Origin of the sequence: Microcystis sp. M169S2 (assembly GCF_020245865.1) — a bacterium.
Taxonomy (GTDB): domain Bacteria; phylum Cyanobacteriota; class Cyanobacteriia; order Cyanobacteriales; family Microcystaceae; genus Microcystis; species Microcystis ichthyoblabe_A.
The window spans coordinates 1-40,866 of the sequence record NZ_JADBUB010000063.1 but is presented as its reverse complement, the minus strand read 5'-3'; the positions used below and the strand labels follow the sequence as shown (position 1 = coordinate 40,866).

The window sequence follows — 40,866 nt, the reverse complement described above, 5'->3', positions numbered from 1 at the left end:
ACATAACTCTTTAATTCTTTTTTCCTTTTCTGATAACATTGAATTATTCCTACCATCTAGCTATATTCTGAATTGTAAGTTATAAATATTATAATCTCATTTCTCTTTGTGATCAAGTTGAAGATTTTCTAGTTTTTGACGACTCTAAGCATTAATACTCATTGCATAAGTGAGATGCTCCCTAATTGTGACATTTTCCTAGACTCCTCGACTTATCTGGCGACTATTTTAATTATTATACTAAATACCTTGAGTAAGTAAGTGGTTTCGATTAAATTGAAGATAGATTTTGTCTTTAATCCCCCCTTAATAAGGTAGGGTATATAACATTTTTTAACACCTACCTACTTAGAATATAATATTTCAGCCGCTTTTTTACTTTATAAAACTATCATTCAAAACTTATAAATTCAATATAATCGAATACACAATTAAACTTGATATTTCTGTAATGCTTAATTCCTTAAAAGCGGTTGCTAGTCGCAGATATAAACAAGCTGCTTATTCTAAATCAGATGGGAAAGATGCTCTTTGGTCTCCTAGTTATTTTGTTTCTTCTGTGGGAGGTGTGCCATTGGCAGTTCTTAAGTGATATATTAGAGATCAAGAAAAGCCGTCGTAGAACGACGGGGTTTTAAACCCAAATTTTCGATAATCAGATAGCTATCATCTCAAAAACTATCACCATGACGATCGATCCGCAACAACTCATCGAACTAGCTCTCAAATCGGGAGCGGTGGCAGCCGAAGTTTATCAATCTTCCTCCCTTTCCCATCCCGTTTTTTTTGAGGCTAATCGTCTCAAACAGCTAGAAAGTTCTGAATCCGTGGGAACTGCCTTAAGATTATGGCGCGAGGGTTGTCCGGGGTTAGCGGTGGGTTATGGTGATGTGGAACCGGAAATTTTAGTAGAAACGGCGTTAAATTTATCCTATCTCAATGCCCCCGAAGAAATCGAATTTTCGGCGCCACGACAGGCAATTTATGACCCGATTGGGCAGGATGTGGCGGTAGAATCTTTAATCGAGATGGGTAATCAAATGATTGGCCAAATTCGCCAAGTTTATCCTGAGGTTATTTGTAGTGGTGAATGGGAATGTGAACGGGAAATCACCCGTTTGGTTAATTCCCAGGGTTTATATTGTCAATATACCGATACAGCTTTGAGTTATTATCTGGGGATTGAATGGGTGCGGGGGGAAGATTTTCTCGCGGTTTATGATGGGGAATATACTCGCAGTACACCTCATCCCGATACGGTAATTAAACAGTTATTGCAGCGACTACAATGGGCTGCCAATAATGTGGATAGTCCCACGGGAAAATTACCAATTTTATTGACCTCTAATGCAGTTACCCTGTTATGGGGAACGGTGGCGATGGCTTTAAATGGGAAACAGATCTTAGAAAAGTCTTCGCCCTGGAGTGATAAAATCGGTCAATCGGTGATGTCAGAAAAGTTGACGTTATCCCAACAACCGGAGCAAGAACCCTATAGTTGTCCCTTTGATGATGAGGGAACTCCTACTAAATTTTTATCTTTAATTGAGGGAGGTAGAGTTAAAGAATTCTATAGCGATCGTACCACGGCCAGATTATTAAAAACTCCTGCGACGGGAAACGGTTTTCGTCCCGGTTTAGGGGTTTATCCCATGCCGGATTTAGTTAATTTAATCGTGGCACCGGGAGAGGGAACTTTAGAGGATTTAATCTCGCAAATAGATGAAGGCTTAGTTATCGACCAAATTTTAGGTCATGGGGCCGATATTTCGGGCGATTTTTCTGTCAATATCGATCTGGGTTATCGCATAGAAAAGGGCAAAATCACCGGACGAGTTAAAGATACAATGGTGACGGGAAATGTTTATACGGCTTTGCAGAATTTAATCGCTTTGGGGTCCGATAATCAATGGAATGGTTCCTGTTATACTCCCTCGCTAATCGTTGATAGTTTATCGGTGGTGGGTTAAATCAGTTATCAGTTATCAGTTATCAGTTATCAGTTATCAGTTCACTGAGATTAACTCAGCCTACTTTTTGGGGTTAATTTTTTGGGTTCTTCCGAACTTACACTGTAGAAAACTCCCCAAGCTCCCTCTCTGTCCAGCAATGCTCTAAAGTTGATAAATATCAATCTAACAAAAACTCAAAGCCCTATTATACAAGCTTTACAAGTATGAGTTGTTGATAGTTTGACATGACAGGTTCGGTAGAGCCATTTTTTGGGGCTTTATTTGACCTGAAAAGAGGGGGTCGCAGGCAGGCACGGATTCCCATTCTATAAGCAATTATCTGTCAAGTCGTGGGGTTTTGTCAAGCTTTTTTGGGAAAAAAAATTAACCGATACTCAAGGGGAGAAAATTGTCGGCAGAGATATTATTTAATCTCCCCTGTGAGTCGGTATTTTTCAGCTTGGCATTAACGCTTTAGTTGCCGAGGCACCAAGGCGATTTAATTGCCGATTAATTTGCCACCCGACGATGGTTAAACCCAACCACTGACTGAAGATTGCTAAAGCAAAAGAGGGAAGTGTAGCGTATTTAGTAGCGGCAATGGGAAGAAAAGTAAAAAACCATAACAGCGGAGATTGACTGGGATTAACTCGCAAGACAGCGAAACAGAGGAAGGGGAAAATAATCAAAATGCCGATGCTAGTGGCTGCCAGCAAAGCGCGTTTATTTGTGCTGGCTAACATCAATAATTGGACGATAGCGGCATAGACTAAAATCATGTTCATTGCCAAGAGAAACCCGGCTGCAGTGGCTAGTTTATATTGATGGAGAGGGGCGATAAAAATAGCGGGAAGGATGAATAAAATGGCAATGGCGAGGTTAACAGCCATGGCTAGGGTAGAAGGACTTTTTTCGCCAAAGATTAAAGCTTTCCCCAGACTAATGCCCTTTTTTCCTTGTAGATGACGATAGCGCGCCCAATCTTGGAGAGTTTGACGGGGGGGAGTGAGGGCAAAAAGGATTAACAAGCCAAAAATCGCCACAAAAACGCTAAGAATCGCAAAATTATCGAAAAGATAGCTCGGTTCCAGAGTTTGGAAGACAAAACCTAGGCTAATAGCGCTAAAATAGCCCATCAACCAGTAACTTTGGGGTTTACTAACAAGAGTAGCGAGGGGATTATGGAAGCGACGCTGGAGAATTCTGGTTAAACCGTAGGTGCAGAGGGCAAAATTGAGCAAAATTAAGCTAATACCCATTATAACCGATTGCCAGATAGATTGACCGTACCAACGCAGATCAAAGATTTGTGAGATTCCTAGATAGCGTACCGCATCGGGGGGGAGAAAGGTAGATTTAACTAGATAGGGGAGGACAAAACTAGGATTAAAGAGAATTAACCAATCAAAGGGAGTACGGGAACCACCATAGCCTGATAAAGTAAAAATACTGCTATAAAACACAAAGATTAAGACTGTTGCGCTGCCTAACCAGGGTTGAAATCCCCCTAACCATGGCGTGGCTAAAGCGAAACTAAGGGCGGCATGATAGAAAAAGGCACAACTAGCGATCAAAACGGCGTAGAAGGCTAAAATTAACGACAAGGGAATACCTGCTAATAAACCCGCTCCCAAGTGAAAGGGTAAAGCGAGAAGACAGACGAGATAGAGGAGAATGGGAACCCCGAAAATTTTGCCGATAAAAATCGTTTTGGCGGGTTGGGGACTCAGACGGATAAAATTAAGTGTACCCCGGCGCTCTTCCCCGGAAAGATCGGCGATTAATTGATAGGTTCCCACCACTAAAAGAGCGAAAATGCCGGTAATACTCAGAAAAGTGAAGATATCTAACCACCATAACCGGGAGATAATCATCCATTGACCATTTAAGTCTTGGATACAGTATCTAATCCCACTATAGGGATAATAATCGTTGGTATGGGGGGGATTAGCGGTACAGTAACGACTAAATCCCGCCCCTACGGGCAAGAGATTTTCGTAGTACAAATAAACTAATAATTGACCAACTAGGGAGATAACCGAGGCGATCGAGATATTTTTCGGGGTTAATCTTCCTTGCCATTCTCGCATAATTTGCGGGTTGGTTTCCGTAAGGCGATCGATTATTGTCACTATCATATTTCTGTCCTCTCTACAGCCGTTATCAGGAGCTAATCCTAGGTTAACCCAGTAACTTCTCGATCGGTTCGGGGAGAAAGAACTCGATCGAGATGCAGCTAAAATCTGGGTTCGGGAATCAAAAAGGGAAAAGTGCCGGACCCGGGAGCTTCTGTTTTACACTAGAATTTGGCCGCCTGAATCTATATCTATGCCCACTCTGACCCTCAATTTTCCCCTGACTGCCGTTGTCGGCCAAGAAGCGATTAAATTAGCCCTACTTTTAGCCGCCGTGGATCCCGCCCTGGGGGGTGTGGTAATTGCCGGTCGTCGGGGAACCGCCAAATCAGTCATGGCGCGAGCGATACATTCCCTACTGCCACCGATCGAAATTATCGCAGGTAATGTCTTTAATTGTGATCCCAACAATGCCGACGAATGGGACGATCGCACTAAAGAAGAATATAGCAGTGGAGAGGTCGCCACGGAAGTTATCCGGGCCCCTTTCGTGCAGATTCCCCTAGGAGTCACCGAGGATCGTTTATTAGGTTCCGTCGATGTGGAAGAATCGGTGAAACAGGGGGAACCAGTCTTTCAACCCGGTTTATTAGCCAGCGCCCATCGGGGAATTCTCTACATCGATGAAATTAATCTACTTGATGACCAAATTGCTAACCAATTACTAACAGTTTTAAGCGAAGGACGTAACCAAATCGAACGGGAAGGCATCAGTTTTCAACATCCCTGCAAACCGATCCTGATCGCTACTTATAACCCAGAAGAAGGGGATTTACGAACCCATTTATTAGATAGAATTGCCATTGCGCTTTCCGCCGATGGTGTCCTTAGTTTAGACCAACGAGTCACCGCCGTCAATCAGGCGATCGAGTATGCTGTTTCTCCCACCGCTTTTATCGCCCAATATGCCCAAGAAATCGATGATCTAAAAACCGAAATTATTCTGGCGAGGGAATGGTTAAAAGAGGTAAAAATTAAACCCGAACAAATTAGTTATCTAGTCGAAGAAGCGGTGCGCGGTAGGGTAGAAGGTCATCGCGCCGAGATTTTTGCCGTGAGAGTAGCCAAGGCGGCGGCGGCTTTAGAAGGTCGGGATTTAGTCAGTGCCGATGACTTAAAAAGAGCCGTCGAATTAGTTATTGTACCTCGATCGCTGATTACGCCACCACCTCCGGAACAGGAACAACAGCCACCGCCACCACCGCCACCACCGGAACCGCCCCAAGACGAAAACCAGCAGGAACAGGAAGAAAAAGAGGAGGAGAAAGAGGAAGAAAAAGAGCCGGAACAGCCCGATAATCTGCCAGAAGAATTTGTTTTCGACCCGGAAGGGGTTTTACTGGATCCCAGTGTGTTGTATTTTGCCCAGATGGCCCAGCGTCAGGGGAAATCGGGGGCGCGTAACCTGATTTTCTCGGAAGATAGAGGACGTTATATTAAGCCGATGTTACCCCGGGGCAAGGTGAAAAGAGTCGCCGTCGATGCCACTCTCCGGGCGGCCGCCCCCTATCAAAAAGCCCGTCGCTTGAGGAATCCCGAACGTCATGTGATTATAGAAGAAGGGGATCTGCGCTCAAAACGGCTGGCCCGCAATGCCGGTTCTTTAATTGTCTTTGTGGTCGATGCCTCCGGTTCCATGGCCCTGAATCGGATGCAGTCGGCCAAAGGTGCGGTTATGCGTCTGTTAACGGAAGCTTACGAAAATCGCGACCAGATTGCCCTGATTCCTTTCCGGGGTGAGCGAGCAGATGTACTATTACCACCGACCAAATCGATTACCCTAGCGAAAAAACGTCTAGAAACCCTGCCCTGTGGTGGCGGTTCCCCCTTAGCCCACGGTTTAACCCAAGCGGTTCATGTGGGGATGAATGCCCGTTTATCGGGGGATATCGGTCAAGTGGTGGTTGTGGCGATTACCGACGGGAGAAGTAATATTCCTTTGGCGAAATCTCTAGGCGAACCGATTCCGGAGGGGGAAAAACCCGATATTAAGGCAGAACTGCTCGATATTGCCGCTAAAATTCGCTCTTTAGGCATTAAACTGCTGGTTATCGATACGGAGAAAAAATTCGTCTCCACTGGTTTTGCCAAAGAATTAGCCCTAAAAGCCGGGGGTAAATATTATCATCTACCCCGGGCCACGGAACAAGCGATCGCATCTATGGCGCGAGGGGCAATTGCGGGACTGTAGCTGGGGTTTGCCGAAAAAGGTTTTCCTGGGGGCAGGGTGTGGGGTGTGGGGTGTGGGGTGTGGGGTGTGGGGTGTAGGGAAGGAAACCTCTTTCATCTGTGGGGGTGAAAATTTTTTCATCGGGACTGCCTCCTGCCTTCGTTATTGACTCGAATTTTGCTGATTTTCTGTTTTTTTTCGGTCCAGTGTGACAGCATCTAGAAAAACTGGCTCTTCTAGGTTCTGTGTGATCAGTTTAACTTACATAGGATCGATCGATCTTTGTGTCCTCTGTGTCTCTGTGGTTCCTTCCACTCCCTCGCTAGGAGGAATGTATCTTAGAATACATTTTACCCACCAAACCTGGGAGAGCCAAAAACTTAACAATAATAAGCAATAAGCGAGAGATATACTACAAACAAACATGAGCAAGTTTTAATTAAGATAACTATGAGCTTTCGATTTGGCAAAATCTTGATAGCAGGGGTATTAGCGACACTTTTGCTAGTAACTTCCTGTGCTAAAGCTCCCTCGCAATTTGACCAAGCGCAACAAGAAAGTACCGCTCGCGGGGCGGCGGCAGTGGTGAAAGAATCCACCTCTGGCGGCAGTTTTAATCAGTTTTTCCCGCCTTCTGGGGGAGGATACGAGCGCGTCTATACCCAGGAGAAAAAAGGCTTTGCCGAAGCAAAACTGAAGCAAGAGGGCAAAGTTCTGGCTATGTTAGCCATATCTGACATTAGCAATAATCCCGCCGCGGCCAATAAATTCCAAGACAGTCAAACCACGATTAAAGGTTTTCCCTCTGTGGAACAGGGTACAACCGCCACCGCCGTTTTAGTCAATAATCGCTATCAAGTCAAGGTTTTATCGCGGGATACGGATTTTACCGCCAGCGATCGCCAAGCTTGGTTAGCTAAGTTCGATTTAGATGGTTTAGCAAAATTAAAGTAAGGAGACATCCGTGAGTAAGCCAATTTTTCAACTGGTGGACGAATTACCGACGAATAATCTCACCGTCAAAGTCCTTAAAACCCTTGATTATGTGGTGCCGGGAGAGTGGGATAACCTAGTCGGGTTTAAAAATACGATTATCAAAGTCACGGGTGAAACCGACGAAAGCATGATCCAACAGATTGGCGATCGAGCCGTTTGGTTGTTTAATGATAAATCCCAGGGCTATCAACGGGCGCTCTGGCTCTACCAAACCATCGACAGCGCCGATAATGCCCTAGCCGCCGCCTCTCTTGCTAATGCCGTCGGTGGTAAAATTCCCCTCATGGGCGGTTTAATCGAAAGATTAACCCCTGCTCCCGAAAAAGCGCAAACCATCGATCTAACCCTGAAATTAGTGACCGAATTAGTCGCTTTTTGTCAAATTAATGGCATTCCGGGGGATAGTATCGGGGATTTCGTCGCTTCTCTGGGAGATTATAGCGGCGAATCCTTAATGCGGATGGCGGCGTTAGTTTGTTTGGATGGTTTAATCCCTCTGGGGGGCAGTTTTATCCGCAAAGTGGAATCGAGCCTCAGCATTCTCAGGCCGGAAGAATTAGAATCTAACTCCACTTTCGGCAGTATTAAAGAATTGATTCCGGGGGGAAATACTGCCAGAAAATTAGACTTTATCGGTCAAAGTTTCGACTCCACTAAAGGTTGGATGAGTGGTTTTGTCAGCGAGCGCAGTTTGAGCCAGCAGGGATTATTGAGCAAAATTCAGGGATTTATCGACTTTTCTGCCGATAAATTGGTGTATGTTGGGGCATTCCTCGATATGACCACCAATTACTATGAACATACTGGCATTCAAACCCTGGCTCGTCGTTTAATCGAAAGAGCGGTGGCGGAAATTTAACTGCAAGACTCTGAAACAACCGAAGAAAAAGCCCTAGAAAAATGGGAGGAGTTGACTGAAGCTACTGAGATCCTATCTCACCAGAAATGCTCCTCTTTTCCCCTCAGGATGTAGGTGTTTACTTTGGCTATCAAAAAGCAGCGCGTAAAATGACCGCACAAAATGGAGCGATCGAACAACCCCGATAAATTTTCCTGTCCCCAACCTGATATGATCGAAATTGGCGATCTTACGATTCAGACCAATGCAAAATTTTCCTATCTCTAAACCCCAATGATTTAGGGCTTTTTTTCTTAGGAATTTGTCGTTAAGGACAGCAGCACCAGCTTATTTTTTATCTTTAGCCCCGCCTATATAACCGCTCATGTCTATTGAAGAAGCCTTGAAACTCCTAAAAGAATATGGATGTATTAAACTAAAAATTGCCCAATCTTCTGAAGAAGAAGAAGCTTTAAAACAGGCAATTTTATTAGTTAACCAAGGTTCGGAATCAATTAATTTAGGTATCTGTGCCGATAACAATGAAGAGGGATTTAAAGCCCTAAAAAGTTATCTACAAGCCCTAGGATACCCCCTACCTAATACTCTCCCAGAAGACCAGCCGGAACTGGGAGCGGTGTATATTAAATATAATACCCAAAGACAAGCTTCCTATCTCGATTCCTACACGGGAACCTATCGCGGTGTCCTGATTTCTTGTCAATCAGAAAATGATCAATTAGTCGGTACTTATGGTCACTTTTCCCTCGATTTATTCTCTTAAGAGGCATAGTTTTGGGGTTATTGAAGCGATTAACAATCATCGGCACCCCCCTGATCAAGGGGTGATTAAGGGGGGATCTATCTTCAATTCAATTGAAACCACTTACTTAACAAGCAAAAAGCTCCCCACTCCTGTCCACTGAATTCTTAACTTTTTACCTGAAAAAAATATGTATTTGTTAATTCCAGCAGCGGGAATGGGTAAACGGATGGGTAGCGATCGCAATAAGTTACTGCTCACCCTGCACGGAAAACCGCTCCTCGCTTGGACTTTGCTGGCTGCCATGCAATCCAGGGCAATTATCTGGATTGGGATTATGGCACAACCGGAAGACTTTGAGGAGATCCGAGAAATTATCACCGCCATAAATGCCCTTAAACCCGTGCAAATCATCCAAGGAGGCGAAACCAGACAAAAATCGGTTTACAATGGCTTACAAGCCCTACCAGAGGGGGCTGAGACGGTTTTAATTCACGATGGGGCGCGCTGTTTAGCCACTCCCGAATTATTTGATCGCTGTGCCGCCGCTTTAGCCACTTGTCAGGGTTTCATTGCGGCGATTCCGGTGAAAGATACGATTAAAATTGTCGATAGCAAGGGCTGGATTGAGGATACACCGGATCGCTCGCGGTTGTGGGCGGCCCAAACGCCCCAGGGTTTTCAGGTAAAATTATTAAAAGAATGTCATGAACAGGGGCGAAAATTAGATTGGGAAGTCACCGACGATGCCGCCTTATTAGAAAAATGTGGTTTTCCCGTCAAAATTGTCGTCGGTGAAGAAACTAACTTAAAAATTACTACCCCCGGAGATCTGGCAATTGCCGAATATATTTTAAGTCAACGTTTATAATTTTTCATCTACTTTAACGCCGTCCCGTTTAATAATACGAGCGGGAATACCCACCACCACACAATTAGCTGGAACATCTTTGACTACCACTGCATTTGCGCCCACGGTGACATTATCGCCGATGGTAATGTTTCCTAAGACTTTAGCACCGGCGGTAATCGTGACATTATTGCCAATTTTGGGCCGACCGCTTTTATCTTTATAGCCAATTGTTACCTGTTGATTAATCCAACAGTTATCGCCCAAATCCGCCATAACAATCGTACTAAAACCGTGTTGAATAAATAATCCTTTGCCAATGGAACAGGAAGAATCTAGAAATAAGTAGGAACTTTCTCGATAGAAAAACCTAAGAATATACATTAAAAAACGGCTAAATGAACCACCTTGAAAAAGACGACAATAATATAAATTTCTAAATTCTTTTGCCTCCAGACACAGAGCTAATAATTGTAACCAATCTGCTCTTTTTTCCCGGCCTAATAACTCTACCCAACGCCGCACATCACCTAAGATAAGCTCTCGATTATTAGCTACCTCAAAGGCAATGATTAAAGGGGAGAGCCAAAGAATACCCGCATAGAAAAATAATTTTCGGAAGAAACTTTTCATCGTTGGTCTAAAATAAGTGACAATAGACTTGCTTTTTGTTGCTCTTGATTATAGTAGTATTGTAGCGAATAGTTCAACCGTCGCCCGTTTATTGGACTCCAACGATGTCAACTACCTTACAGTTCTTTCCCGAAGTATCCGTGATCGTGCCAATTTATAACGGGGAGAAAGATCTAGCCCCTCTCATTGATTGTTTAGCCAAACAGACCTATCCCCGTCAATTAGTTGAATTTATTTTAGTTGATAATAATAGTAGCGATCGCACGGCAGAATTATTAGGGAAGGCAGCACAAGAACAGCGGGGACTGAACCTGATCATTTTAAGCGAAAATCACATACAAAGCTCCTACGCAGCCCGTAACAAAGGGATCAAAAGCGCTCGTTATCCTTTTTTGGCCTTTACCGATGCCGATTGTCGTCCCGCACCGCAATGGTTGACAGAACTGGTTCAACCCTTTAAAGATAATAGGATTGGTCTGGTAGCGGGTGAAATTGCCGCCTTAACTGGTTCCACTTGGTTGGAAAAGTATGCGGAACGTCGTCACTTTATGTCACCAAAATTTCTTTTAGAACATTCTTTTTGTCCCTACGGTCAAACTGCTAACCTCGCTATTCGTCGAGAAGCTTTTCAAAAAGTTGGTTTATTTCGTCCTTATTTAACTACCGGTGGTGATGCCGATATCTGTTGGCGTATTCAACAACAAACTGACTGGCAATTAACCTACGCACCGGAGGCAATTATTTACCATCGTCATCGTTCCACCTTAGAAGACTTAAGAAGTCAATTAAAACGTTATGGGCGATCAAATCGCTATCTTCACGAATTGCACGGTGTCGAATTGATGCGAGCTTTAACCAATCAAGAGTTATTTTTTACTCTCGGTCGTTGGTTATTAAAAGAGCTACCAAAAAATACCCTAAAGTTACTGTTTGGTAAAGCAGATTTAGTAGATTTATTGGGTACTCCCCTGGATTTAATTGGGTTTCAGTCCCGCAGCCAGGGACAGGCCACGGCTAAACTACCCGAAAAAGCTAAAGAAATCGAATGGCTTTAATTCAGTTATCAGTTATCAGTTATCAGTTATCAGTTATCAGATATGAGTTTTCAGTTCACTGATCAGTCATCGGTTATCAGATGTAAGTTTTCAGTTCACTGATTACTGATTACTGTTTACTGATTACTGTTTACTGATTAAGATTTCCTCCATGGTTTCTCCCTGAGTGAAACATCCTGGAATATCCTTAATTTCTGATACATATCCCCCGTCATCATCAGGATAAATTGTTATGGGATATTTTAACCCCAAATAAAACTCTAATGATTCAAGCTTAGTTTTATTACTTGTACTCATATTTTTACCTCTTTAAAGTTAGCAAATAGGATCAATATATTTTGAATAAACACTCAGAAAATATCAAGAAGGGAATCAGCTTTAAACCTTGTCCGTCAACTATCCATTCCCCTATTCTGGCGCTCCCCGCTTCAAAGTGGGGGACAAAATGAGGTAAGGTGAAAAAGCTGTGCCTATAACCGAGACTATGAGCGTTGAATGGCAATCCGTCAAAACCTACGAGGATATTCTTTACCATAAATGGGGGGGGATCGCCAAAATTACCATCAATCGCCCCCATAAGCGTAATGCCTTCCGTCCGAAGACAGTTTTTGAGCTTTACGACGCTTTCTGTGATGCTCGCGAGGATGCCCGCATTGGGGTAGTATTGCTCACGGGTGCAGGTCCCCACAGCGACGGCAAATATGCTTTTTGTTCCGGTGGCGATCAGACAGTGCGCGGTCAGGCGGGTTATATTGGCGATGATGGCGTACCCCGGCTCAATGTGCTGGATTTACAGAAATTAATTCGCTCCATCCCCAAGGTAGTTATCGCGCTGGTGGCGGGTTATGCGGTCGGGGGTGGTCATGTTTTACACTTGGTTTGTGATTTAACCTTAGCGGCGGATAACGCCATTTTTGGCCAGACCGGTCCGAAAGTGGGCAGTTTTGACGGCGGTTTTGGCTCTAGTTATCTGGCCCGGGTGGTCGGTCAGAAAAAAGCTCGCGAGATTTGGTTTCTCTGTCGGCAGTATAACGCCCAACAAGCTTTAGAAATGGGTTTGGTTAACCATGTCGTCCCGGTAGAGGAATTAGAGCAGGAAGGGGTTAAATGGTCCTTAGAAATTCTCGAAAAAAGTCCCTTGGCGATTCGCTGCCTAAAATCGGCTTTTAATGCTGATTGTGATGGTCAAGCGGGTTTACAGGAGTTAGCAGGCAATGCCACTTTACTCTACTATATGACCGCCGAAGGAGCCGAAGGTAAGCAGGCTTTCCTGGAAAAACGTCCCCCCGATTTTAGTCAATATCCTTGGCTACCCTAATCAGTGAGCAGTAAACGGTAATCAGTAATCAGTGAAAAGAAAGCAGAAAACCGCCGTGTAATACTGCTCACTTAATACTCCCTACTCCTACTGATCACTGATCACTGATCACCGATCACTGATAACTGATCACTGATAAGCTATGCTAGTTTAGAGAGAGTAGTTAGGTTCGGTAGCAGCATTGGTTTCAAACAGAAGTGGTTTTTCCCTGATGGCCTTGACTGGGTTGTGTCCGATCTCCTTCTCGAAATGGCTGTGATATTGGGAGACAATCCATGACGATTTACGTTGGTAATCTGGTTTATGAGGTCACGACAAGTGACTTGCAAGAGGTATTCGCTGAATACGGCACGGTTAGTCGCGTTTACTTGCCCGTAGATCGGGAAACGGGTAAAGTGCGCGGTTTTGGTTTTGTGGAAATGTCCTCCGATGAGGAAGAAGCAAAAGCGATCGAAACTCTTGACGGGGCCGAATGGATGGGACGACAGATGAAAGTCAACAAAGCTCGTCCCAAAGAAGATAATTTTGGTGGTGGTGGCGGCGGTGATCGCAAAAACTTCGGGCGCCGGGAACGTTAAACAGATTCTTGGAAAATTCCAGAAGCGGTTATTTCTGATAACCGCTTTCTTATCGATAATTAATCAATCTGCGTCTGTTTTCTCACATCCTAATACCCGATCCGGACATTTCATCGTTTTGACGAAAAAAGCTAACGGACGCGAGGATACCCGTTCGTCCATAGATTTTGAGAATGTTATCAGGAAAAATCAAGATTTGATTCGCACCTACTCCTGTCCACCTTATTTGTTCTGATTTTCCCATCATCATCCAACCGCTGCCATAAACTTTGACAAAAAATGAAGATAGCAATCATCACAGCAACTCCCCAAAATGTCAAGCTCGGAAGTGGTACCTTCGTCACCAATATCCATCTGACTAACGAGTTACGCTCCCAGGGTCATCTGGTTGATGTCTTCTCGCCGGCCAAAGCATCGGGGCCGTTAGGCTATATGGCGCATCGCTTTCTTTGGAATTGGCGACTCGATCCCCGTCGCTTTGACGACTATGATCTGGTGGTAGGTTACGATATGGATGGTTACGCCATCAGCGATCGCCTGAAAGTCCCTTTTATCGTTTATATTCTTGGTATTATTGCCGATGAAGCTACCTTTGAGCGGGGTTGGGTGCGAACTTCCTTAGAATTGATGGCAAAAGCCGAGAAAGTGAGCGTCCATCGTGCGGATCTGGTCATCTCTATCAGTGAGTATTCGCGTACTAGACTCAAGCAACTTTATCAGTATGATGGCAATATCGAAATTGTTCACTCTCTAATTGATCTTAAAGGGTGGGATGCAGCGGTCGCCTCGGTCAAGTATGAGGAAAAAAACCGCGAGCAGAGGAGGCCGACGGTGTTTTGTGTCGGTGTCCAGTATCCTCGCAAAAATGTTGCTACTTTGATCCGCGCCGCCGCAATTCTCCGCCGTCAAATACCCGATGTAGAGGTACGAATTGCCAGCAAAGGTCCTGAATGGAATAATTTACGCCGTCTAGCACAAGAACTCAATTTAGAGCAAAATGTTAATTTTCTCGGCTATCTTTCCTATCAAGAACTGATCCAAGAATATCTTGATTGTCAAGTTTTTTGTTTACCTAGTCTGCAAGAAGGATTTGGCCTAGTTTTTGCTGAAGCTATGGCCAGTTATAAACCGATTGTCGCCAGTCGTTCTTCCTCGACACCGGAGTTGATTGAAGATGGTGTACAAGGTCTATTAGCCAATCCCTTAGATGCTGAAGATTTAGCCAGTAAATTAGCAGAAGTGCTTCTAAATCCAGAAAAAGCTCGTTCCTTAGGGAAAGCAGGTAGAGCGAAAGTTTCAGAATTTGATGCACCGATTATTGCCCAACGTTTCAGTCAGTTATTAACCAATTTTCTAGAAAAATAGATTAAATTTGACAATGAAAATTTAACTACTAACGCACAGCGTATAAATGGAAAATATCCACGAATGTCGAAGGTAACAGTTCTCTTTTTTCTAGTTGAATTTTGAAGCCGTTATCTGCCAGCATTTGGCTTATTTGCTTTAAGCGTCCCTTCTGATCGTGAATTTCAGCCACTATTTGCTTAATTTTTGGCCAGTCTTTAGCTTCGATGCTTTGAAATACTTCGTATTCTTCTCCTTCCACGTCAATTTTCAATAAATCGATGGAGTCAATACCGAGTTCATTAATTACGGAGGATAGAGTTCTTACTTCACAGGCTACTTGTTCTTTTTCTTGGAAAAACTCTTCAAACAAATTTTCTATTTTTGGGTAATTCTGATCCACTTGAATATCTTCTAATTCAGCCAGGGTATCCTCTGGCTTTGTGGTTGAATTAGCAGACATATTGGGATAAAAAGTGAAGATTTTTGCTGGGTTATTTTCTGAACTTAATCCACAGTTAAATAAAACAACATCCTCTAAAGAATGCAAATGAATATTTTTTTTCAAAACCTCAAAAGTTGGCTTGATTGGCTCAAAGGCGAAAACTTTTGCTGTTGGTTCAACTCCCTTGACAAAAATAGAGAATAGACCGATATTGGCTCCAACATCAAAGACCACATCGCCTTCTTTGATGACGATATCATGCCCTTCATATTGCCTTTCAGTAAATATTTCCGAAAAAATGTATTCTGTTTCCTCTTTGCTACTACTGTAGTAACATTCCAATCCATTAGAAAAAGTAATTTTTTTGGCTATCACCGTCGATGTATAGTTGTAATCTTGGACAAAATTATATTAACACCATGAATAGCTTCCCGTCAAGAATGAGGTAACAAGCCCCCTTTTCCGGTGGATAAAAATTATAGTCATTTCAGATAAGTCTGAATAAACTCCAGACCGTTTAAACCCTTATAAACTCTGACATTGATATTCTCAATCTTAATTAGGGTTTACTGAAAAACTTTTTCAGCAGACCCTAATTATGCAAGAGATTTACTCGACCGAATCTAAGACCTAATTGGTTAAGCTAAAAGCTTTGATGTGCCTAGTTTATAACCTTCTTTTTAGGTAGGAGAATTGTCAGATTCTGTCTTTTGCCTGTTGCCTCTTGCCTTCAAAAGCTGATAACTGATAACTGATAACTGATAACTGATAACTGAAATGACGGACTTAAGCCACCTTTTTCCGTGACTCAAGGATGGGGTGAATAATTGTCCAAGCCAGGACGATAATTAAAGCCAAGATACCAAAACGAGCCATAGAACTAACTAACTGGTGCAAGGGGAACAAACGGCCTAAAAAGAAAGATAATGTCACCATAATAGTCGCCCACACCGTCGCCCCACCCAGATTACAGAGGAAAAAGCGACCGTAGGGCATTCGGGCAATTCCCGCCATGGGACCGGCAAAGATTCTTAACAAAGCCACGAAACGACCGAAAAAGACCGCCCGGGGTGCATTTTTACTAAATTGATCCTTGGCTAATTCTAGTTTTTGAGGCGGAATCCGAAAGAATTTGCCAACTTTTAACAAAAACGGCCAACCTCCAGCGCGACCGAGCCAATAGCCAAAATTATCGCCCAAAACTGCTCCTGTAATTGCGCTGACTAAAACTAACCAATAGTTTAAATCACCGCTACCGGCAAGGAAGCCGCCGACAATGGTGATGGTTTCTCCCGGGATGGGAATCCCCATATTTTCGAGGGTGATGCCGATAAATACTGCCCAGTATCCGTATTGGTGGGCGATTTCTTCAATATTTTCTAGGGATAATAGCTCTAGGGACATGGAGCGCTTTCTTAACAAAGGTTTACGAATATTCTAAGATATTTTTACAGTATTTAACCGTGGCTGAACATGACTTTTCCCAGTATTGATTTATTAGCAATTCGTCAGGGTGAGATAAAAGATTTAGCGGGCATGAACTTGTCAGGGGCTGATTTAGCGGGTGCAGACCTAGCAGGGGCGAATTTACGGGCAAATTTACGCGGTGCTGACCTCACGGGGGCAAATTTAAGGGGAGCAGATTTTCGTAATGCCGATTTACGCGGGGCAATTCTCCTCGATGCGATCGTCACTGGGGCAAGTTTGGCCGGTGCTTTTTTAGCCGGGGCGGTTTTTAATCATCTAGATTTGTCCGGGGCAGATTTTCGCGGCGTCGATGGCCGGGGAGTGAGTTTTGTTGGGGCGATTTTAACCCACGCGGATTTTACTAGCGCTAATCTGTCCGGGGCAGATCTGTCGGCAACCGATTTAGAGGAAGCAATTTTTTTCGGGGCGATTTTACGCGGAACAAATTTTACTGATGCCAATCTTCTTTGTGCTAATTTAGCCTCGGCAGTAACCACGGGGGCAATTTTCGATCGAGCTTGTTTAGAAGGGACAGGATTAACCTAAATGGCTGATGGATAAGACCTCTTGTAAAAATCAAAAATTGTTGTTAGGGTTGGGAGTCAGTAGCCAGCAGTCAGGAGTCAGGAGAATTAAGAATGAATAATAATCAGTTAAATGGTCTATTTATAGACTTTATGCCATTTAATCCTTATTTCTGCCGTTTTTGAACTCTGAAAAATTAATTATGCAAGAGGTTTATAAAAGAAGATCAGTTTCTAATCAGTTGCTGTCACCTGCTCTAGGTTTAAAAATCTTGACCATTTCCCTGTTTATCTGCCTCCATAGCTCCAGCTATTCTGAACCATTTAACCCCTTTTCTACCCTAAGTCTTCTTCTTGTGCAAATTGATCAAGTTTTTGCCATCCTCGACCAGAAAATTTAGTTTAATTGTCTGGGTAATCAGTCCAGTTATTGAAGAATTTTCCCCAACCAATTAAGCAATCAATTTACTTACTTAAGGGAACCTAGAAGAAAAGACTATGCACAAAAATGATAGGATTGATTGATACCTAGCTGCCGTTAATCGCCCTCGATGAAACCTTTACGCCGACTTTACCGCTATTTAAGTTTATTTTGCCTCTGTCTTCTTCTGACTGTGGGCTGTCAGTCCACTAATTCCAATTTACCCCAGGGGAATAGCGATCGCCTGATAATTGGGACAACCCTAAAACCACGCTCGATCGATCCGGCCGATAGTTATGAGTTAGCGGGACTTTTTATTATTTATAATCTCGGTGAAACTCTCTACACTTACGGGGAAGGAACCACTAATTTAAAGCCTCTCCTAGCCACGGAATTGCCCAAAATTAGCCCCGATGGGTTGACTTATACTATACCATTACGTCGAGGAGTTATCTTTCATGATGGCACGGTTTTTAACGCGGAGGCGATGAAGTTTTCCCTAGAAAGATTCATCAAAAATGGTGGGGAACCTTCCTTTCTTCTCCGGGATACAATTGATAAAATCACCGCCAGCAAAGAAGACGAAATTACTATTAAATTAACCAGACCTTTTGCCGCTTTTCCCGCTCTTTTAGCTTATCCCGGAGCCTGTGCGGTTTCACCCAAATTTTATCAAATTGGCGAGGGTAAATTCAAACCCGAAGAATTTATCGGCACAGGACATTATCGATTAAAAGCAGTTACCAGCGATTCTTTTAGTTTAGAAGCCTTCGATCGCTATTGGGGAGAACCAGCCAAAAATAAGGGAGTTAAGGTTCAAATTTATCTCTCTAATCCTGCCAATTTGTTTAACGGTTTTCAGACGGGTGCTGTGGATATTGCCTATCAATCTTTACTGCCTCCTCAAGTGAGAAAATTACGCACAGAAGCAGCCCAGGGAAAATGGCAAGCGATCGAATCTTCTGGGGCAGCAATTAACTTTATGAGCGTCAATCTCAAAAGTGAACCCACCGATAATATTTTAGTGCGACAAGCAATTGCTTCTCTAGTCGATCGAGATTTACTTAATGATCGCATTTTACAAGGTCAAGGCATCCCTCTTTTTAGTCTGATTCCTACTACTTTTTCCGAGTCACAACCGGTGTTTAAAGAGCGCTATGGCAACCATAACATAGAACAAGCCAAACAATTACTAAAAACTGCTGGTTATAGTCCAGAAAAACCCGCAATTGTAGAAGTTTGGCACTCCTCGGGATCGATTACTTCCAGCAGTGTGGCGGCAGTGATGAAAGCTCTAGCAAAACGGGATTTAGATAATATGATTCAATTTGAACCCAATAGTATCCTAGGCGCGGCCTTTTTCCGTAATATTAGCCGGGGACTTTATACCACTGCTCTATCTAATTGGTATCCCGATTTTTTGGATGCAGATAACTATATTTATCCCTTTTTAGATTGTGCTAAAGGTTCTCCAGAAACCGGCTGCGAAGAAGGCGGATCACAAAGTCAAGGCTCATTTTTTTATAGTCAAGAAATGAATCAATTAATCGCCCAATCCCGTCAGGAAAGTAACCCAGCCAAAAGAAAGCAAATTTTTGGCAAAATTCAAGAAATTCTCGCCGATGAAGTTCCCTATATTCCCCTTTGGCAAACCAAAGAATACGCTTTTGCTCGCCATGGCATCACGGGAGTTATCATCAATCCCAGTCAAACTTTTCCCTTCTGGACAATCGCCAAAAAATCCCGATAATTAATTATGAGTCAGCCGTCAGCTTTTGCTCCCCGGCTCGCCCTGCTGCTAGGGGGATTTTATCTGTTAAAATTTCTTATCGTCGTGGGGCGAAAACAAGCTGTTCTGGCCTTGCCTCCTGTCTTACAATAGTTAAATATAGGTTGTGTAGATAGATCGCCATGAAACACACATTATCCGTATTAGTTGAAGATGAAGCGGGAGTCTTAACCCGTATTGCTGGATTATTTGCCCGTCGCGGCTTTAATATTGAAAGTCTGGCCGTGGGTCCTGCCGAACAGATGGGAGTTTCTCGCATTACGATGGTAGTGCCAGGAGACGAGGACAGCATCGAACAGTTAACCAAACAACTTTACAAATTAATTAACGTCCTCAAGGTGCAGGATATCACCCAAACCCCTTGTGTGGAAAGGGAATTAATGCTGATTAAAGTTAATGCTACCGCCGAGCGCCGAGCAGAAGTGATCGAATTAGCGCAGGTATTCCGAGCGCGAATTGTGGATATTTCCGAGGAAACCCTGACCATCGAAGTGGTGGGGGATCCGGGTAAAATGGTGGCGATTATGCAAATGCTGAATAAATTTGGCGTTCGCGAGGTAGCCCGTACCGGTAAAATTGCTCTGATTCGCGAGTCGGGAGTCAATACGGAATACCTCAAAGCTTTAGAGGCTAAAATGGCAATTTAGGGATATTGGGGATGAATTGGGGTGTTAGGGTTTTAGTTGCAATTCCCCACTTCCCCACTTGCCTCCAGAAGCTGATAACTGATAAAAACTATGTCTAACCAGTCGCCGAAAACCCAAATTAGTCAACTTGTCACCGTTGCTGTGCAGAAATTGCAAGGAAAGGTGAATTTTCAGGCGGTAAATCTCAAAAAAGGGGCGAGAGTTCCCGAATTACGCCTTAAAAACGAGAATGGCAGCGGGGAAAGCAAATATCCCCTTATCGGCGATCGCTATTTGTTAGGCCGCAGTTCCAGTTCCTGTGATATTACTATCCGTAATACCGTGGTGAGTCAGATTCATTGTTCCCTGCAGCGTGACCCGAAAAATCCCCATAATTTCCTACTCACAGATGAAAACTCCACTAACGGGGTTTATATGGGTAAACGTCGTCTGAAAAGCGTTTCCCTGCGTCATGGTGATACCTTTACCCTGGCCCCTCCAGACTTAGCCAATTGTGTCACCATCTCCTATTACTGTCCCCCTCCCCTGTGGGCGAAACTTTTGCGCTATGGTTTCTACGGTGCGGGGGGTATTTTCGGTTTATTAGTTTTAGCGGTTATCTGGGAAAGTCGCAAAGTTAATGTTTATCCACTCCCTTCCGGGGTGAGCGGTCCGGTGGTGGTTTACCCTAGGGATGGTCAAACTCCCCTCAATCCCAGGCGACAGGAAACTCACCAAGAATTAGATAATCTGGGGGATTTTTCTCCCTATTTGCCCAAGGCGCTTGTCGCTTCCGAAGATAGTCGTTTTTACTGGCATTTTGGCGTTGATCCTTTCGGGATTGTCCGGGCTGTTATGATTAATTGGCAAGGTCAAGGCATTCGTCAAGGGGCCAGCACCCTGACTCAACAGTTAGCGCGTAGTTTATTTCCGGAAGTCGGTCGCCAAAATACTGCCGATCGCAAACTCCGGGAGGCTGTGGTCGCTTTACAATTAGAAGCGGTCTATAGTAAGGATACAATTCTCAAAACCTATCTCAATCGAGTTTATCTCGGTCTGGGCGGTTACGGTTTTGAAGACGCAGCCCGCTTTTATTTCGATAAATCCGCTAGAGATTTAGATATCTCCGAGGCTGCTACCCTTGTGGCTATGTTACCCGCCCCGAATTTATTTAATCCCATTCAAGATTACGACACTTCCGTACAATTACGCAATCGTGTCATCGATCGCATGGCCCAATTAGGCATGATTTCCCCAGAAGAGGCCGCCAGCGCTCGCAGATCCCGCATCGAAATCAGTCCCCAAGCTAAAAAATCCCTATCTAGTACGATTGCACCATATTTTTATAGTTACGTTTTCGAGGAATTACAGGACCTTTTAGGGGAAGAAGTGGCCAAAGAGGGCAATTTTATCGTTGAAACCAGTTTAGACCGCCGGCTGCAAGCGATCGCAGAAAAAAGCTTAAAAAATAATGTCTTAAACCAAGGCCCCCGCTATCGATACTCCCAAGGGGCTTTAGTTACCCTAAACAGTCAAACCGGGGAAATTCTCGCTTTAGTCGGGGGAGTTGACTATCAAAAAAGCCAATTTAACCGCGCTATCCAAGCTAAACGTCAACCCGGTTCCACTTTTAAGGTATTTGCTTATGCTGCCGCCCTAGAACAGGGAATATCGCCCTATAAAACCTATAGCTGCGCGGGACTTTCTTGGCAAGGACAGGCCTATTCTCCCTGTGAACGCAGTAGCGGGGCCATCAATATGTTTCAAGGTTTAGCGCAATCGGAAAATAGCGTCGCCCTTCGCATTGCTCGCGAGGCAGGATTAAGTAATGTGGTCAATGTGGCGGAACGTTTGGGGATAAAATCACCTTTAAATGCTGTACCGGGGCTAATTTTAGGGCAAAGCGAGGTAAATGTCTTGGAAATGACTGGCGCTTATGGGGTTTTTGACCACGGTGGGCGCTGGAATCGTCCCCACGCCATTAAACGCATTCTCGACGCTTCCGACTGTGAAAATGTGGAGGATTTGAGTACCTGTCGGGTTATTTATGACTATGGCGAGGATAACGAGAGAAATCAGCAGGTAATCTCCCCTAAAACCGCCGAGACGATGAATAGCCTATTGCGGGGGGTGATAACTAATGGTACAGGAGGCGCTGCCAGTATTGGCATGGGAGAAGCGGGTAAAACGGGAACCACTAATAATTATGTGGATCTCTGGTTTATCGGTTATCTTCCCCGTCGCCACTGGGTGACGGGCATTTGGTTAGGGAATGATAACAATTCCCCCACTTCCGGCAGCAGTCAACAGTCAGCCCGGTTATGGGGCGATTATCACCGTCAGTTAATCACTACACAAAACTAATCCCAATGACTCTCAAGCTCAGACGCATTTTAACCGTCTATCCTTAAGATTAGTGGAATCAACCACAAAGACACAAAGGACACAAAGATTAAACTTATCACACAAAGAGTGAGAGAGACGCCGAATCTCTCCCCAATCTCTTTACTGTTGCCTCTTGCCTTATCTCAACCAGCAATTTAAATGGTTCACAGTAATAAGGGTGTCCTAGCTCTAGCTAACACACCCACAGAGATTATTTCTGGTGGCTTAGTTTTACCCCAAAAATCCACAACTGCCCAACCCACCGCAGGGGAGGGACAGGCATAGATTAGACAATGACAATATAGGAGTGGTCGAAGGCTGCTGGTAAGTTAGTGAGGGTTGCGAGTTGAACCGAAGCAGTGGCACCAGTACCATCTCGGTCAAACCATAAGTTACCACTGGTAGTATTGTAGATAAATCTGGTAGCGGCATTACCACTGCCAGGTCCTGCCGTGGGACTAGAAAAGAATGCCGTACCAGGCAAAAGACCGGCAACCAGTCCGCTACCGGCGAAACCGGTGCCTGAGGCGGAGACTTGGATAAGATCAACTTGAGCGGTGCTAAAATCGTCGATGGTGTCAACGCCCTGATTGGTATTATTGTAAGCAAAATGATCAGCACCAGCACCACCAGTTAGGGTATCGTTTCCAGTACCACCCAATAGGGTATCGTTTCCAGTACCACCCAATAGGGTATCGTTTCCAGAACCACCATCTAGTGAATCGTCTCCAGCCTCACCATTTAGTGAATCGGATCCAGAATTACCCCTTAGATTGTCAGCGCCTAGGCCTCCGGTGATGGTATCGTTACTTAATCCACCGACTAGGGTATCGCCGAACGCACTACCTATAATGTTATAGGGAAGGGAATTGTTGATTGGTGCGATCGTAGTTTGACCAGCGGGTGCTGGTGCTGCGCCCAGAGATATGGTTGTCGTACCTGCGGCTTTCGTGAAAGTAGCACCGTCGATTGTTAGCTTATGGACGCCGCCAACGGTAGATCTAACAAAGGTCTGGCTATTTGCCGCCAGGTTAAGGCTCGTAGTAAAGCCAGGGACTGCTGTAGATGCAAGGGTTGCGCTAACAGCATCGCCTGCGTTGTTTATTCTCCAAACCGCATCGCCGTCATCGAAAAGGCCAATGAAAGTGAGATTATCGGCGGTAAGGCCTGTATTCGGCAGAGAAACGGGGAGAGTAGGATTGGAGTTCAGGACCTGGGCAACTGTCCCACTCCCAACACTGAAATTAACACCAGTGGGAGAACCGGAGAAGTCTAAAGTAATGGCCATAGTTTTTCCTTTGAATGATTTGTTTGAATCTGAAGAGTTTGACAATCTTCCTCCCGATTATTATATACCGGGAAAAAAAATGCAACTATTTTTTTGGGGGCTTGTTTCCTGGATTATTGCTCACGACCAGCATCTGCTAGGCTAAATTTGATTATGCCGCATCGGAAGACGATGCAAAATCCTGTCATAAGATGTTGACTATTTAAATTACTCGTTAAGACTGCATGGGAGTCCAGGAGAGGCGGAACGGGAGTTTGAGCATTTGTACTAAAGTTCCTGAGAGAGGGTATCGTTTGCCCTACAACTATTTTTAGGATGTCGTCTCTATCACCGCCGATTAGGCTATCGTTATTTTTTAGGTTTGTTTCCTCAATTATTGCTAGTGTGCGTTGTTTTATATCTGGTCAAGTTGTGAGCAATTGTGTGTTAATTTTTGTCCAGTTGTGACATAAATCACACCAGAAATTAAAGTTAATGCTACTGATAGCCAAAAAGCGATCTGAGCAATTAAGTTATATTCAGAAGGCAAGGGAGCAATCAAGAGAGCGATCGCGACAATTTGGCTGACTGTTTTGCTTTTTCCCCACCAATTAGCCCCTTTTATGTCGCTATTTCCTGTTAAATTGGGATTAATGCGCCAACCAGCGATCGCTAATTCCCGAGCGAGAATCAAAAATACTCCCCAAGCAGCAATTAAATCCATTTCAATGAGAGCTAAAAGAGGAGCGAGAACCAGCAATTTATCGACCAAAGGATCGAGAAATTTGCCTAATTCGGTGATTTGATTCAATTTTCGCGCTAAATAACCATCGAGCCAATCGGTGCTGGCAGCAATCAGAAAGATAATTAAACTTAACCAGCGATCGATTTCTGTGCCTTGGTGCAACCAGTATAAAATTAATGGCAGTCCCAAGAGTCGCGATAGGGTAATCGAGTTGGGTAGGTTCATTTTTCAGTGATCAGTAAACAGTAATCAGTAATCAGTGACCAGTAAATAGTGATCAGTAAACAGTAAACAGGTATAAAGATAAAGATAACGGCTCTTCTAGGTTCTGTGTGATAAGTTTAACTTACAGAGGATCGATCAATCTTTGTGTCCTTTGTGTCTTTGTGGTTCCTTCCACGCGCTCGCCAGAAAGAATGTATCTTAGAATACATTTTGCCCACCAAACCTAAGAGAGCCAGATAACTAACTAATTAATTAACTTAAAACTTACATCTGATAACTGATAACTGATAACTGATAACTGATTTTAGCTGGCTAATTTGAGATCGAAATTACTTTGTTTATTGCCCAATTGTCTGAGCCAACGATAATTATAAGTTAAAGCACCTCGCAGGGTGGGATAAACGGCATAATTAACGCCAAATTCTTGGCAAACTTCCGCTAAAATTGGGGCGATTTTAGGGTAGTGAATATGACAAATCTGCGGAAAAAGATGGTGAACGACTTGATAATTTAATCCCCCTAAATACCAATTTAAAAAAGCATTTTTGGGGGCAAAATCCACGGTAGTTCGCACTTGAAAAATTGCCCATTCGTCTTCGATTTGGTTGGTTTCCGAAGGTTGAATAAATTCGGCGGGTTCCAAAACGTGAGCTAACATAAATACATGACAGGCAAGCACTCCATAGGTCATAAAAGCAATTAGAAAACCGATCGCTATTTCTAGGGGACTATAACCAACTAGAAGAGGAATGCCAATAAACCAGAAGAGATAAACAATTTTTCCGCTCAATAAAACGAATAGATCGATCGGTTTAGGATTGGGAATTTTAATCTCGCCAAAACGATGACCAAAGAGAATAGAGCGCACATCGGAGAATGACCAATAGATAGGAATTATAGCGTAGAGAATCGGGATAAATAAATGTTGATAACGATGATACCATTTATGCTCGGCATGGGGAGTCATTCGCACCACACCATCGCCGTGAATTTCCACATCGTACCCTAAAACATTGGTGTAGGTATGATGGAGATAATTATGACGAAAACGCCAGAGATAACTGGAAGTACCGATGATATAATCGTAGCTCATGCCCATGAGAGAATTAACCCATTTTTTACTAGAATAGCCGCCATGGTTGGCATCATGACCAATGCTAAAACCAATCCCTGCTAATCCTCCCCCTAAAACCATGCAACCGATAATTTTTAGCCACCAGATATCTGGACCAAAAAGCACAAATAGCCAAGCGGCAATTACCCAGGTTAAAATCGCGATCGTCTTCAGATACATGGCCAAATTATCTCTGGTGGGGATGCCGTTTTCGGTAAAATAAGCATCAACCCGTTTATTCAATTCCTTTCTAAAACCCTGATTTTCGGTAAAGGTTACTCGCATTCCTATTTTTGTCCTAGAAGTTGGTATAACGGCAATTTGTAGCAGCTCAGAGTTAATTTATGAGTCTTTTGCTGGTTTGCTAAGGCTGTCTCACTATAACTGATAGTTTCTCATCAGTCTCTCATCTATTGTCAGAGAAAGAGGTGCGCTTGGCAAGGGAATCGCTCAATTTCTTTGCTACTCTTGCATAAAATCCTCGGTTTTTACCTAATCAGATAGCAGATACCTGTAGCCGGTGATAGAGATGAGCGTTAGGTACTTTTATACTACTATTAAAGCGATTGAAGGCGATCGAGTTTTCTGGTACGAAGTGCCACAATTAAGAAGATCAATCGATGCGATCGCTGGAAGCGTGGCAAATGACGAAGCGGTGTATCTTGATCTGTGGCAATGGTTACAGAATGATCCTAATAACCAATTAGTCAAGTCTCATTGGATGGTTTTTTTACAATATCGCTCCTGTATAGTAACGCAAAGGGTCTATCAAAATGTTGGCCATCGGATCGATGCCGATTATGACACCCTATTCTACTATTTGCTGAATTTGCTTGCCACGGCAATTATTAATAATCCTAGCAATTTTTACGGTAACTTTCAGGATAAAAAGACCAAACCCAGATTTTTTCGCTTAATCTTAGAAAAATGGACAGATAAAAAATTAAGAAATACTCTCTATAATTTCCTGCGAGGAGAGTATAAAACTATTGGCAGGACTAATCTCGGTATAGTCAGTCTTTTTAGTGCGAACAAAATTCAAAAAGTTTTACGAGCATCGGGTATCTTTACCGAGAATCATCTGCTAATATTTAACTGTTTTCGAGAGGTAAAAAAAGCTTCTCTTAGATCATTGGATAACTGGCAAGAGGAGGATTGGCAACAGGTAATTGATCGCTTGCGGCAGTTACAACCGCAAGTTATTCTCACCGTGGGGGAAGTGCAAGCAAAACTCAATCAAATAGGGGAGATAATGCGTAATCGCATCGATCCTCCTTACTCTAAATTTGAGCCGACTAATTATGACCATGATAGCAATTATTTTTGGAAAAATCTCCCCAGCAAGAGGACAAGTCAAGACTTACTACAACAGCAAGAAATCCAGGAAGATATTAAGAAGTTATTAATCACTCAAGAGGAGGAAGTTAAACAGATTGTATATTGTTACTATCATGAAAAGATGACGCAAGCACAGATCGCTAATCAATTGGGAGTTCATTCATCTACTATTAGTCGAGAAATAACCCAATTATGTAAAAAAATTTATCAGCTACTCTGTGCAAGGGAAGGCAAAGATTGTCCTAAGTTGTTAAATGAGATTAAATTAGAATCTCGGCAAAAACAAGAGATCGATGCTTATCTAGAATATTTTTGTCAGTCCTACTTAACTTAAATCTAATCTGTTAGGAAATACCATGAAAGTCAACCTCGATATTTTGCAACAAATTAACCCGAAATCCCTTTGGCTAACTTTTTCGGAAACAGAGATTAAACAAGCTCGATCGATTCTCGGTCAATACTCTAATCAAACCGCCAAAAATCAGGCTTTGATTAATTACTTAGTCCAAATATGCTTAAGCAATTGGCTGAAAGATAATCTTGATTCTTCTCTTCAAATAATACCTAAAAACCATCAGTATCTTTGGGAGTTTATTAACGGTTTTACTTGGCAAATTCAAGATAAAAAAGTTACTGCTATTCCCAGCAAATCGATTGACATTGAGGGATTGACAATAGAGCAAGAATGGGTTGATATTCCCGATTTAGCGGCTGATTTTTATCTAGCGGTGCAGGTGGATTTAGCAGAAAAATTCCTCAATATCTGGGGTTTTATATCCAGAAAAGATGTTAAAAATCTCGCAGAATACGATCCAATTTACCATCAATATTATTTGGACAGTGAGCAAATTATTGATGATTTAGATATTCTTTGGCAGAGTTGTTTAGAGGGAGAAAGTGAAAAAGGAAAACTGGAATCTCTAGCAACCTTATCGCCAGCAACAGCAGAAAATTTAATTAAAAAGTTAGGTCAAGTTTCACCCTATTCTCCGAGATTAGATGTTAGTTTTCAGCAGTGGTTAGCTTTATTAAATAATCAACAATGGCGAGAAAAACTTTATCAGCAGCGTTTAGAGGTAATCCCCACTAAACTTAGTCAATGGTTGCAGGGAATTATTAGCGAGAAATGGCAGGAAATCCTCAGCACTATCGACAGTTATCGTCCAATTAATCTAGGGTTTTTGTTGGCTGCTGAAAAAATCAGCAGCCGAGAATCTCCGGCAGATATTCAGCGAGAAATTAGACAACTGTATGCTAGTCAAAAAGAGGTGAAATTTTCGGAACATTTAACCCCAGAGGAAGCTTTAGCAAAACTACAACATCAAACCCAAGATGAAACTATTCGCTGGCAAGCGGCCGAATATCTCTGGAATATCGATCCTCATTATCCCAATGCTGCTATCCGTAAAATGCTCGATGTGGGTAGTCAATTAATGGGTTATAAAATCGCTTTAATGGTGGGAGTTTTATCGACCAGTGACCAGAGAATTGCTGTCTTAATTCGTGCCTATGCCATGGACAATTTTGCCAAGCTACCCCCCGGTTTATCTTTGCAAATTAGCGATGAAATAGGCCAATTAATCCCCAGTTTAGAAGCAAAAGCAAGGGAGAAACCCTTAGATAGCTATCTGCAACTTTATTTTCTAGCTGATGCCGACGATCGCTTTAATGTTAACCTAAGTTTAGGGAACAGTAGCATTACCGAGCAGTTTAGTATTTAATAGAGATAGCAGAAAATGTCAAGGATAAAGACATGAGCAGAGTTGTGATTCTGAAAATTGGGGAGGGAAATTTTGCAACGGGATTTTCCGTCACTCTAGAAATTCGTGACAATCATCTCTTGATAGCACCTTTTGCTGAGGGTAGATTAGTCCCTAACCTTGACATTGCTGACGCTTTGCAAAATTATCGTCGAGCTTATTATCATTGGGTAAAAAGTCAACCCAGTTTAGGAATTACCGTTCCTCATAGTATGATCACCAATGCAGCGGTAGGTGATCCTAGAGACAACCTGAGACAAGCTACTCAAACTTTAAAAGATAGCCTAAATGAATGGCTAAACTCTAGTTATCTGAGTTCGATACAAAATCATATTTTGTTCCATATAGGTACTGAGTCAGAAGTAAGATTTTTTATCCAAACTACCCACTTTGATTTACAACAAATTCCCTGGGAGTGTTGGAATTTTTTACACGAATGGTGTCCCGATGTGGAAATTGCTCTTACCATCCAGAGAAATCCTCCGATAATTAACCTTACTCCGCCGATTAAGGTTTTAGTAATTTTGGGTAATATTGACATAAAAAACGAGCATAATTCCCTGTGTTTATCCAGTTTGCAAACGGTCTTACGAAACCCAGATAAGGTTTCTATGCAAATATTGAGTACCAGTTCAGAAGTTCCTATTTCAACGAAAAATATTCACAATGAGTTGATCAAAAATCAATGGGATATTGTAGTTTATTTAGGTCATAGTCAAACCAGTAGCGACGGTCACGATGGAGTTTTTATCATTGATAATAATACGGCTTTATCTCCCGAACATAACTTAAGAAATTCCCTAGAAGTAGCTGTTAAAAAAGGCTTAAAACTTGTTATCTGTAATTCCTGCGATGGGTTAGGTATTGGTCGTCAGTTGGCTAATATCGGAGTACCACATATTATTGTTATGAAAGAACCCATCGCTGTGCGGGTTGCTTTGAGATTTCTAGAAGTTTTTCTTCCCAATTTTCTCGGACATAAATCCCTACAAGAATCCTTAACAATCGCTCGGCAAGAATTAAAATTACACGAATTTGAGGTGGATGCTGCTAGTTCTTCTTTACTGCCTCGTTTGATAGAAAATCCTGAAGAACCACCATTAATTTTACCTTTACCTCCTGAAAATATAGGAGACGGTCCCCAAGAAGATTATGGTCAAAGTTGGCCTGTACGTCTATTGCGTCACTGGAAACAAGCTCTGTTATTTATTTTAAGTATTCTGGTAACTTTATCAGTTTTATATTGGGGAGGAGTATTTTCCGATGATGCCAGTAAATACCCAGAAATTAGCTTAGGTGAAGAAATATTATTAAAGACAAACCGACAAGATAACATTATTGAACGGGGAAGACAAGCTTTTAAAAATAAAGAATATAAACAAGCAATTCAGCTTTTTAAAAAATCCCTTGATCGCTTGCCCAATAATCCAGAGATTCGCATCTATTATAATAACGCTCGTGCGGTCTATCAAGACAGAAATCCCTTAAAAATTGCCACCAGTGTTCCTCTTGGTAATAATCCAGAAATTGCTCAGGAAATTTTACGAGGTATTGCTTTATTGCAACAGGAGTTAAACGATGAACAGGCCAAAAACCCCGAGTTTCACTTTCTACAGGTAGTGGTAGCTAATGATAATAATAGCGCCGCAGATGCCAAAGATCGAGCCGAAAAATTTGTTAAAGATCCGTCAATCATAGCAGTGGTTGGTCATAATGCTTCTGCTGCTAGTGAAGCGGCCAAAGATATCTATGTACAAGGGAAAATTGTGGCCCTATCTCCCACCAGCTTTTCCCTGAAAATATCTGGTAATGGCTATATATATAAAATGGTTCCCGATCTGGAAACTTTTGCCACAAGCTTAAGTGAATATATCCGCGAACAAACTGACAAGCTAATTATCCAAAACCCCACTAATTTAATTTGTTACGATAGTCGCTCTGGGGATAATTATAACTTTGCTCAAAAATATAGAAACATTCTTCTCGGTCAGCAGTTTCAAACATTCGTTAAAGATGAAGATTTTGACTGCAATATCGAACCAAAAATTAATTTAGATGAACAGGAAATTTATCAAAAAATCGCTCAATATCAAGTAAATATTCTCATGGTTGCTCCCTATATTAACGATCTGAAAAGAGCCGTCAGTATCTTTAAGCAACGTCCCGCACAACAGTTAAACTTAGTAATTTTGGGTTCCCCCTCTTTTCAAAGTTATCTCACCCTTGCAGAAGGTGAACAGGGGGTAGAAAATTTAGTTATCACCGTGCCTTGGTATGATCTCACACGAGATAATTATATCCACAGTTTTTGGCAAAATAAGATCAATGTTTGGCGCACTCCCATGGCCTACGATGCGACCAAAGTTATCCTCAACGCTTTGCGACAGTTATCCCAACAAGGACAAAAATTCGATCGAAAATTGTTAAATCAAGTTTTAAGAAACGATTTTTCTATTGAAGGAATGACTGGCACTGTTAGATTCGATGAGAATGGTGTCCGCAACATGAACAATAATCCTGATGATCGCCGCTACTTGATTCTACAGGTCAAAAATGGTCAATTTGTCCCCCTCGCTCCCATTAAATCTGCCGGTCCAGTCTAAACCTTCCTATCCTTGTCAAGACTTTTTACAAAACTTAACCTTATCCACTGCATTAAAGTTGGCCATCACTCCTAATTAACAGGTAACACCTCTAGGAGACAAACGGCATGAAATTGTTAAAAAAATTAACCCCAAAGGCCTTGATTTTTTGGCTGATCGGTGATAGGGCAGGAAATTCTCTCCTGGCGATCTGGAATTGGTTGTGGGGTATTCCCATCGAATCCGGCGGCAAAATTGCCGTAGAATCGGCCAAAGAATCCCTAGAATCGATGCAAAAATCCCTAGCGGAATTGACAGAATCGGTGGCGAAAGTAGTAGCAGCCCAGCAATCAGCCCAAGCACAATACGAGGCGAAAAAACAGGAACACACAAACTACTTGCAACAGGCTGTCACCGCTCAAAAAAAAGGTCTTCAAGAAGCAGCAAGACTAGCTATGGTTAAGGTTCTCTCCCTAGAAAAAATTCTACCCGCTATGAAAGATCGGGTCGATAATGCCGAAAAAGTGGTCATTGCTGCTAAGGAAAAACTTCGCCAAGAGCAGGAAAAAATCGAACATTATAAATTAGAAATGAGCAACTTAAAAGCGATTAGTTCCATGAATGAGGCTTTAGGTAAAATAAACGAATTTGATAGTAGTCTCAACCTCAATACCTCCCGCGATCGCTTTGAGGATGCCAATGAAGCGATTAAAGACCGTTATCGAAAAGAAAACGCCTATAGTGAATTAAGCGAGAACTATAGCGAGAAATTAGATCAAGAAATCGATTTCTTAAGTCTTGATGACGAAATTAACCGCCGTTTAGCCGAATTCAATCAGCAAAGTTAAGGAGTAAAGCGATGACAAAGACTGGCAAAAAAGCGAGCTTACCGCCAATTTTCTATATTTTACTGGGGTTGATCGGTTGGTTTCTTTTTCCCCAAATATTGGCAATATTTGCCCCAAAAGCCGATAATAATCCCCGCATCAGTTACGGCAATCATCTCCTGATCAAAACTAATTCTAACACCACCAAAGAATCAGCGATCGCTGCCATTGCTCAAGGTGATCACCAAGAAGCAGAGCAACTCCTGCAAAAATCCCTCGCTCAACATCCCAACGATCCCGAAAGCGTAATTTATCTCAGCAACCTGCAAACTGGCTCAAATCCCTTCAAAATCGCCGTTGTTGTGCCAGCGACAACTAATCCCAACGTCGCTCAGGAAATATTGCGAGGAGTCGCCAGCGCACAAACCCAGATCAATCAACAGGGAGGGATCAACGGCAGAAAACTGATGGTTATCGTGGTTAATGACGATAATCAGCCGCAGATATCGAAAGAGGTAGCTGGTGAATTAGTCAAAAATCCCGATATTATCGCTGTTGTCGGTCATAATGCCTCCGATGCCAGTTTAGCCGCCGCTCCCATCTACGAAAAAGGCGGTTTGGTGATGATTTCTCCCACCTCCCTGGCTAATAATCTCTCCGGTGCGGGAAATTATATCTTTCGTCTGGTGGCTTCTAACGGCAAAATTACGGAAAAATTAGCAAATTACATAGTAAATACTGCTAAAGTCCAGAAAATTGCTTTTTGCTACGATTCTCAAGCTCCTGATAATATTTCCTTTAAAGATGAGTTGATGGCTAATGTGGCGAAAAAAGGCGGTCAAATTGTGCCGATTGTCTGCGATCTGAGTGTACCCAATTTTAAGGCCGATCAAGCTCTTAATCAGGCGATTTCTGGGGGTGCTAACGGCCTATTTGTCGTCGCTCATGTTAATCGTCTCGATCCCGTTTTTGAGGTTATTCGCTCCAATCGTCAGCGTTTGCCTCTGTTTAGTAGTCCCACCCTCTACAATATTCGCACCCTCGAAGATGGCGGCAAAAACGTCCAAGGTTTAACCCTTGCCGCACCCTGGCACCCCTCGGTTAACCAGACTTTTGCCAATCTTATGCAGGAACAGTGGCGCGGTCCAGTTAGTTGGCGCACAGCCACCAGTTTTGACGCTACACGGGTGATTATTGCTGGTTTAAGGGAAAATACCCATCGTCAAGGCCTACAATCCCTGCTGCGCTCTGGCAATTTTCATCAAACAGGGGCCACCGGAAAAATTAGCTTTGATCCCAATACTGGCGATCGCATTGGTCAGCCGGTCTTAATTCAAGTGCGCTCGACTCCCTCCGGTGAGCAGTTTGTCCCTTTACCTTGAAAAGTCCCCAGTCCACCAAAGTTGGGAGAGTTGGCAACTCTCCCCCCAAAAAATGATCAAAAATTACGATTATTTCAATGTTCAACCCTGAGCAAGAAATGAATGGCTAATATGTTAAAATGCGCTTAGATATTTGTAAAAATTTTCCCTTGTATGGATATCGTTATTATCGAGGATGAAATTGAAATCGCCCATTTGATTCAGCAAACTTTAGAGCGGGAGTCCTTTACTTGTCATCTGGCTTATAATGGTAGGGTAGGACTAGAACTATTTTATCAAAAGCAACCAGACTTAGTTATTTTAGATTTAATGTTACCCGAATTAGACGGACTAGAATTGTGTGCTAGAATCCGCCAAAAACCGGGGACAAAAGACCCCTATATCTTAATGTTAACCGCTAGGGGAGAAGAAATTGATCGCATTATCGGTCTATCTACGGGAGCCGACGATTATATGGTCAAACCCTTTAGTCCCCGGGAATTAACCGCTCGCGTGAGAGCCTTATTAAGACGTAGTTTAAGACACGATAGTCAACCCCAACAACTCCATCGCAGCCGTCATTTTATTATCGACTTAGATCAACATTCTGCTCTTCGTAAATTGGAGGGAATGCCGGAAGAAACCCTCGATTTAACCACCTTAGAATTTAATTTATTAGCTACCTTTGTCAGTTATCCCAATCGCGTCTGGAGTCGCACCCAATTAATCGATAATCTCTGGGGGAATGATTTTTTTGGCGATGAAAGGGTAGTAGATACCCATATCCGACGCTTACGCAAAAAAGTAGAACCCGATCCTGCTAATCCTATCTTTATCAAAACTGTAGTCGGTGTCGGTTATAAATTTGAGGATGACATTGTCTAGAAACTATTGATCGGTAATTGGCAGTAAGCAAAAGGCAAAAGGCAAAAGGCAAAAGGCAAAAGGCAAAAGGCAGCTTTGTTCTCCCCACACCCCACACCCCACACCCCACACCCCACACCCCACACCCCAACCCCAATAAAAAATTCTCCCTAAAGGCATTTAAGCAGTCTTTAACCCTTATGTGCTACAATTTTTGAAGATTTTGCCATTCATTTAGGTTCAATCAGGAATCACAGCCTTTTCAGGGAAATTTTATGACAAGTAACTACGGCGCGGAACAGATACAAGTTCTCGAAGGGTTAGAACCAGTCAGGAAGCGGCCGGGGATGTATATCGGTACGACCGGGCCGCGGGGACTACATCATTTAGTCTATGAAGTGGTGGACAACTCGATCGATGAGGCCCTAGCGGGTTACTGTACTCATATCGAAGTGGATATCAAGGCCGATGGTTCCGTCAGCGTCACTGACGATGGCCGGGGTATTCCCACCGATGTTCACCCCACCACGGGTAAATCTGCCCTCGAAACCGTTCTCACTATACTTCATGCCGGCGGTAAATTTGGCAGTGGTGGTTATAAAGTGTCGGGAGGGTTACACGGAGTCGGGATTTCCGTCGTTAATGCTCTTTCTGCATGGGTCGATGTGACAGTCTGGCGCGATCATAAAGTACATACCCAACGCTACGAAAGAGGTATCCCCGTCACAGAATTGGTCAGCAGTCCCAGTCAAGAGGAAAAAACGGGAACTAGGGTTAATTTCCTGCCAGACACCGAAATTTTTAGCCAAGGCATCGAATTTGATTACAGTACCCTCTCCGGACGTTTACGAGAACTAGCCTACTTAAATGCGGGTGTTAAAATCACCTTTAGCGATTACCGTCCCGAAGAACCCCACATCGAAACCTATTGTTATGAGGGGGGTATTAAAGAATACGTCGCCTATATGTGTCGGGAAAAAGAAACCCTGCACAAAGATATTATCTATGTATCGGGGGAAAAGACGGGAATTAATATCGAAGTGGCTTTTCAGTGGTGTATAGATGCCTATAGCGACAATATTCTCGGTTTTGCTAATAACATCCGCACCATTGACGGGGGAACTCATCTAGAGGGATTAAAGGCAGTTCTGACTCGTACTTTAAATAATGTTGCTCGTAAACGCAATAAAATTAAAGAAAACGAGCCTAATCTAGCGGGGGAAAACGTCCGCGAGGGTTTAACCGCCGTTATTTCCGTAAAAGTCCCCGAACCGGAATTCGAGGGCCAAACCAAGACCAAATTGGGTAACACCGAAGTCCGGGGTATCGTCGATTCGCTGGTGGGGGAAACTCTCAACGAATACCTAGAACAAAATCCCCAAGTGGCCGACACGATTATCGAAAAAGCAGTACAAGCGTACAAAGCGGCGGAAGCAGCCCGACGGGCCCGGGACTTAGTACGACGGAAATCGGTCTTGGAATCCTCACCTTTACCGGGTAAATTGGCTGATTGTAGCGAAAGAGACCCGGAAAAGTCAGAAATTTACATCGTCGAAGGTGACAGCGCCGGTGGTTGTTTTCATGGTGATACAGAAATCGCCCTTGTCGATGGACGCAACCTCAGTTTTAAACAGCTAGTGACCGAACAAGCCCAAGGAAAGGAACATTTTTGTTATACCATTCGTGACAATGGCACGATCGGGGTTGAACGAGTTATTAATGCCCGCATCACCAAAAAAGACGCAGAAGTAATTAAAATTACTCTCGATCATGGTGAAGCGATTATTTGTACTCCTGACCATCTTTTCCTGTTAAGAGATGGTAGCTATAAACCTGCTGCGGCTTTAACTCCAGAAGATGCTTTAATGCCTTTGTATCGGAAATTGTCCGATCTTCGTGACCCCGGAATCACCATTAACGGTTATGAAATGGTCTGGAATCCCGCTTCCGATTCTTGGTTGTTCACTCATGCGATCGCTGATTGGTATAATCGTTGGCAGGGAATTTATCAACTCGAAGATGGAGAACATTGTCATCACATAGACTTCAATAAACTGAACAATAATCCCTCCAATCTTCAAAGATTATCCATTCAGGATCATTTGGAATTACATCGTTATCACATTCAGAAAACTTTACATCGTCCTGAAGTGATCGAAAAATGTCGTCAACTTCGTCAGACTGATGAATTTCGCTTGATGATGAGTCAACGAATGTTAGAACCAGAAACAAGGCAAATTTTATCAGAACAAGCCAAAGCACAATGGGAAGTAGCAGCATATAAAGCCTACATGACCGAAAAATGGCGCACTTTCTACGATACAAATGAGGAATACCGCCGACACAATGCCGAACAACTTTATCAAGCACAACAGCAATATTGGAGTAACCAGACAAATCGCCAAGCACAAGCGGATAAAGTTCGTCAATACTTTATCGACCATCCTGAACAGCGTCAAGTTTATTCTGAAACTGCCAAACAACAATGGCAAAATCAGGATTTACTATCATGGCGACGGGAGAAAACTAAAGAACAATGGACAGGGGAATTTCGTTCAAAACGTCGTGATGCTTTGAATAAAACTTACTATCAAAAAACCCTAGCGACCTTAAAACAAATTGAGATCGAACGAGGTTATATTGATTTGGAAGCTTATCAAAAATATCGGCTTCAGACGCGGGATAAATCAATATTGCGATTTGATTCTTTCTGCGATCGCTACTTTGATGGTGATAAAAATAAAGCCTTAGAAGCGGTGTCTAATTACAATCATCGAGTTGTGGCGATCGAGCGATTAGAAACAAGATTCGATGTCTATGATATCGAGGTTCCTCATACCCATAACTTTGCCCTTGCTTCCGGCGTTTTCGTCCATAACAGTGCCAAACAGGGGCGCGATCGTCGTTTTCAAGCGATTCTACCTCTGCGGGGAAAAATCCTCAATATCGAAAAAACCGATGATGCCAAAATCTACAAAAATACGGAAATTCAATCCTTGATTACGGCTCTCGGTTTAGGAATTAAAGGAGAAGATTTCGACCCCTCACAATTGCGCTATCATCGCATTGTTTTAATGACTGACGCTGATGTGGATGGCGCCCACATCCGAACTTTGTTGTTAACTTTCTTCTATCGTTATCAGAAGAATTTAATTGATCAAGGTTATGTATATATCGCCTGTCCTCCTCTCTATAAATTGGAACGCGGTAAAAATCATTCCTACTGCTATAGCGATCGAGAATTACAGCAAAAGATAGCGGAATTTCCCTCCAATGCTAACTACACAATCCAACGTTTTAAAGGGTTAGGAGAAATGATGCCCCAACAACTTTGGGATACTACTATGAATCCCGAAACTCGCACTTTAAAACGGGTGGAAATCGAAGACGCAGCCAAAGCAGAGGAATTATTTACCATTCTTATGGGCGATCGAGTTGCCCCCCGGCGAGAATTTATCGAAACCCACGGATCGCGTTTAAATCTTACGGATTTGGACATTTAAACCGTAACTTTGGGCTGTGTTAGTCTAGGCTAATACAGCCCCCGATAAAATCCCTAAATCCAGTTACTAATCGGAGGGTTAGGGATTCAAGGAACCCGGGGCGCATTCCAGAACTTCATCGAAAAAATCAGCCGGCAGCGGGGGATTATCGGGGTCTTCTAGGGCATTTTTGGCAATTTCCGCCTCGCTCATCTCTTTAACTTTCTCCCAGTTCGTTTTGCCTTTCAACTTCGCCCACTGTTCGCGGGTGACTCTGGTAATATGTTCTTCGTTCACGGTTGTTAGCCCTCCTAGCACTAATTATTCGACGAACCGAGCCACGCCATGTATAAACCACCACCAAAACGATATTATCGATTGTACCCACTAGAATCACTCGAATTTCGCCGTAATTCTGACGGGTATCCACGCGCTCAATTATTGGACCCCTAAAAATCGCTTCCAGGTCGGCGAAATCTATGCCGTGTTTTTCTATAGCGGTTCTCGCATCTGTGCGGCACACTTAAACCTTTGCTGATTAAGCTGTTCAGGATCGGGAATGTACCTCTTGTGAATCAGAAACGCTATATATTAGCCTGACGCTTATTTTCATCCCACTCGAAAAGTTGCGGGGTCGTCATTGATGTCGCCGTTGAGGATAACTACCTGAGATCGATCGAAATGGGATTTAATAAAAATAAGGCCGCATGACTAGCCATTTCTTCTGATAAATAAATCTTTTTATATTTAATAATCCCCGTTTCTAGAAAAGAATCCCTTAAAATGGCTTTTGTCCCACTATTAAAGTCCGCTTCGTAAAAAACTTCTTTAATTCCCGAAGAAATAATTAGTTTTAAACAGGAAATACAGGGTTCTAAGGTAACATAGATACTAGCTCCTTGGGTAGAAATACCGTGTTTAGCCGCTTGAGCGATCGCATTAGCTTCGGCATGAATTGCCCGAGAGGGAATTTCTCCGGATTCTCGACAGGTTCCCAAACCGGGATAACAAAAACCCTGGGCAGTACAATGAACTGTTCCTGATGGAGAACCATTGTAACCCGTGGCTAAAACCTGCCGATCTTTGACAATTACCGCACCGACGGGAAAAGCTAAACAGGTGGATCTGGTGGCGGCTAATTTAGCGATCATCAAAAAATATTCGTCCCAAGTCGGTCTTTTTTCTTCAGAGTTGATCACGGTTTTATACCAAGCTAGAAAAAGCGAAAAAGAGGGGGTTATCTCTGATAGCTTATCATTAGATGACCTCTAAACCAATTAAAGCACCAACCTGACCATCGATCACTAGGCAATAGCCACAAGCAACCCGGTCAGTAAACCGAATATCGGTGAATAATATTACTTAAAACTGATCACCTTAGTTAGTGAATACTGGTTAATAGTCACCAGCCTCTTCTAACTGATAACTGCTCACTGCTCACTGATTAATGCCTAGCATAAAAACGACAAAAAACTCGAAAGTTAATAATAATTTAAATAATTTGACTGCTTGAGAATAATTGAGATTTTGGCTGATAGCTAAACCCTGACGACCAGAAAAATAACAGAAATTCTTAAGAAGCTAAAGGGTTTAAATCCCCAGAGAGGGCATTGTAAAATGAAGCGGTTAGTTATCTACTAGAAGAGAGGACTTTTCCGTCCTAGCGACGCAATTCTATGGAAATCTTTAACCCAAATTGCCAAGGAGACTGAATTTTAATGTCTGTTAATTTTCTAGGGGTTGGTTTGTTTCACCCTCTCCTGACCCCTTATCTCGCCCTCCATATACCCGACGGCTTTTTGAGTCCATCGGTGAGTCTATTTACTTGGATAATTGCCGTTGTCCTGATTAGCTTTTCTCTCAAAAAAGTGCGCGGTCACTACGCTGAACGGGCTGTACCTTTGATGGGAGTTTGTGCCGCCTTCATTTTTGCCGCCCAGATGATTAATTTTCCCATTCCGGGGGGAACCTCCGGACATTTGTTAGGGGGGACTCTCGCGGGGGTTTTACTCGGTCCCTGGGCGGGTTCTCTGGTGATGGCGGTGGTTTTTATTGTTCAAGCTTTATTTTTTCAAGATGGCGGTTTAACAGTTTTAGGGGCAAATATCGTCAATATGGGTCTGATCGGGACTTTTGGCGGTTATTATCTCTATCTGGGGATTAGAAAAGCCCTCGGTTTTCATCGTTGGCGCAGTATGGCGATCGCTGTTGCCCTGGCCGCTTGGACAAGTGTGGTGGTGGCTGCGTTAGCTTGCGCCCTGCAATTGGCTTTATCGGGGACTGTACCGCCTTTAGTCGCCCTTTTTGCCATGTTATCTTGGCATATCCTCATCGGTATCGGGGAAGCGGTGATTACCGTTTTCGCTGTCGGTTATATCTGGCGAACCCGTCCCGATCTCCTCTACGATCCGCCCCATTCCGTTAATACTTCTGTTTCCCCTTCCTAAGCTTCCCGTCAATAAAGCAATTAAGTCGATGAATATTCGCAGAAATAGCCAATTTTTCCTGATTGGCTTGGTATTGTCCCTAATTATCGCCGTTTTTCTTTCTCCCTTTGCCAGTCCCGATCCCGACGGACTCGATCGAGTGGCGGAAGACTTACAATTTAGCCAAAAAGAAGACCCTAACGCCCTCGGTAATCAATTACCCTCCGCCCGAATTTTTGATGGTTATGCCCTCAAAGGTGTTCCCGAAGGTGTGGCCACTCCCCTCGCCGGTTTTCTGGGAACTCTTGCCACTTTCGGCATCGCTTGGGGTATCGGTAAATTAGTCATTCCAAAATCCCAAAATCAGGAATAAGTGGATAGGAGTCGAGAAGTGGGGTAGTGGGGTAGTGCGGCATTTGGCTGAAATTTCCCTAAATCCCTAAATCCCGGCTCTTCTAGGTTCTGTGTGAGCATGGTATAATAGTAACACAGAACAGGAGGTGGGTTATGTGGATAAATTTTGATCAACTCCTCGATTTACCAAATGTAACAGTGGTCAATTATCAAAAAATTGATGAGACAATTT

The 40,866-nt window shown here is 43.1% G+C and carries 40 protein-coding genes; 28 read left to right on the top strand and 12 right to left on the bottom strand.

The genetic code is table 11. The features are described 5' to 3' along the window. Nucleotides 1-355 precede the first annotated feature (355 nt). Both IM485_RS06770 and IM485_RS06765 read left to right on the top strand, forming a co-directional pair. On the top strand, nt 356-592 hold the full coding sequence (locus tag IM485_RS06770) for a transposase (protein WP_353846003.1): 237 nt from the start codon (nt 356-358) through the stop codon (nt 590-592). Between the two features lie 94 nt (nt 593-686). Next, complete coding sequence (locus tag IM485_RS06765) at nt 687-1,970, top strand: TldD/PmbA family protein (RefSeq protein WP_104396419.1); 1,284 nt, start codon at nt 687-689, stop codon at nt 1,968-1,970. A gap of 437 nt (nt 1,971-2,407) precedes the next feature. On the opposite strand, the gene IM485_RS06760 is transcribed toward IM485_RS06765, so the two are convergent. Beyond that, complete coding sequence (locus IM485_RS06760) at nt 2,408-4,090, bottom strand: hypothetical protein (RefSeq protein ID WP_104396418.1); 1,683 nt, start codon at nt 4,088-4,090, stop codon at nt 2,408-2,410. 190 nt (nt 4,091-4,280) lie between these two features. Here IM485_RS06760 and bchD point away from each other — a divergent pair, with 190 nt between their 5' ends. Then, the gene (gene bchD / locus IM485_RS06755; protein WP_287742102.1) at nt 4,281-6,278 is read left to right on the top strand and encodes a magnesium chelatase ATPase subunit D; all 1,998 of its coding nucleotides are present in this window, start codon (nt 4,281-4,283) and stop codon (nt 6,276-6,278) included. On the opposite strand, the gene IM485_RS06750 is transcribed toward bchD, so the two are convergent. Then, entirely contained in the window at nt 6,216-6,398 is a 183-nt protein-coding gene (locus IM485_RS06750) for a hypothetical protein (RefSeq protein WP_287742100.1), read from the bottom strand. The genes bchD and IM485_RS06750 overlap by 63 nt on opposite strands. Nucleotides 6,399-6,707: 309 nt before the next feature. Between IM485_RS06750 and IM485_RS06745 the strand changes: the two genes are divergently transcribed. The 4 genes from IM485_RS06745 to ispD all read left to right on the top strand — a co-directional run bounded on the left by IM485_RS06745 (nt 6,708) and on the right by ispD (nt 9,725). Beyond that, complete coding sequence (locus IM485_RS06745) at nt 6,708-7,211, top strand: hypothetical protein (RefSeq protein WP_104396415.1); 504 nt, start codon at nt 6,708-6,710, stop codon at nt 7,209-7,211. A gap of 10 nt (nt 7,212-7,221) precedes the next feature. Then, complete coding sequence (locus IM485_RS06740; RefSeq protein ID WP_287742098.1) at nt 7,222-8,112, top strand: hypothetical protein; 891 nt, start codon at nt 7,222-7,224, stop codon at nt 8,110-8,112. A 364-nt stretch (nt 8,113-8,476) separates the two neighbouring features. Then, nucleotides 8,477-8,875 (top strand): DUF1824 family protein, encoded by a 399-nt coding sequence (locus IM485_RS06735; RefSeq protein ID WP_104396413.1) that lies wholly within the window; start codon nt 8,477-8,479, stop codon nt 8,873-8,875. A 169-nt stretch (nt 8,876-9,044) separates the two neighbouring features. Then, entirely contained in the window at nt 9,045-9,725 is a 681-nt protein-coding gene (gene ispD, locus IM485_RS06730) for a 2-C-methyl-D-erythritol 4-phosphate cytidylyltransferase (RefSeq protein WP_287742094.1), read from the top strand. Here the strand turns inward: ispD and IM485_RS06725 are convergent. Continuing rightward, complete coding sequence (locus tag IM485_RS06725; protein WP_104396411.1) at nt 9,720-10,337, bottom strand: serine O-acetyltransferase; 618 nt, start codon at nt 10,335-10,337, stop codon at nt 9,720-9,722. The genes ispD and IM485_RS06725 overlap by 6 nt on opposite strands. Nucleotides 10,338-10,441: 104 nt before the next feature. Between IM485_RS06725 and IM485_RS06720 the strand changes: the two genes are divergently transcribed. After that, the gene (locus tag IM485_RS06720) at nt 10,442-11,392 is read left to right on the top strand and encodes a glycosyltransferase family 2 protein (RefSeq protein WP_104396410.1); all 951 of its coding nucleotides are present in this window, start codon (nt 10,442-10,444) and stop codon (nt 11,390-11,392) included. A 123-nt stretch (nt 11,393-11,515) separates the two neighbouring features. On the opposite strand, the gene IM485_RS06715 is transcribed toward IM485_RS06720, so the two are convergent. Next, nucleotides 11,516-11,689 carry a type II toxin-antitoxin system HicB family antitoxin gene (locus tag IM485_RS06715; protein WP_104396409.1) on the bottom strand — a complete coding sequence of 58 codons (174 nt, stop codon included), beginning with the start codon at nt 11,687-11,689 and terminating at the stop codon, nt 11,516-11,518. A 187-nt stretch (nt 11,690-11,876) separates the two neighbouring features. Here IM485_RS06715 and menB point away from each other — a divergent pair, with 187 nt between their 5' ends. The 3 genes from menB (at nt 11,877) to IM485_RS06700 (ending at nt 14,653) form a co-directional block, all read left to right on the top strand. Continuing rightward, entirely contained in the window at nt 11,877-12,710 is an 834-nt protein-coding gene (gene menB / locus IM485_RS06710; RefSeq protein WP_002743375.1) for a 1,4-dihydroxy-2-naphthoyl-CoA synthase, read from the top strand. Nucleotides 12,711-12,985: 275 nt separating this feature from the next. Beyond that, nucleotides 12,986-13,288, top strand: a complete 303-nt coding sequence (rbp, locus tag IM485_RS06705; RefSeq protein WP_104396408.1) for an RNA-binding regulator — start codon at nt 12,986-12,988, stop codon at nt 13,286-13,288. A 279-nt stretch (nt 13,289-13,567) separates the two neighbouring features. Next, nucleotides 13,568-14,653: a glycosyltransferase family 4 protein gene (locus IM485_RS06700; protein ID WP_287742089.1), complete on the top strand. Its 1,086-nt coding sequence runs from the start codon at nt 13,568-13,570 to the stop codon at nt 14,651-14,653. Nucleotides 14,654-14,681: 28 nt separating this feature from the next. Here IM485_RS06700 and IM485_RS06695 read toward each other — a convergent pair whose 3' ends face one another. Continuing rightward, nucleotides 14,682-15,452 carry an FkbM family methyltransferase gene (locus IM485_RS06695; RefSeq protein ID WP_287742087.1) on the bottom strand — a complete coding sequence of 257 codons (771 nt, stop codon included), beginning with the start codon at nt 15,450-15,452 and terminating at the stop codon, nt 14,682-14,684. 411 nt (nt 15,453-15,863) lie between these two features. Next, nucleotides 15,864-16,481 carry a DedA family protein gene (locus tag IM485_RS06690; protein ID WP_004161440.1) on the bottom strand — a complete coding sequence of 206 codons (618 nt, stop codon included), beginning with the start codon at nt 16,479-16,481 and terminating at the stop codon, nt 15,864-15,866. A gap of 69 nt (nt 16,482-16,550) precedes the next feature. On the opposite strand from IM485_RS06690, the gene IM485_RS06685 reads away from it, so the two are divergent. The 6 genes from IM485_RS06685 (at nt 16,551) to IM485_RS06660 (ending at nt 22,574) form a co-directional block, all read left to right on the top strand. Further along, entirely contained in the window at nt 16,551-17,090 is a 540-nt protein-coding gene (locus IM485_RS06685) for a pentapeptide repeat-containing protein (protein WP_194016349.1), read from the top strand. Nucleotides 17,091-17,619: 529 nt separating this feature from the next. After that, entirely contained in the window at nt 17,620-19,239 is a 1,620-nt protein-coding gene (locus tag IM485_RS06680) for an ABC transporter substrate-binding protein (RefSeq protein WP_287742085.1), read from the top strand. A 6-nt stretch (nt 19,240-19,245) separates the two neighbouring features. After that, nucleotides 19,246-19,371, top strand: a complete 126-nt coding sequence (locus tag IM485_RS06675) for a hypothetical protein (protein ID WP_265578346.1) — start codon at nt 19,246-19,248, stop codon at nt 19,369-19,371. Between the two features lie 29 nt (nt 19,372-19,400). Continuing rightward, nucleotides 19,401-19,925, top strand: a complete 525-nt coding sequence (ilvN, locus tag IM485_RS06670) for an acetolactate synthase small subunit (RefSeq protein ID WP_002743360.1) — start codon at nt 19,401-19,403, stop codon at nt 19,923-19,925. Nucleotides 19,926-20,015: 90 nt separating this feature from the next. Next, nucleotides 20,016-22,268, top strand: a complete 2,253-nt coding sequence (locus IM485_RS06665; protein ID WP_287742082.1) for a PBP1A family penicillin-binding protein — start codon at nt 20,016-20,018, stop codon at nt 22,266-22,268. A 180-nt stretch (nt 22,269-22,448) separates the two neighbouring features. Continuing rightward, nucleotides 22,449-22,574 carry a hypothetical protein gene (locus IM485_RS06660; RefSeq protein WP_287742079.1) on the top strand — a complete coding sequence of 42 codons (126 nt, stop codon included), beginning with the start codon at nt 22,449-22,451 and terminating at the stop codon, nt 22,572-22,574. Between the two features lies 1 nt (nt 22,575). On the opposite strand, the gene IM485_RS06655 is transcribed toward IM485_RS06660, so the two are convergent. Next, nucleotides 22,576-23,139, bottom strand: coding sequence for a calcium-binding protein (locus IM485_RS06655; protein ID WP_502882161.1), 564 nt, complete (start codon nt 23,137-23,139; stop codon nt 22,576-22,578). 76 nt (nt 23,140-23,215) lie between these two features. Between IM485_RS06655 and IM485_RS06645 the strand changes: the two genes are divergently transcribed. Then, nucleotides 23,216-23,722, top strand: a complete 507-nt coding sequence (locus IM485_RS06645) for a hypothetical protein (RefSeq protein ID WP_287742112.1) — start codon at nt 23,216-23,218, stop codon at nt 23,720-23,722. 249 nt (nt 23,723-23,971) lie between these two features. Here the strand turns inward: IM485_RS06645 and pgsA are convergent, their stop codons facing one another. Together pgsA and IM485_RS06635 are read right to left on the bottom strand one after the other, a co-directional pair. Then, nucleotides 23,972-24,526: a CDP-diacylglycerol--glycerol-3-phosphate 3-phosphatidyltransferase gene (pgsA, locus tag IM485_RS06640; protein ID WP_104396401.1), complete on the bottom strand. Its 555-nt coding sequence runs from the start codon at nt 24,524-24,526 to the stop codon at nt 23,972-23,974. A gap of 304 nt (nt 24,527-24,830) precedes the next feature. Next, nucleotides 24,831-25,925, bottom strand: coding sequence for a fatty acid desaturase family protein (locus IM485_RS06635; RefSeq protein ID WP_104396400.1), 1,095 nt, complete (start codon nt 25,923-25,925; stop codon nt 24,831-24,833). Nucleotides 25,926-26,169: 244 nt separating this feature from the next. On the opposite strand from IM485_RS06635, the gene IM485_RS06630 reads away from it, so the two are divergent. The 8 genes from IM485_RS06630 (at nt 26,170) to gyrB (ending at nt 37,875) form a co-directional block, all read left to right on the top strand. Then, nucleotides 26,170-27,312, top strand: coding sequence for a sigma factor-like helix-turn-helix DNA-binding protein (locus tag IM485_RS06630; RefSeq protein ID WP_287742075.1), 1,143 nt, complete (start codon nt 26,170-26,172; stop codon nt 27,310-27,312). A gap of 22 nt (nt 27,313-27,334) precedes the next feature. Next, nucleotides 27,335-28,699, top strand: a complete 1,365-nt coding sequence (locus IM485_RS06625; RefSeq protein ID WP_287742073.1) for a DUF1822 family protein — start codon at nt 27,335-27,337, stop codon at nt 28,697-28,699. A 32-nt stretch (nt 28,700-28,731) separates the two neighbouring features. Next, nucleotides 28,732-31,341 carry an ABC transporter substrate-binding protein gene (locus IM485_RS06620; RefSeq protein WP_287742071.1) on the top strand — a complete coding sequence of 870 codons (2,610 nt, stop codon included), beginning with the start codon at nt 28,732-28,734 and terminating at the stop codon, nt 31,339-31,341. Nucleotides 31,342-31,448: 107 nt separating this feature from the next. Beyond that, on the top strand, nt 31,449-32,168 hold the full coding sequence (locus IM485_RS06615; protein WP_287742069.1) for a PspA/IM30 family protein: 720 nt from the start codon (nt 31,449-31,451) through the stop codon (nt 32,166-32,168). Between the two features lie 11 nt (nt 32,169-32,179). Next, entirely contained in the window at nt 32,180-33,529 is a 1,350-nt protein-coding gene (locus tag IM485_RS06610) for an ABC transporter substrate-binding protein (protein WP_287742066.1), read from the top strand. Nucleotides 33,530-33,682: 153 nt separating this feature from the next. Further along, nucleotides 33,683-34,393 carry a response regulator transcription factor gene (locus tag IM485_RS06605; protein ID WP_104396397.1) on the top strand — a complete coding sequence of 237 codons (711 nt, stop codon included), beginning with the start codon at nt 33,683-33,685 and terminating at the stop codon, nt 34,391-34,393. Nucleotides 34,394-34,410: 17 nt separating this feature from the next. Beyond that, nucleotides 34,411-34,590, top strand: a complete 180-nt coding sequence (locus IM485_RS06600) for a hypothetical protein (protein ID WP_104396396.1) — start codon at nt 34,411-34,413, stop codon at nt 34,588-34,590. A gap of 57 nt (nt 34,591-34,647) precedes the next feature. Then, a complete protein-coding gene (gene gyrB / locus IM485_RS06595) occupies nt 34,648-37,875 on the top strand; it encodes a DNA topoisomerase (ATP-hydrolyzing) subunit B (RefSeq protein ID WP_287742063.1) in 3,228 nt (1,075 codons plus the stop codon). A gap of 78 nt (nt 37,876-37,953) precedes the next feature. On the opposite strand, the gene IM485_RS06590 is transcribed toward gyrB, so the two are convergent. The 3 genes from IM485_RS06590 to IM485_RS06580 all read right to left on the bottom strand — a co-directional run bounded on the left by IM485_RS06590 (nt 37,954) and on the right by IM485_RS06580 (nt 39,053). After that, on the bottom strand, nt 37,954-38,151 hold the full coding sequence (locus IM485_RS06590; protein ID WP_071839392.1) for a hypothetical protein: 198 nt from the start codon (nt 38,149-38,151) through the stop codon (nt 37,954-37,956). Then, nucleotides 38,072-38,377 carry a BrnT family toxin gene (locus IM485_RS06585; protein ID WP_287742059.1) on the bottom strand — a complete coding sequence of 102 codons (306 nt, stop codon included), beginning with the start codon at nt 38,375-38,377 and terminating at the stop codon, nt 38,072-38,074. The genes IM485_RS06590 and IM485_RS06585 overlap by 80 nt, the downstream gene beginning before the upstream one ends. Before the next feature lie 139 nt (nt 38,378-38,516). Further along, nucleotides 38,517-39,053, bottom strand: coding sequence for a deoxycytidylate deaminase (locus tag IM485_RS06580; RefSeq protein ID WP_024969909.1), 537 nt, complete (start codon nt 39,051-39,053; stop codon nt 38,517-38,519). Nucleotides 39,054-39,572: 519 nt separating this feature from the next. Here IM485_RS06580 and IM485_RS06575 point away from each other — a divergent pair. After that, entirely contained in the window at nt 39,573-40,301 is a 729-nt protein-coding gene (locus IM485_RS06575; protein WP_287742057.1) for an energy-coupling factor ABC transporter permease, read from the top strand. 28 nt (nt 40,302-40,329) lie between these two features. Beyond that, the gene (locus IM485_RS06570) at nt 40,330-40,653 is read left to right on the top strand and encodes a PDGLE domain-containing protein (protein WP_002737314.1); all 324 of its coding nucleotides are present in this window, start codon (nt 40,330-40,332) and stop codon (nt 40,651-40,653) included. The last annotated feature ends 213 nt before the right edge of the window (nt 40,654-40,866 follow it).

Bases quoted from the DNA above. Each gene is read 5' to 3' on its own strand.
- ispD (WP_287742094.1), top strand. From the start codon at position 9,045: ATGTATTTGTTAATTCCAGCAGCGGGAATGGGTAAACGGATGGGTAGC.
- IM485_RS06570 (WP_002737314.1), top strand. From the start codon at position 40,330: ATGAATATTCGCAGAAATAGCCAATTTTTCCTGATTGGCTTGGTATTG.
- IM485_RS06715 (WP_104396409.1), bottom strand. From the start codon at position 11,689: ATGAGTACAAGTAATAAAACTAAGCTTGAATCATTAGAGTTTTATTTG.
- IM485_RS06735 (WP_104396413.1), top strand. From the start codon at position 8,477: ATGTCTATTGAAGAAGCCTTGAAACTCCTAAAAGAATATGGATGTATT.
- IM485_RS06660 (WP_287742079.1), top strand. From the start codon at position 22,449: ATGGTTCACAGTAATAAGGGTGTCCTAGCTCTAGCTAACACACCCACA.
- IM485_RS06665 (WP_287742082.1), top strand. From the start codon at position 20,016: ATGTCTAACCAGTCGCCGAAAACCCAAATTAGTCAACTTGTCACCGTT.
- gyrB (WP_287742063.1), top strand. From the start codon at position 34,648: ATGACAAGTAACTACGGCGCGGAACAGATACAAGTTCTCGAAGGGTTA.
- IM485_RS06645 (WP_287742112.1), top strand. From the start codon at position 23,216: ATGGTTGTCGTACCTGCGGCTTTCGTGAAAGTAGCACCGTCGATTGTT.
- IM485_RS06615 (WP_287742069.1), top strand. From the start codon at position 31,449: ATGAAATTGTTAAAAAAATTAACCCCAAAGGCCTTGATTTTTTGGCTG.
- IM485_RS06610 (WP_287742066.1), top strand. From the start codon at position 32,180: ATGACAAAGACTGGCAAAAAAGCGAGCTTACCGCCAATTTTCTATATT.
- IM485_RS06575 (WP_287742057.1), top strand. From the start codon at position 39,573: ATGTCTGTTAATTTTCTAGGGGTTGGTTTGTTTCACCCTCTCCTGACC.
- IM485_RS06680 (WP_287742085.1), top strand. From the start codon at position 17,620: ATGAAACCTTTACGCCGACTTTACCGCTATTTAAGTTTATTTTGCCTC.
- IM485_RS06750 (WP_287742100.1), bottom strand. From the start codon at position 6,398: ATGAAAAAATTTTCACCCCCACAGATGAAAGAGGTTTCCTTCCCTACA.
- IM485_RS06700 (WP_287742089.1), top strand. From the start codon at position 13,568: ATGAAGATAGCAATCATCACAGCAACTCCCCAAAATGTCAAGCTCGGA.
- IM485_RS06675 (WP_265578346.1), top strand. From the start codon at position 19,246: ATGAGTCAGCCGTCAGCTTTTGCTCCCCGGCTCGCCCTGCTGCTAGGG.
- IM485_RS06625 (WP_287742073.1), top strand. From the start codon at position 27,335: ATGAAAGTCAACCTCGATATTTTGCAACAAATTAACCCGAAATCCCTT.
- IM485_RS06765 (WP_104396419.1), top strand. From the start codon at position 687: ATGACGATCGATCCGCAACAACTCATCGAACTAGCTCTCAAATCGGGA.
- IM485_RS06635 (WP_104396400.1), bottom strand. From the start codon at position 25,925: ATGCGAGTAACCTTTACCGAAAATCAGGGTTTTAGAAAGGAATTGAAT.
- bchD (WP_287742102.1), top strand. From the start codon at position 4,281: ATGCCCACTCTGACCCTCAATTTTCCCCTGACTGCCGTTGTCGGCCAA.
- IM485_RS06725 (WP_104396411.1), bottom strand. From the start codon at position 10,337: ATGAAAAGTTTCTTCCGAAAATTATTTTTCTATGCGGGTATTCTTTGG.
- menB (WP_002743375.1), top strand. From the start codon at position 11,877: ATGAGCGTTGAATGGCAATCCGTCAAAACCTACGAGGATATTCTTTAC.
- IM485_RS06720 (WP_104396410.1), top strand. From the start codon at position 10,442: ATGTCAACTACCTTACAGTTCTTTCCCGAAGTATCCGTGATCGTGCCA.
- IM485_RS06605 (WP_104396397.1), top strand. From the start codon at position 33,683: ATGGATATCGTTATTATCGAGGATGAAATTGAAATCGCCCATTTGATT.
- IM485_RS06745 (WP_104396415.1), top strand. From the start codon at position 6,708: ATGAGCTTTCGATTTGGCAAAATCTTGATAGCAGGGGTATTAGCGACA.
- ilvN (WP_002743360.1), top strand. From the start codon at position 19,401: ATGAAACACACATTATCCGTATTAGTTGAAGATGAAGCGGGAGTCTTA.
- IM485_RS06620 (WP_287742071.1), top strand. From the start codon at position 28,732: ATGAGCAGAGTTGTGATTCTGAAAATTGGGGAGGGAAATTTTGCAACG.
- rbp (WP_104396408.1), top strand. From the start codon at position 12,986: ATGACGATTTACGTTGGTAATCTGGTTTATGAGGTCACGACAAGTGAC.
- IM485_RS06685 (WP_194016349.1), top strand. From the start codon at position 16,551: ATGACTTTTCCCAGTATTGATTTATTAGCAATTCGTCAGGGTGAGATA.
- pgsA (WP_104396401.1), bottom strand. From the start codon at position 24,526: ATGAACCTACCCAACTCGATTACCCTATCGCGACTCTTGGGACTGCCA.
- IM485_RS06690 (WP_004161440.1), bottom strand. From the start codon at position 16,481: ATGTCCCTAGAGCTATTATCCCTAGAAAATATTGAAGAAATCGCCCAC.
- IM485_RS06760 (WP_104396418.1), bottom strand. From the start codon at position 4,090: ATGATAGTGACAATAATCGATCGCCTTACGGAAACCAACCCGCAAATT.
- IM485_RS06630 (WP_287742075.1), top strand. From the start codon at position 26,170: ATGAGCGTTAGGTACTTTTATACTACTATTAAAGCGATTGAAGGCGAT.